The sequence below is a fragment of the Arthrobacter sp. genome, assembly GCF_030540645.1.
Lineage (GTDB): Bacteria > Actinomycetota > Actinomycetes > Actinomycetales > Micrococcaceae > Specibacter.
The window spans coordinates 8132-54770 of the sequence record NZ_JAUNVV010000002.1 but is presented as its reverse complement, the minus strand read 5'-3'; the positions used below and the strand labels follow the sequence as shown (position 1 = coordinate 54770).

At 61.8% G+C, this 46639-nt stretch carries 45 protein-coding genes and 1 riboswitch; of the genes, 23 read left to right on the top strand and 22 right to left on the bottom strand.

Translation table 11 applies throughout. The features are described from left to right. The first annotated feature begins 8 nt into the window (after positions 1–8). A complete protein-coding gene (locus Q4P21_RS16275) occupies positions 9–176 on the top strand; it encodes a PDZ domain-containing protein (protein WP_369598834.1) in 168 nt (55 codons plus the stop codon). Positions 177–279: 103 nt separating this feature from the next. Here Q4P21_RS16275 and Q4P21_RS00925 read toward each other — a convergent pair whose 3' ends face one another. The 5 genes from Q4P21_RS00925 to Q4P21_RS00905 all read right to left on the bottom strand — a co-directional run bounded on the left by Q4P21_RS00925 (position 280) and on the right by Q4P21_RS00905 (position 6128). Further along, positions 280–1119 (bottom strand): carbohydrate ABC transporter permease, encoded by an 840-nt coding sequence (locus Q4P21_RS00925; protein WP_303386992.1) that lies wholly within the window; start codon positions 1117–1119, stop codon positions 280–282. Further along, positions 1112–2089, bottom strand: coding sequence for a carbohydrate ABC transporter permease (locus Q4P21_RS00920; protein ID WP_303386991.1), 978 nt, complete (start codon positions 2087–2089; stop codon positions 1112–1114). The genes Q4P21_RS00925 and Q4P21_RS00920 overlap by 8 nt, the downstream gene beginning before the upstream one ends. Positions 2090–2189: 100 nt before the next feature. Next, on the bottom strand, positions 2190–3500 hold the full coding sequence (locus tag Q4P21_RS00915; protein WP_303386990.1) for an ABC transporter substrate-binding protein: 1311 nt from the start codon (positions 3498–3500) through the stop codon (positions 2190–2192). Between the two features lie 319 nt (positions 3501–3819). Beyond that, positions 3820–4890 (bottom strand): LacI family DNA-binding transcriptional regulator, encoded by a 1071-nt coding sequence (locus Q4P21_RS00910; RefSeq protein WP_303386989.1) that lies wholly within the window; start codon positions 4888–4890, stop codon positions 3820–3822. Continuing rightward, positions 4887–6128 (bottom strand): ROK family protein, encoded by a 1242-nt coding sequence (locus Q4P21_RS00905; RefSeq protein WP_303386988.1) that lies wholly within the window; start codon positions 6126–6128, stop codon positions 4887–4889. Before Q4P21_RS00905 ends, Q4P21_RS00910 begins: the two co-directional genes overlap by 4 nt. Before the next feature lie 140 nt (positions 6129–6268). Here Q4P21_RS00905 and Q4P21_RS00900 point away from each other — a divergent pair, with 140 nt between their 5' ends. The 13 genes from Q4P21_RS00900 (at position 6269) to Q4P21_RS00840 (ending at position 20955) form a co-directional block, all read left to right on the top strand. After that, positions 6269–7003, top strand: a complete 735-nt coding sequence (locus Q4P21_RS00900; RefSeq protein ID WP_303386987.1) for a sugar phosphate isomerase/epimerase — start codon at positions 6269–6271, stop codon at positions 7001–7003. 6 nt (positions 7004–7009) lie between these two features. Continuing rightward, entirely contained in the window at positions 7010–8116 is a 1107-nt protein-coding gene (locus Q4P21_RS00895; RefSeq protein ID WP_303386986.1) for a Gfo/Idh/MocA family protein, read from the top strand. A gap of 9 nt (positions 8117–8125) precedes the next feature. Continuing rightward, positions 8126–9340 carry a Gfo/Idh/MocA family protein gene (locus tag Q4P21_RS00890; protein WP_303386985.1) on the top strand — a complete coding sequence of 405 codons (1215 nt, stop codon included), beginning with the start codon at positions 8126–8128 and terminating at the stop codon, positions 9338–9340. A 4-nt stretch (positions 9341–9344) separates the two neighbouring features. Next, positions 9345–10346 carry a sugar phosphate isomerase/epimerase gene (locus tag Q4P21_RS00885; RefSeq protein ID WP_303386984.1) on the top strand — a complete coding sequence of 334 codons (1002 nt, stop codon included), beginning with the start codon at positions 9345–9347 and terminating at the stop codon, positions 10344–10346. A gap of 58 nt (positions 10347–10404) precedes the next feature. Continuing rightward, entirely contained in the window at positions 10405–10788 is a 384-nt protein-coding gene (locus Q4P21_RS00880) for an RNA-binding S4 domain-containing protein (protein WP_303386983.1), read from the top strand. A gap of 94 nt (positions 10789–10882) precedes the next feature. Beyond that, positions 10883–12028, top strand: coding sequence for a hypothetical protein (locus tag Q4P21_RS00875; protein ID WP_303386982.1), 1146 nt, complete (start codon positions 10883–10885; stop codon positions 12026–12028). Positions 12029–12062: 34 nt separating this feature from the next. Further along, positions 12063–12422 carry a hypothetical protein gene (locus Q4P21_RS00870; protein ID WP_303386981.1) on the top strand — a complete coding sequence of 120 codons (360 nt, stop codon included), beginning with the start codon at positions 12063–12065 and terminating at the stop codon, positions 12420–12422. Continuing rightward, on the top strand, positions 12419–13603 hold the full coding sequence (locus tag Q4P21_RS00865) for an acyl-CoA dehydrogenase family protein (RefSeq protein WP_303386980.1): 1185 nt from the start codon (positions 12419–12421) through the stop codon (positions 13601–13603). The genes Q4P21_RS00870 and Q4P21_RS00865 overlap by 4 nt, the downstream gene beginning before the upstream one ends. 118 nt (positions 13604–13721) lie before the next feature. Then, positions 13722–14189: a UPF0158 family protein gene (locus Q4P21_RS00860; RefSeq protein WP_303386979.1), complete on the top strand. Its 468-nt coding sequence runs from the start codon at positions 13722–13724 to the stop codon at positions 14187–14189. A 131-nt stretch (positions 14190–14320) separates the two neighbouring features. Then, entirely contained in the window at positions 14321–15763 is a 1443-nt protein-coding gene (locus Q4P21_RS00855) for a DUF3375 domain-containing protein (protein ID WP_303386978.1), read from the top strand. Next, positions 15760–16410: a DUF4194 domain-containing protein gene (locus tag Q4P21_RS00850; protein ID WP_303386977.1), complete on the top strand. Its 651-nt coding sequence runs from the start codon at positions 15760–15762 to the stop codon at positions 16408–16410. Before Q4P21_RS00855 ends, Q4P21_RS00850 begins: the two co-directional genes overlap by 4 nt. Continuing rightward, positions 16407–19799 carry an ATP-binding protein gene (locus Q4P21_RS00845; protein WP_303386976.1) on the top strand — a complete coding sequence of 1131 codons (3393 nt, stop codon included), beginning with the start codon at positions 16407–16409 and terminating at the stop codon, positions 19797–19799. Before Q4P21_RS00850 ends, Q4P21_RS00845 begins: the two co-directional genes overlap by 4 nt. Beyond that, the gene (locus Q4P21_RS00840) at positions 19789–20955 is read left to right on the top strand and encodes a Wadjet anti-phage system protein JetD domain-containing protein (protein WP_303386975.1); all 1167 of its coding nucleotides are present in this window, start codon (positions 19789–19791) and stop codon (positions 20953–20955) included. The genes Q4P21_RS00845 and Q4P21_RS00840 overlap by 11 nt, the downstream gene beginning before the upstream one ends. 149 nt (positions 20956–21104) lie before the next feature. On the opposite strand, the gene Q4P21_RS00835 is transcribed toward Q4P21_RS00840, so the two are convergent. The 3 genes from Q4P21_RS00835 to Q4P21_RS00825 form a co-directional block, all read right to left on the bottom strand. Next, the gene (locus tag Q4P21_RS00835) at positions 21105–22778 is read right to left on the bottom strand and encodes a ribonuclease J (protein ID WP_303386974.1); all 1674 of its coding nucleotides are present in this window, start codon (positions 22776–22778) and stop codon (positions 21105–21107) included. 257 nt (positions 22779–23035) lie between these two features. Then, the gene (locus tag Q4P21_RS00830) at positions 23036–24085 is read right to left on the bottom strand and encodes an LLM class flavin-dependent oxidoreductase (protein ID WP_303386973.1); all 1050 of its coding nucleotides are present in this window, start codon (positions 24083–24085) and stop codon (positions 23036–23038) included. 108 nt (positions 24086–24193) lie between these two features. Next, positions 24194–24337, bottom strand: coding sequence for a hypothetical protein (locus Q4P21_RS00825; RefSeq protein WP_207344658.1), 144 nt, complete (start codon positions 24335–24337; stop codon positions 24194–24196). Between the two features lie 190 nt (positions 24338–24527). Here Q4P21_RS00825 and Q4P21_RS00820 point away from each other — a divergent pair, with 190 nt between their 5' ends. Beyond that, positions 24528–25790 (top strand): hypothetical protein, encoded by a 1263-nt coding sequence (locus Q4P21_RS00820; RefSeq protein ID WP_303386972.1) that lies wholly within the window; start codon positions 24528–24530, stop codon positions 25788–25790. Here Q4P21_RS00820 and Q4P21_RS00815 read toward each other — a convergent pair. Further along, complete coding sequence (locus Q4P21_RS00815) at positions 25787–26794, bottom strand: 1-aminocyclopropane-1-carboxylate deaminase (RefSeq protein WP_303386971.1); 1008 nt, start codon at positions 26792–26794, stop codon at positions 25787–25789. The two genes, Q4P21_RS00820 and Q4P21_RS00815, sit on opposite strands and share 4 nt — an antisense overlap. 274 nt (positions 26795–27068) lie before the next feature. Here Q4P21_RS00815 and Q4P21_RS00810 point away from each other — a divergent pair, with 274 nt between their 5' ends. Beyond that, positions 27069–27737, top strand: coding sequence for a GntR family transcriptional regulator (locus Q4P21_RS00810; protein ID WP_303386970.1), 669 nt, complete (start codon positions 27069–27071; stop codon positions 27735–27737). Positions 27738–27755: 18 nt separating this feature from the next. Here the strand turns inward: Q4P21_RS00810 and Q4P21_RS00805 are convergent, their stop codons facing one another. Then, positions 27756–28316 (bottom strand): OsmC family protein, encoded by a 561-nt coding sequence (locus Q4P21_RS00805; RefSeq protein WP_303386969.1) that lies wholly within the window; start codon positions 28314–28316, stop codon positions 27756–27758. 30 nt (positions 28317–28346) lie between these two features. After that, positions 28347–28464: riboswitch (SAM riboswitch) on the bottom strand. A gap of 139 nt (positions 28465–28603) precedes the next feature. Between Q4P21_RS00805 and Q4P21_RS00800 the strand changes: the two genes are divergently transcribed. From Q4P21_RS00800 to Q4P21_RS00790, 3 genes are all read left to right on the top strand, one after another. Further along, on the top strand, positions 28604–30241 hold the full coding sequence (locus Q4P21_RS00800) for an ABC-F family ATP-binding cassette domain-containing protein (RefSeq protein ID WP_303386968.1): 1638 nt from the start codon (positions 28604–28606) through the stop codon (positions 30239–30241). A gap of 369 nt (positions 30242–30610) precedes the next feature. Continuing rightward, the gene (locus Q4P21_RS00795; protein WP_303386967.1) at positions 30611–32017 is read left to right on the top strand and encodes an NAD(P)-binding domain-containing protein; all 1407 of its coding nucleotides are present in this window, start codon (positions 30611–30613) and stop codon (positions 32015–32017) included. A gap of 164 nt (positions 32018–32181) precedes the next feature. Next, positions 32182–32640, top strand: a complete 459-nt coding sequence (locus Q4P21_RS00790; protein ID WP_303386966.1) for a hypothetical protein — start codon at positions 32182–32184, stop codon at positions 32638–32640. A 103-nt stretch (positions 32641–32743) separates the two neighbouring features. Here the strand turns inward: Q4P21_RS00790 and ccsB are convergent, their stop codons facing one another. From ccsB to Q4P21_RS00765, 5 genes are all read right to left on the bottom strand, one after another. Next, positions 32744–33841, bottom strand: coding sequence for a c-type cytochrome biogenesis protein CcsB (gene ccsB / locus Q4P21_RS00785; RefSeq protein WP_303386965.1), 1098 nt, complete (start codon positions 33839–33841; stop codon positions 32744–32746). Continuing rightward, positions 33841–35460, bottom strand: coding sequence for a cytochrome c biogenesis protein ResB (locus Q4P21_RS00780; RefSeq protein WP_303387026.1), 1620 nt, complete (start codon positions 35458–35460; stop codon positions 33841–33843). The genes ccsB and Q4P21_RS00780 overlap by 1 nt, the downstream gene beginning before the upstream one ends. Before the next feature lie 104 nt (positions 35461–35564). Further along, a complete protein-coding gene (locus Q4P21_RS00775) occupies positions 35565–36320 on the bottom strand; it encodes a cytochrome c biogenesis CcdA family protein (RefSeq protein ID WP_303386964.1) in 756 nt (251 codons plus the stop codon). Positions 36321–36333: 13 nt separating this feature from the next. Further along, positions 36334–36948 carry a TlpA disulfide reductase family protein gene (locus tag Q4P21_RS00770; RefSeq protein ID WP_303386963.1) on the bottom strand — a complete coding sequence of 205 codons (615 nt, stop codon included), beginning with the start codon at positions 36946–36948 and terminating at the stop codon, positions 36334–36336. Positions 36949–37035: 87 nt separating this feature from the next. Continuing rightward, on the bottom strand, positions 37036–37698 hold the full coding sequence (locus Q4P21_RS00765) for a histidine phosphatase family protein (protein ID WP_303386962.1): 663 nt from the start codon (positions 37696–37698) through the stop codon (positions 37036–37038). A gap of 163 nt (positions 37699–37861) precedes the next feature. On the opposite strand from Q4P21_RS00765, the gene Q4P21_RS00760 reads away from it, so the two are divergent. The 3 genes from Q4P21_RS00760 (at position 37862) to Q4P21_RS00750 (ending at position 40141) form a co-directional block, all read left to right on the top strand. Next, complete coding sequence (locus Q4P21_RS00760) at positions 37862–38419, top strand: YceI family protein (protein WP_303386961.1); 558 nt, start codon at positions 37862–37864, stop codon at positions 38417–38419. A gap of 143 nt (positions 38420–38562) precedes the next feature. Beyond that, positions 38563–39300, top strand: a complete 738-nt coding sequence (locus Q4P21_RS00755) for a hypothetical protein (protein ID WP_303386960.1) — start codon at positions 38563–38565, stop codon at positions 39298–39300. Positions 39301–39451: 151 nt separating this feature from the next. After that, on the top strand, positions 39452–40141 hold the full coding sequence (locus Q4P21_RS00750; protein WP_303386959.1) for a hypothetical protein: 690 nt from the start codon (positions 39452–39454) through the stop codon (positions 40139–40141). 20 nt (positions 40142–40161) lie between these two features. Here Q4P21_RS00750 and Q4P21_RS00745 read toward each other — a convergent pair whose 3' ends face one another. Continuing rightward, positions 40162–40878: a redox-sensing transcriptional repressor Rex gene (locus tag Q4P21_RS00745; RefSeq protein ID WP_303386958.1), complete on the bottom strand. Its 717-nt coding sequence runs from the start codon at positions 40876–40878 to the stop codon at positions 40162–40164. Between the two features lie 173 nt (positions 40879–41051). Beyond that, positions 41052–41366, bottom strand: a complete 315-nt coding sequence (locus tag Q4P21_RS00740; protein WP_303386957.1) for a glutaredoxin family protein — start codon at positions 41364–41366, stop codon at positions 41052–41054. A gap of 137 nt (positions 41367–41503) precedes the next feature. Here Q4P21_RS00740 and Q4P21_RS00735 point away from each other — a divergent pair, with 137 nt between their 5' ends. Then, the gene (locus Q4P21_RS00735) at positions 41504–42316 is read left to right on the top strand and encodes an HAD family phosphatase (RefSeq protein ID WP_303386956.1); all 813 of its coding nucleotides are present in this window, start codon (positions 41504–41506) and stop codon (positions 42314–42316) included. 64 nt (positions 42317–42380) lie between these two features. On the opposite strand, the gene Q4P21_RS00730 is transcribed toward Q4P21_RS00735, so the two are convergent. From Q4P21_RS00730 to Q4P21_RS00710, 5 genes are all read right to left on the bottom strand, one after another. Then, positions 42381–42479 (bottom strand): AURKAIP1/COX24 domain-containing protein, encoded by a 99-nt coding sequence (locus tag Q4P21_RS00730; RefSeq protein ID WP_074712200.1) that lies wholly within the window; start codon positions 42477–42479, stop codon positions 42381–42383. A 113-nt stretch (positions 42480–42592) separates the two neighbouring features. Beyond that, positions 42593–42829, bottom strand: coding sequence for a helix-turn-helix domain-containing protein (locus Q4P21_RS00725; RefSeq protein WP_303386955.1), 237 nt, complete (start codon positions 42827–42829; stop codon positions 42593–42595). 129 nt (positions 42830–42958) lie between these two features. Next, positions 42959–44086: a 3-deoxy-7-phosphoheptulonate synthase gene (locus tag Q4P21_RS00720; RefSeq protein ID WP_303386954.1), complete on the bottom strand. Its 1128-nt coding sequence runs from the start codon at positions 44084–44086 to the stop codon at positions 42959–42961. Between the two features lie 283 nt (positions 44087–44369). Continuing rightward, a complete protein-coding gene (locus Q4P21_RS00715; protein WP_303386953.1) occupies positions 44370–45629 on the bottom strand; it encodes an FAD-binding oxidoreductase in 1260 nt (419 codons plus the stop codon). Between the two features lie 114 nt (positions 45630–45743). After that, positions 45744–46433, bottom strand: coding sequence for a DUF1961 family protein (locus tag Q4P21_RS00710; RefSeq protein ID WP_303386952.1), 690 nt, complete (start codon positions 46431–46433; stop codon positions 45744–45746). Positions 46434–46639: the final 206 nt, after the last annotated feature.

Sequence of the window (46639 nt, the reverse complement as noted above, 5' to 3'; positions counted from 1 at the left end):
AAGCCGGTCTGCAGGCCAGCGACGTCGTAACCCTGCTGGATGACCGCCCTGCCACCAGCATTGCCGTTTTGACCGAAGTGACACTTGCCAGGAAGGCGGGCGACAAGGTCGTGGCAACGTACGTCCGGAACGGCAAGACGGCGACCACCACGATCACGTTGGGGACTATTCCCTAGCTGCGGTCCCTCGTTCAACGCGAGGGCGTGCCATGCTGGCGGCGGGCCGTGAAATTTCACCCGCCCGCGCCGGCACGGCACGCCCTCGATGCCAAAGACCGGGCTATTTGACGGCCCCGGCTGTCAGCCCGGCCACAAAGTTCTTCTGCAGGAGCAAGAACCCGATGACGATCGGGATGGAGACCACCACGGAGGCTGCCATGATCTGGTTCCAGTACACGTTGGTCTGCGTCGAGTAGAGCTGCAAGCCGACAGCCAGCGTTCGGTTCGCATCTGTTGTCATGACCGAGGCGAACAGCACCTCGCCCCAGCTGGTCATGAAGCTGTAGATGGCCACGGCCACCAAACCCGGGCGGGCTGCTGGAAGGATGACCGTCAGCAGTGCACGCATGGGGCCGCACCCATCCACCTTGGCAGCCTCGTCAAGCTCTCTCGGGATGCCGTCGAAGTAGCCGGCAAGCATCCAGATCGAGAACGGCAGCGAGAACGTCAGATAGGTGATGATCAGGCCCGTGCGCGTTCCCACCAGCTGGATGCCGAAGTTCGTGTTGATGTTCACGAAGATCAAGAACAGCGGCAGGAGGAACAGCACGCCGGGGAGCATCTGGGTGGAGAGCACCGTGGTGGAGAACAGCGAGCGGCCGCGGAACTGGTAGCGGGAGATCGCGTAGGAGGCGAAGATCGCAATGATCAGGGAGAGCACCGTGGCGACGGTGGCAACAATCACTGAGTTGACGAAGTAGCTGGCCAAGGGGACCGTCTGCCACATGTCGATATAGGGCTGAACGGTCAGGGTGCTTGGCCACCACGAAAATGCGCCCTGCACGTCCTTGAGCGGCTTAAGCCCGGAAATCACCATGACGTAGACGGGGATGACGGTGAAGATGGTCAGGAATGTGACGACGACGATCCGAAAGACCTTGGCTGGATTGGTTTCACGCACGATGCGACCTCCGGTTCATGATGATGAGGTAGATGCCGCTGACCACCAGCAGGAACAGCAGCAGGAGCACCGACATGGCGGCGCCGGAGCCAAAGTTCCAGGTCAGGAAGGAGGCGTTGTAAATGTGGAAGGAGATCAGGTCGCCGGCCGGTGGCTGGGAACCGCCAAAGAGTACGAACGGCGTGTTGAAATCGTTGAAGGTCCACAGGAACATGACCAGCAGCAGGACCATGTTGACGGGGCGGAGCATGGGCAGCGTAATGGCCGACCACTGCCGCAGCGGCCGTGCACCATCCACAGCGGAGGCCTCGTAGACGTCGTTGGGGATGGACTGCAGCCCTGCCATGAGCATGAGGAAGGCGAACGGCCACAGCCGCCAGATGGCCACAATGACGACGGCGGCGAAGGCGTTGTCGCCGATCAGCCAGAATGGCTTGTCCCCCGGCAGCCCGAGGTTGTCATACAAGATGTGGTTCAGTGCGCCGTTGTCCTTTTGCAGCATGAACTTCCAGGCGATGATGCCGGCATACATGGGCAGTGCGTAGGGAACAAGGAACAGGGTGCGGAAGAAGCCGCGGCCAAAGAACTTCCTTTGCAATGCGACGGCGGCCGCCATGCCCAGTCCCCAGGAAATGGCGACAACCAGGATGGTGAAGGCGCAGGTGATGAGGAAGGATTTGAGCAGCCCCGACCCCACGGCCGCGTTGAAGTCGAGTGCGACGGCGTAGTTCTTGAAGCCGATGAAGGGCGCGTTGCCCCAGTTGGAGATGAACATTTTGGTGAGCTTGAGGAAGCTCATCCAGATGCCGGTGACCATCGGAATGACGTGGATGACGAGCTCGAAGACCACTGCGGGGGCAAGCAGCGCATACGGCAGCCACCAGCCTGGACGGCGGTTTTTGCGGGTCCCGCCCCGCGGCGCCTTGGCGGACGCCCCGGCGGACTTGCTAGTGGTGGTGGAAGCAGACACTGCGAACACCCACCTTTCTTCGGAGGACTGGAAAAGGGGAAGGGGCGGGGCCGCGGAGTGCGGGCCCCGCCCCTTCATGGCTGTTTGAAGCGGAAGGGTGTCAGCCGGCGGCTTCCACTGCCTGCTGCGCGGTGGTCAGTGCGGACTTGATGTCTGCCTTGCTGACGGTGCCGCCGGAGGCGATGGTGGCGAACATCTGGTTCATGGCCTTGCCGACGGTGCTCTCAAACTGGTCCTCAGCTGCCACGAGCGGCAGGGGCTTGGACTTGTTGGAGTAGATGTCGGAGAAGGTCTTGGCTTCCTCTGCATTGTCAGTGAAGCTAGGGGTCACCCCGTCGAGTACGGGCAGTGCAGCGAAGGACTTGTCCAGGGTGGCCTGGGTGGCTTCACTGGTCATGAACTTCACGAATTCCAGCGCGGCGTCCTTGTTCTTCGTGTTCTTGAAGATGGACATGTTGATGCCGGCAACCATGGTGGCAATCGGCTTTCCGCCTTCGGGTGCCGGGAAGGCAACCACACCGTACTCGTCGTTCTTCATCCCCTGGGAGGCGATGGAGCTGTCGGCGTTGTTCTGGCTGAGGATCATGGCGGCCTTGCCGTTGGCGAAGTCATTGATGGCCTGGGTGCCGTTGTCATACTGTGCGTTGGAGGGGTTGACTGCCTTATCCGTCTGCATCAGATCCAGGTACCGGGCAATACCGTCAACAATGCCATCGGAAGTGAAAGTGGGCTTGCCGTCGGCATCAAAGAAGTCAGCACCGTTCTGGGCTGCGTTGATGAAGGCGAAGTGTGAGTTTTCCGTGTAACTACCTGCTGCCAGGGAGAATCCGTACTTGCCGTCCTTGGTGAGGGCCTTGGCGTCGGCAGCCATTTCCTCCCAAGTGGTGGGCGGGGTAAGACCGGCGTCCTTGAACATGGCCTTGTTGTAGTACAGGCCGTAGGCCAGTCCGTAGAGCGGCACCGAGGTGGGATCCTGTCCGGGTACACCACCGGTGTCCATGGCCGTTTTCACGAACTTGTCCTTGCCGCCGATCGCGTCAAAGGCTGCCGAATCAAACGGCAGGAACGCGCCTGTGGACTGCAGCGAAGCCGCCCACGTATTGCCGATGTTCAGCACATCGGGGGCCTGTCCGGAGGTGACAGCTGTCTGGATGCGGGTCTGCAGGTCGTTCCACCCGATAACCTCGAGGTTCACCTTGACGCCTGTCTCATCCTGGAACTTTTGCAGTACCGGGGTGAGCACTTCCTTGTCGTTGTCCAGGCTGGTGCCCTGGTTGCTGGCCCAGTAGGTGAGGGTCTTGCCGCCGCCGTCCGCTGAGCTGTTGTTGTTGCCGCCGCTGCAGCCGGTGGCTGTGATTGCGAGTGCCGCAATTGCCGCCGCTGCGGCAAAAGTACGAATTTTCACTGTCATGACTTCCTTGTCCTAGTCGTGGGATACCCGAAGAATCCTTCTTGGGGCACTTCGAGCGGGCCCATTTCTCTTCGTGAAACCAAACCTAGATGAACTTATGCCGAGCGTCAATCAAAAGTTAAGGTTCTTTTTCTCCACTATCGTCCGAATACCGTCGAAGAGAATGCTGGAAAGTGAAGTCCACCCCGTCAATACTGCCCAAAATGACTGATATCATGCGGATTGGTGGAACAAAAATAGGTACAAAAGACTGTGACGGGCGCAACTGAACCGGTTCAGCAATGAGGGATCGTTATCGCTTCGTTATGATTTTTTGGTGTTACGGGAGCACTCCGGCCAGGGTTTCCCTGACCTGCAGCACGCCTGCCGGCATGGCGGCGTTGGCACAGTGATGCCCGGCAACTGCCTCCAGCAGCAGTTGGGCCGACCTCCGCCCTAGGTCCATGGTGTTGCGGGCAAGGGCAGCCACGGACGGAGAGCCAAGCTGGCACAGGATGGAATCATCCCAGCTGAGCACCGACACCTGCCCAGGCACGGCGAGGCCAAGCTGCTTCAGTGCACGCAATCCGCCCATCGCCATGAGGTCGTTGCCATAGACCAGTGCGGTGGGAAACAATGCGGACCCCGGCACCACGCCGGCGACGACGGCGATGGTGGCCTTCGCGCCGTCGTCCGCGGCGTAGTTCGAGTGGCTGACGGCGGCCGTCATACCCAATCGTGCCGCGTGGGCGTGGACCCCGGCCGCTCGGGCCGCCTCGTGAGTCAACCGCTGCGGGCCGGAAACATAGGCGACGTGTCGGTGGCCGAGCCGGTGCAGAGCCTCCATCACGGTGCCGGCGTCGCGCCCCTGATCCACCGTGGTGTTGGCCCCGAAGGCGCTTGGTTCTGCATCCACGGCCGCACCCACCAGCACATGCGGCATTCCCAGGGCGGCCAGCATGGACGGGCGCGGATCGTCGACGGTGTGGTCAAAGACAATGACGCCGTCCACGCGCCGCTCCCCGGCCCAGCGCCGGTAAACGCCCAAGTCGCGGCGCGGCTCGGGCCCGGGTGCCACCATGCGCAGCATCAGGTTCATGTCATGGTCGCTGAGCACGGCCTCGATACCTGCCAGCACGTTCATGTAAAACGACTCCGAGCCGACTTCCTCGGGCGAGCGGGCAAGCACGATCCCGACGGCGTCGCTACGGGATTGGGACAGCGCACGGGCGCTGGAACTGGCATACCAGCCAAGTTCCGCGGCCAGCGCCAGGACACGGGCACGAGTCGCATCACTGACCCCGGGCTGGCCGTTGAGTGCGTAGGAAACCGACGCCTTGGACATGCCGAGGCGCTCGGCGAGCCCCTTGATGGTGACTTTTCCGGCCGTGCCGCCGGCCGTGTCCGTCATGACGCCTGTTGTTCGGCCAGGAGGCGTTCCACTCCGGACGCGGCCAGCACGTGGTCTATGACCATCTGCCCTGCGCCGAGCACTCCGGCGTGGTCGGCGGCCATGGATTGGACGATCCGCAGCCGTGCGGTGGCCAGCGGTAGCGAGCGCTGATAGACGATCTCCCGGACCCCGGCCAGCAGGTACTCGCCAGCCGAGGAGAGGCCCCCGCCAATGACGATAATGGAGGGATTGAGCAGGTTGACGCAGGCCGCCAGCACCTCGCCGACGTCGCGTCCTGCTTGGCGCATGGCCGAGATTGCCGCCAAATTGCCACGTCGGGCCAAATCCAGCACGTCCTCGCCGGTGACGGCGGGAACTCCACCCGCGGCGAGGGCGGCTGCCACGGCGGGTCCGGAAGCCATGGCCTCCAGGCAGCCGTGGTTCCCACACCGGCAGAGTACGTCGGCCCCTCGCGGAACGCGGATGTGGCCAATGTCCCCGGCTGTGCCGTCGGCGCCACGCTGCAGCAGCCCGCCACTGATGATGCCGGCGCCGACACCCGTGGCGACCTTGATGAACAGCAGGTTCTCGGCGTCGGGCCAGAATGCGGCGCGCTCGCCCAGCGCCATGATGTTCACGTCATTGTCAACCAGGACGTCCGTCCTGAACCGTCGCTGAACGTACTCGGGCACGTCAAAGCTGTCCCAGCCGGGCATGATGGGCGGGCTCGCCGGACGGCCGGTGGAGTGTTCCACCGGCCCGGGCAGCCCGATCCCGATCCCTGCCAGTTCGCTGGCGTGGCGCCCGGCCTGAGCCAGCAGCTGCGTGCAATGGTCAAGGACCGCGTCGAGCACGGGGACGGGGCCGGTGGCGACGTCAATGTGTTCACGCATTTCGCACAGCAGCTTGCCACTGAGGTCGGTTAGGCCGATCAGCACGTGCGTGGCTCCGATGTCGACGGCCAGGATCACCCTCGTGGCGGGCTGAAAGGCAAAGCGTGACGGCGGCCTGCCACCGGAGGAGACGGCCTCCCCTGCCGGGCCAATCAAGCCCGCCGCCGCCAGGGCGTCGATGCGGGCAGCCACGGTGGAACGGGCAAGGCCGGTGATGTCCGCAAGTTCCGCGCGGGTCCTGGCGTGACCGTCGCGCAACAGCTGGAACACGTCCCCCGCACGCGAGACACCCACCCCGTTGGAACCGACGGAACTGCTGGGGGTGGCCTGCGCGGAACGGTTCGGGGCTGATGTCTTCGGCATTCACAATAAATAACACACGGCTTCTATTCTGACAATTCCTAAAAATGTTGATTCGCCGGCAACTTTTGCTTGACGCTCGTCATAAGTTCCCCTAAGTTGAAATGGAACACCCCGTCCGCAACTTTTTCAGGAGATTCACAGTGACGTATTCCCTGCAGCTGTACACCGTGCGCAGGCCCCTCGAGGAGGACCTGCCCGGAACCATCGCCCGCATCGCGGAGATTGGTTTCACCCAGGTGGAGCCCTACAACTTCGTGGCCACCGCCGACGCCCTTGCCGAGGCCTTTGCCGCCCACGGAATCAGCGCTCCCTCCGGCCACGCACCCCTGCTGGCCGAAGACCAGGATGAGATCTTCGCCGCCGCCAAGAAGTTGGGCATCACCACTGTCATCGACCCGTTCATCCCGGCCGAGCGGTGGCAGGACGCCACCAACATTGAAAAGACGGCCGCAGGGCTGAACGCCGCGGCACGGAAGGGCGCCGGTTACGGCATCCGCGTTGGCTACCACAACCACGCGTGGGAGTTGGAGTCCAAAATCAACGGCACCACCGCCCTGGAGTACTTCGAATCCCTCCTCGATCCTGAGTTGGTGCTCGAGGTGGACACCTACTGGGCGGCCGTGGGCGGGCAGGATCCCGCCGCCCTGCTGCGGCGTCTCGGGGACCGGGTGAAGTTCATCCACATCAAGGACGGCCCGCTGACCACCGAAAACCTTGACCAGCTCCCCGCTGGCCAAGGCAGGGTCGCCATCTGGGACGTTCTGGACGCCGCAAGCTCGCTGGAGACCGGCGTCGTGGAATTTGACGACTACGCTGGGGACATCTTTGAGGGCATCGCCGAGAGCCTTGCCTACCTGAACAACGGAAAGGCCTGAACCGCCATGCCCACGAAGGGACCCGTCGGCGTCGCCGTCATTGGAGCTGGGAACATCAGCAAGCAGTACCTGGACCACCTGACCACGTTCCCCGACGTGAAGGTGCTTGTCATCGGAGACCTCTTTGAGGAGGCCGCGGCAGCCCGTGCCGCGGAATACGGCATCGAAGCCTCCGGCGGCGTTGATGCGGCACTCGAGCACCCCGGTGTGGAGATCGTCGTCAACCTGACCATCCCGGCAGCACACGTGGAGGTTGCCTTGGCGGCCGTGCACGCTGGCAAGCACGTGTGGACCGAGAAGCCCTTCTCGCTGGACCGTGAAAGCGGCCTCGGTCTGCTGCAGGAAGCAGCGGCCACCGGCGTGCGTCTCGGCTGCGCCCCGGACACTTTCCTGGGTGCCGGCCTGCAAACCGCCCGCCGCCTGATCGACGCCGGGGAAATCGGTACACCGCAGACGGCACTGACCATGTTCCAGTCCCCCGGCCCCGAATCCTGGCACCCGAACCCGGCGTTCCTGTTCCAGGCAGGTGCCGGCCCGCTCTTTGACATGGCCCCGTACTACCTAACCGCCCTGGTCCAGACATTTGGCCCCATCACCAAAGTGGCCGCCGTCGGCAACACCGCCTTCCCCACCCGCACCATCGGCTCCGGCCCCAAGGAAGGCGAGGTGTTCGACGTCGAAGTTCCCACCCACGTGAGCGCCATCGCGCAGTTTGCCTCCGGCGCCTCCTCGCACAGCGTGTTCAGCTTCGAGTCTCCCCGGGCCCGCATGGGTTTTGTGGAAATCACCGGTACCGAGGGCACCATCTCGCTGCCGGACCCCAACAACTTCGACGGCGACATCCGGCTGTGCAGGCGCGGCGAGGAAGACTGGACTACGATCCCCTGCGAAGGAGCCGAGAACGGGCGCGGCATGGGCGTGCTGGACATGGCCCGAGCCATCCGTGCCGGCGTTCCGCACCGGGCACCCGGCGAGCTCGCGTACCACGTGCTGGACGCCATGGTGTCAATCTCCGAATCAGTGGAAAGCGGCGAATTTGTGGCCGTCAACAGCACAGCCCCGGCCTCGGCACCGCTGCCAGCCAGCTGGGACCCCACCGAAGCAACCCTCTAGGACCCCTTGATGACCTCCCCCCAGCCCTCCGAATCGAAGCGTCCGCTCGGCGTCGCCGCCATCGGCTATGCATTCATGGGCCAAGCGCACTCCAACGCCTGGCGCACCGTCGCCAGCCACTTCGACGTACCGGCTTTTGAACAAAAGGTTCTTGTAGGCCGGCACGCGGAAGCCGTGGCGGCGGCTGCGCGGAAGTACGGTTGGAGCGAGTCCGCGACCGACTGGCGGGAAGTCATCGCGCGGGACGATATCGACATCGTGGATATTTGCGCTCCGGGCTGGCTGCACGCGGAAATGGCAACGGCAGCCCTCGCAGCAGGCAAGCACGTGCTGGTGGAAAAGCCGCTGGCCAACAACCTGGCCGAGTCCGAGTCCATGGTGTCCGCCGCCCAGGCGGCCCGCTTGGCCGGAGTCCGCTCCATGGTGGGCTTCAACTACCGGCGACTGCCCGCTCTGGCACTGGCCCGCCAGCTCATCGCGGACGGTCGGCTGGGCACCATCCGGCAGGTCCGCGCGTCGTATCTGCAGGACTGGCTCGCGGACCGGGAGGCCCCCATGACGTGGCGTCTGCGCAGGGAAACCGCAGGCTCCGGCGCCTTGGGTGACATCGCCTCCCACGCCGTCGACCAGGTCCAGCACTTGCTCGGGGACACCGTCACTGAGGTATCCGGCCGGCTACACACCTTTGTCACCGAGCGTCCCGGGCCGGACGGACCGGAGCCGGTGACGGTCGACGACGCCGCCTGGGCCACCCTGTTCATGACCGGTGGCGCGGTGGCCAGCGTGGAGGTGTCCCGCGTGGCCCTGGGGCAGAAGAATGCACTGCGCCTGGAGGTGTATGGCACTGAGGGCTCGCTCACTTTCAATCTGGAGAGCCCCAACGAGCTGTACTTCCTCAACGGCACGGAGCCCATCGAGGTGCAGGGTTTTCGCCGGATCCTCGTCACCGAGCCGGAGCACCCCTACATTTCCGGGTGGTGGCCACAGGGGCATGTGCTTGGTTGGGAGCATAGTTTCACCCACCAGATCCGCGACTTCCTGCTGGCTATTGATGCCGGCACCGACCCATCCCCGTCGTTCGAAGAGGGGCTTGGCGTCCAACACGTGCTGGCCGCCATCGAAGCCTCCTCCGCAGCCGGCGGAACCACCATCACTGTGGCCGAGCCCGCGCCGGTGGCCGAGCCCGCCGAGACCCCATCCACTTTTCCCGTTGCAAAGGACTGACACCATGCCCCGCCCCTATACCCTGTTCACCGGCCAATGGGCCGACCTCCCCTTCGAGGAAGTGGCCCGCCTTGCTTCCAAGTGGGGCTACGACGGGCTGGAAATCGCCTGTTCCGGCGACCACTTGGATGCTTGGCGCTGGGACGAGCCCGGATACGTCGAGGGCAAGCTGGCCGTGCTGGAGAAGTACAACCTGAAGGTGTGGGCCATTTCCAACCATCTCAAGGGCCAGGCCGTGTGCGATGACCCGATCGACTTCCGCCACCAAGCCATCGTCGGTACCAAGGTGTGGGGCGATGGCGAACCGGAAGGCGTCCGCCGTCGTGCCGCCGAGGAGATGAAATTGACCGCGCGCCTGGCCAAGGCCCTTGGGGTGAAGACCGTGGTGGGTTTCACCGGCTCCTCGATCTGGCAGTACGTGGCCATGTTCCCGCCGGTGCCGGAATCCGTCATCGACGCCGGCTATCAGGACTTTGCCGACCGCTGGAACCCCATCCTGGACGTCTTTGACGAATGCGGCGTCCGGTTCGCCCATGAGGTGCACCCCTCCGAGATTGCGTACGACTACTGGACCACCGTGCGGTCGCTGGAGGCCATTGGCCACCGGGAGGCGTTTGGGCTGAACTGGGACCCGTCGCATTTCATGTGGCAGGGCATCGACCCGGTCTCCTTCATCTGGGATTTCAAGGACCGGATTTACCATGTGGACTGCAAGGACACGAAGATGCGCCTGACCGGGCGGAACACGGTCATGGGATCCCACCTGCCGTGGGGCGACCCACGCCGCGGCTGGGAATTTGTCTCCGCGGGCCGAGGTGACGTGCCCTGGGAATCCGCGTTCCGCGCCCTCACGGCCATCGGCTACGACGGCCCAATCTCCATCGAGTGGGAAGACGCTGGCATGGACCGACTACAGGGCGCTCCTGAAGCCTTGGCCGCACTGAAAAGGTTCAACTTCGCTCCGTCGAAGCTCTCCTTTGACGCTGCCTTCAGCAACCAGGACTGACCCGGCGGCCGGTGATCGGGCCTGTGCGCTCCGGCTCGAAGCTAGAGTGGAACTCACCATGAGTATTCCAAAGAACGCACCGGCCTCGGTCCGCATAGACGCGTGGTTGTGGTCGATCCGCGCCTACAAAACACGGTCAATGGCCACGGCGGCCTGCCGTGCCGGCCACGTAAAACTCAACGATGTCAACGCCAAGGCCTCCCACACCGTGGTTCCCGGCGACACCATCCGTGTCCGCCAGCCCGGCTACGACCGAATCCTGGAAGTCCGCCAGCTCATCAACAAGCGTGTTGGCGCCGAAGCTGCCTCACACTGCTTCACCGACCACACTCCCCCGCGCCCCGCGCTGCCCGCTCTGGGCCTGCCCCAGCGTGACCGCGGGACAGGCCGGCCCACCAAGAAGGACCGCCGCGACATGGACAAGCTGCGCGGAGACCAGTGACAGGAGTGCTTGCCATCCGACGTCATCCCTTGACAGCCCACCGTGGCACGGCAAACATGGCATCAACAGAGCACCGTGCCGCAAGGAGGCCACTATGGGACAGGACAACGGAAAAGCCGTCACCACGCGGCTGAACTCGGTTGAACTCGATGCGCTGCGGCCCTATGTGGTGGAACTTCAGAACGGAAAGTTTGCCACCACAGCAAAACTCAACACCACCAAGGCGGATGTGGACGCCATCTTCGCCACACATCTTCCGGCGTTCGCGCGCAGTCAAGGCCCAGGGCCGGTTCAAGTGGTTTTTTGGGCCCACGGTGGTTTGGTCAGTGAAGATTCTGCGCTGAAATACGCCCACCGCAATATTCCCTGGTGGCTGGCCAACGGCGTCTACCCCATCCATTTCGTGTGGCATTCCGGTTTTCTGGCCACACTCGGCGACCTGCTGGCAGACCACCTCGGGGAACTGGCACAGCTGGAGCGGACCGTTGCCGCCCCGGCCGCCGCCACTGATTTCACCGACCGGCTCATTGAAAATCTGCTGCGGTCCATCGGTGGGCCTGCCGTCTGGACGGCGATGAAGGACAATGCCCGCCAGGCGTCGGAGCCCGACGGCGGTGCCACCTATGTGGCGCAGGCCCTCCGGACGTATCTCGCGGCTGAACCTGCCACCATTCATGCAGCCGGGTTCAGCGCCGGCGCCAACTTCCAGCGCTACTTTGTGCCGAACGTAGTCCAGAGTGGGGGTGCCGCGTTCACAACATGCAACCTGCTGGTACCTTCCTTAAGCACCGCGTCCTTCAAGAACGGCTTGGCACCGTTACTGGGCACAGGCATCAAATCCCTTTCCTTGTTCGGTATGCAGCAGGAGGTGGCATTGACCGACAACACGTTTGGGCTGTACCGCAAGTCACTGCTCTACTTGATCCAGAACGCTCTGGATCCCGTTGCGGGAACACCCATTCTGGGTCTGCAGAAGTCTGTGTTCGACGACCCTGAACTGGACGCACTGTTCAAGACCTTCCCAGATACTGGGATTGCAGAGGCCGTGTGGTCCGTGACCGCGTCGGGTCCATTGGATTCACGCAGTTCCGCCACCACACACACTGCGTTCGACAATGATGTGCCCACCATGGACAGCGTCCTTCGTCGGATCGTCGGCCGGGATGACATCGTGTCCTATGGCACCACCAGTCACGCCGCCATCCTGAATTCTTTGACTCGAACCACTCGGAGCCAGTAGTGATGCCCGTCGGATTCCAAGCCATGGCACTGAGTTGCCCGGCGCCAGCCACTCCACCGATTTTGTCGCCGTGGACCCACAGCGGCGGACAGCCCGCCATCGGGACTGGCGCACATTCCTCGCCACCGAACCCCCCGAACGGTTCATCGGTTTTGGCGGGGACATTCTGGCGCCTTCCGCAGGCGTCGTCGTAGCTGTGCCCGACAGTGAAGCCGACCACTCTGCCCGACGGTCGCACCTGGCCATGGTCTTTCGCCACTCCCGCGAGTGGCCCCACGACGCCAAAGAGTCCCGCAACGTGGCTGTGGGCATGCCGGCAGAAGGGTCGGTTGTCGAGCCGTTTGCCAGTTCCAGCTTCCAGAATCCTCAGCCAACCCCCGGAGACAAACCATGAACACCCCGATTCCTGCACTTCCTGCCAGCCGCTCCGATGTGCTCTGCCTGGACACCCTGCTCAGCACCGATGAGCTGGCCCTTCGCGAGAAGGTCCGCGACTTTGTCAACGTGCGGATCCGGCCAAACATCGCTGCCTGGTATGAGGACGCTGTTTTTCCTGTCGAGATCGCCGCGGAGCTGGGGGCGTTGGGCTTGCTGGGCATGCAGCTGTCCGGCTACGGCTGCCCGGGACGCTCCGCCGTCGAATATGGAATTGCCGCCATGGAGTTGGAAGCTGGCGACTCAGGTTTGCGCACGTTTGTCAGTGTGCAAGGTTCCCTGGCCATGAGTGCCATCCACAAGTGGGGTACGGAAGAGCAGAAGAACCGTTACCTGCCGGGCATGGCGCAGGGCCGCATCATCGGCTGCTTCGGATTGACGGAGCCCACAGCAGGTTCCGACCCGTCAGCCATGGCCACCTTTGCCCGGCGCGACGGCACGGACTGGGTGATCAACGGGGCCAAGCGGTGGATCGGGATGGCCTCCATTGCCCACGTTGCGGTGATTTGGGCGCAAACGGACGACGGCGTGCGCGGCTTCCTGGTGCCGACGGAAACGCCAGGCTTTTCAGCAGTTCCGATCGACGCCAAGCTGTCCATGCGGGCCTCCATCCAATGCGATGTTCATCTGGACGATGTGCGTCTGCCTGACGATGCCCTGCTTCCAGGCGCCAGGGGGCTTCGTGGTCCGTTTTCCTGCCTGAACGAGGCACGGTTCGGGATCGTTTGGGGTGTCATGGGTGCTGCCCGCGACAGCTACGAGGCCGCCTTGGCGTACTCCTTGGAGCGGTTGCAGTTCGGCAAACCGCTGGCTTCCTACCAAATCACCCAGCAAAAACTTGTCAATATGCTGATGGAGATCCAGAAGGGGACCCTGCTTGCCATCCACACTGGCCGCATGAAGGACGCCGGGACGCTGACTGCGGAGGCCATCTCGCTGGGCAAGTTGAACAACTGCCGTGAAGCCATCGGCATTTGCCGCGAGGCCCGTTCAATTTTGGGTGGCAACGGCATCACCTTGGATCATTCGCCGTTGCGTCACGCGAACAATCTTGAGTCGGTGCGCACTTACGAAGGCACGGATGAAGTCCACACGTTGATCCTGGGCAACCACATCACCGGCATTCGGGCATTCCATTAGCACCAGGAACCGCCAGTGATTCGGGCGCCAACAGCCCCTTGCCTTATTCCGTGCCAAGGAGAAACATTGGTGTCCTAGGCATCCCAAGATTTCAAGTACCGCCCTAAGGAGTCCTGCCATGTTGCCTTTGGAGAAATTCGATCTTGAACAGCTGGCCATGGCGCTGGAAAACCACTTCGAGGATTATGAAACATTCTTTTGGGTGGATCCTGCCAATGGCAGCATTGAACTGTGGGCCGAAGGAGTGGCCGATGAGGCTGAGGCCGAAGGCTGGGATGTGGAGAGCCGTGATGGTGTGCGCATCGACACCATCGATTCCTACGAGGCATTCAGGGACATGGAGAAGTTCATCGCCACCGTTGCGGAGAGCAGCCACCGGGCCCAGCTCACCCACGCAATCGAGCGCAGCAAACCGTTCCGACATTTCAAGAACGCAGTCCACCAACTCCCGGACTTATTGCCCCAGTGGTACACGTTCCATGACAAAGTCATGACTGTTCGATCCATCGAATGGCTTCGGGACAACGGCTTGGTTGACTTCTCGGAAGCCGACGCGGCCTTGGCTCAGCTCGACGCCGAGAACTAGTACCGCCAACCAGGTCACGAGCGCCTCACATCGGTCCACGCACCGAATAGCAGCGGGGCAACAATCAACGTTTGTCACCTCTTGCGCCTACGATTGTTCATGGATCCAGTTAGAGGCTTGGGAGCGGCGCCGTGGACTACTTTTCGATCAATTCCCTGCGTGAAGCTAGCGCGGGATGGTCGCTGCTGCGTGCCCAAAACGCACCTTTGGCACTGACGTTCTTCATGTCTGCCTTCACCGTTCCCAACCAGCGCAACTTGGGTCGGCAGGACCTGATCGACGTGCTGGAGGACGTCCTCTTCAGTCTGCGTGACTCCCTCGGTGAGGACCGGTTCCCGCGCACCGCCGCCGAGTATCTGGACGACTGGGCGGAACCAGGGAAAGCGTGGCTGCGGAAGTTTTACACAGACAAACAAGACGAACCTGTCTACGACCTCACGGCAGCCACCGAGGACGTAATCCGCTGGGTGGAGGCCCTGCGGGGCCGCGATTTTGTCCCCACGCAGTCGCGCCTTTCCAGCATCTTCAACCTGCTCAAGACCCTGGTTCATGGCTCGGAAACAGACCCCGAGGAGAGGCTGGCGGAACTACAGCGCCAACGCGATGACATCGACGCCCAAATGCAGCAGATCCGCTCCGGCGACGTTCCTGTCATGAGCAGCCCGGAAGCGATAGACCACTTCCACCAGCTCACGACGCAGGCCAAGGACCTTCTCGCTGACTTCCGCGAAGTCGAAACGAACTTCCGGAAGCTGGACCGGAATCTCCGCGAACAAATTTCCATGTGGGAAGGAAGCCAGGGCGATCTTCTTGAGTCAATCTTCTCCTCCCAGCAGGACATCAGCGGATCCTTGCAGGGACGCACTTTCCAAGGCTTCTGGGACTACCTCATGTCCCCGGCACTGCGCTCCGAACTCCACGAACTCCTGGATCGCGCTACCCGGATCGAGGCTCTCACCAACCAGGATGGACTGCAATCAATCACGTCCATGCAGAAGGACTGGCTGCCCGCCGTCGAACAAACCCAGGCCACTGTCCGCCAGCTCTCCGCTCAAATCCGGCGACTGCTCGATGACAAGGTCTACTTGGAAAACAAACGCATCATGGCTCTGATTCGCAGTATCGAGTCCAGCTCTGTTGCAGTCCGGACCAACCCGCCATCGGGCACCTTCGCCGATCTATCCGGCCATGACGTCCCCGTTGCACTCCCCTTCGAGCGTCCTCTCTATGAGCCGAGCAGGCAGATTGCCATCCACGACGGCGTCGGCGTCGCCGAGGACTTGGACGTGGACGCAAACGCACTCTTCACACAGTTCCATGTTGATCCTCAGCGGCTGGCAGGCAACATCGACGCCGTCGTGACCGAAGCGGGGCAGGCAACGTTGGCGGACATCACCGATGCCTACCCGCTCAGCCAGGGCCTGGCCGAACTCGTCACCTACTTCCAGTTGGCCTCCGAATCGATGTGGGCCACCATCAACTCCGACCGTTCCCAAACACTGTCCTGGACCTTGCCCGACGGCAGCCTGCGCGAGGCCACTGTGGACCAGATCATCTTCGTAAGGCCATCATGAACCCAGCCCTGAACGACGACAAGACCATGCCCGAAGGTGGGCACTCCCCCGAAGCTGCCAAGGCTCCGGACGGCCTACCCCTGGCCATCACCAAGCTTTTTAAAGGCGTAGTGTATCGCGAGTCAGATGAGAAACTCTGGCAGCGTCTCTTGGAAATCTCCGCACAGGCACGTGACTATGTGGCCGTGCTGGGCCTGGAACTGGTTATCGACGATACCGAGGGGTATGCCTTCCTCCGGTCCAGTCCCGACGCCGATCCCGAGCTGCCCCGGCTCATCCCCCGCCGCCAGCTAACGTTCAATGTCAGCCTGCTGCTGGCGTTGTTGCGCGCCCGGCTCTCCGAGTTTGATACGCAAAATAGCGATACCCGCCTCATTCTGACTGCGGAACAAATCGGGGACATGGTCTCTGTCTTCCTGCCCGAATCGAGCAATGAAGCCCGCATCCAAGACCAGCTGGCCACCAATATCAAAAAGATCACTGAACTGGGCTTCCTGCGCAAACTGCGTGGCCAGGAACAGACCTTCGAAGTGGCGCGCATTCTCAAGGCCTACGTGGACGCCCAGTGGCTGGAAGAATTCGACGCCCGGCTTGCCGACTACCGTTCTGCACTCACCGGCAACCATTCCGAAAGGGCCACCGCATGAGCACCCAGACCCAGCCAGGTCTGTTTAGCCTGGATGACCTGACCGAGGACGACGCCGGCGCGCGTCCAGGATTCCGGCTGCACCGTTTGGAACTACTGAACTGGGGCACCTTTAACAAGGATGTGCGCACGTTCCGGCTCGGTGGTGAAAACAGCCTGCTCACAGGTGACATCGGCTCCGGCAAGTCCACCATTGTCGACGCCATCACCACGCTGTTGCTTCCAGCAAACAGGATCGAATACAACAAGGCCGCTGGGGCGCAAAAGAAGGAACGCAGCCTCATGTCCTATGTGCGCGGCTTTCACAAGAGCGCCCGCAGCGGCATTGGCGACACCTCACGCCCGGTTGCACTCCGCGGCCCGGGCACCTTCACCGTCGTGCTGGGCATTTTTCACAATGCGGCCTTGGACAAGACCGTCAGCCTGGCCATCACGCTGTGGGCAACGCAGGAGGCGGGGCAGCCCACCCGCTTCTACTCCATTGCCGAAGGCGAGCAAAGCATCAAGGCGGATTTCTCCGACTTTGGCACCGACATGGCCAAGCTCAAGCGAAGGCTGCGTGATGGCGGAGTGTCGGTCTTTGACGTTTTTGAAAAGTATGCCGCCGCCTTCAAGCGCCACTTTGGCATCGGTTCAGCCCAGGCCATGGACTTGTTCCACCGCACGGTCTCCATGAAACAGGTGGAGAACATCACCCACTTTGTGCGCACCAACATGCTTGAAGAAGACGATGTTGATACACGCATCAAGAATCTGTTGCACCACTTCGACGACTTAAAGAAGGCCCACGACGCCGTCCTGCAGGCCAAGGACCAGATCCGGATGTTGGAACCCGTCCGGCACAATGCCGAGCGCCACCAAACTCTCACGGCCGACTATGCCCGCGCCCACGGGCAACGCGAACAGCTCTCACCGTGGTTCACCACAAAGAGGTTGGAGTTGAGCGAGGCACATTTGCAAGAGGTGCAACACGCTGCAGCCAAGGTCACTTCGGAACGAAACACACTGACGGCCACAGTCGGCAGCCTCAACCGTGAACTGGCCGATCTCCGCGATGACATCCGCAACAGCGGCGGCGGCCGTATCGCCGCCATCGAAGGCGAGCTGGCCCGCTTGGCCATCGATTCTTCAGCTCAGCGCCAGCGCTACACATCCTATTCAGAGGCAGCAACGGTCCTCGGCTTGTTCGAGCCCGAGGACCAAGTGGTCTTCGACGCCAACGCGGTAGCCCTGCCCGGGGTCGAGAAACGGCTGTTCGAAGCCAACACGGAGTTGCAGAAACAGCGAACCGTCCTGGATCGTCAGCGTGCCGAGGCTTCCGAGCTGGCCGGGGACCACAAGTCCGAGTTGAAGAGCCTGCTGAATCGGCAGAATTTACTTCCGGCTTGGCTCATCGCGCTGCGCAAGAAACTGTGCGACGGAACCGGCATCCCGGAAGCGGAGCTGCCGTTTGCCGGGGAACTGCTGCGCGTGCGTGAATCCGAGTCCGCATGGGAAGGTGCGGCCGAACGCACCCTGCATGGCTTCGCGCTGTCATTGTTGGTGACCGATGGGCACTACCCGGCCGTCAGCGAGTGGGTTGACAGCCATAATCTGAGGGCTCGGCTGGTCTACCTGAAAGTGGGTGAGAAACCCGCCTCGTCCTCCGCCGCTGTGGATACGTTGGCGGGGAAGATCAGCATCAAACCCGGTACCAGCTTCCGGGATTTTCTGCTCAACGAACTGGGTCGCCGCTTTGACCACCAGTGCTGCGAAACCATGGCAGACTTCCGCCGCTATCCGAAGGCGCTGTCCATCAACGGCCAGCTTAAGGGTGGCGGAGGGCGGCACGAGAAGGACGACCGCAAGGAACTCACTGACCGCTCCAACTATGTCCTGGGCTGGGACAACCACGATAAAATTGCCCGGCTCCGCGCCGCTATGGACAAAGCGGAGGGACAAGTTCGCACGGCTACCGACGGGTTAGGCCGCATCGATTCCCAACTGGGAAATCTAGGACGCCAGCAGCAGCTCATTGGCACGGTGTCTGCCATCGCTGGCTTTTCCAGCTTGGACTGGCGCACCACGGCTAGGACCATGGAAGACTTGGCCCACGAAAAATCAGCGTTGGAGTCCTCCACCGACATCTTGCGCGAGCTCACGGAACGCGAATCCGCAACGGGTCTGCGGCTGGCAAAGGCCAATGACAAACTCAGTGCATTGGACCGCCGCATCGGTTCCCACACGGCAGAGATCAACGCCATTACAGAGCAGATCGCCGACTGCCAGGATTCCCTCGCTAGCGCGCCCCTAACGTCCGGAACCAGCATGCTTGCTGAGCTGGACACCTTGGTTGAGGCGGCATTCGGGGCTGAGGTACTGACGTACAAGAACACGGCAAGGATGGAAAGCAAAGTCAGGGATAAACTGACGGCGACCATCGACGCCGTAAACAAACAAGTGATCCGGGCGGCAGAGATCACCATCCGTTTCATGGTGGATTTCCGGAACAAGTATCCGGCAGAGACCACCGAGCTGGATGCGTCGCTGGAGGCCGCCGGGGATTTCAACATAATCCTGGAGCAGTTGGTGGATAATGACCTCCCCCGCTTTGCCGAGAGGTTCAAGGAATCCCTCACGCAAAATACCATCCATGAGATCGTGGCCTTCAACGCGTTCCTCGATTCCCGCCGGCAGGACATCGTCTCCCGCATCGACGAAATCAACCAGTCTCTGGCACGGATCGAGTACAACCCGGGCCGGCACATCCAGCTGGAACCACAGCCAACCTCCGACGCCGAGGTGCGCGAGTTCGGTGCGGAGCTGCGGGCCTGTTCGGAAGGCTCCATCGGCGCTCTGGAGCAGCAGTACTCTGAACAGAAATTCCTGCAGGTTGAGGCCCTGGTGGAGCGCTTTCGCGGCAGGGTTGGCTTGACCAACCTTGACGAGCGCTGGACCGCCAAGGTCACTGATGTGCGTAACTGGTTTACGTTCTCCGCTTCAGAAAAGTGGACCGAAACGGGTGAGGAACACGAACACTTCACGGATTCCGGTGGCAAGTCCGGTGGTCAAAAAGAGAAGCTGGCCTACACCATCTTGGCTGCTGCCCTGGCGTTCCAGTTTGGCATCGCGGCCGGTCCGGGCAACCAGCGTTCCTTCCGTTTCGTTGTCATTGACGAGGCATTTGGCCGTGGCTCCGACGAATCTGCCAAGTACGGGTTGGAACTGTTCAAGCGGCTCAAGCTCCAGCTGCTCATTGTCACACCGCTGCAAAAAATCCATGTTATTGAGCCGTTTGTGGCCAATGTGGCCAATGTGGGCTTCGTGGCCAACGGGTCAGGAGAAGATTCCCAGCTGCGCAACATGACAATTCAAGAATACCGGGCGGAGCGGGACAAACGTGGCAGCTGACCCCCACCTGTGGAGCACCCCGGCAGATGTCCGGGCTGCTTCGCTTCGGTCTTGGAACAATGGTGAGCTGCTGCGCGAGATGGGCGCACCATCAGGACTGCATCCTCGCCGTCGTGCCATCAGGCATCCCAGTGCCACCCAGTTGCGGACTGACTACGCCTTGGCAGCGGCATGGGCCTCCTCTTGGGAACAGGGGTTGAGAGGGGGTTCATTGGAGCGCATCTCCGTTGGAGCGAACACCATCGGGGCAAACACAGTGCCGTCGGCCGCCGTATTTGGCAGTGCGGCCGACGAGATCACGTTTCTGGGGCTGAGCCATAAGGCAGCCAGGTTTGCGGAACTTCGGGAGCGCGTGATGAATCTCGACGCCGGGTTGTCGGCTTGGACATTACGCCGACCGCTTGAACTACTCAGGCAGGGTGAGGACGCGTTGGTTGCGGCCCGTGTGGCCATCTGGCTGGCGGCCAACCCGCATCCGGGAATCCACCTGAGGCAATTGACACTTCCGGGTGTGCACACCAAATTCGTGGAAACTCACCGTCGGATCATCGACGAGATGATTTCAACCCTGGCACCGGAACGGGTGCTGTCCGGGAAGAATTATGCCCGCCGGCACGGCTTCTTGGCAGCACCGGACAGGGTCCGGATCCGGTTTTTAGACCCCACCCAGATACCTGTACCCGGCATGGCGGACGTGGAAGTGACGGCTGCGGGATTCGCTGCCCTGCAACTGGACATGGACCGTGTCATCGCCACCGAGAATCTGGTCAACTTCTTAGCGCTGCCCACTACTCCCCGGGCGCTGGCAGTTTTTGGTGGCGGATATGGCTTTGCGGCGCTCGGGGGTGCGGCATGGCTAAAGGATGTTGAGGTGCTTTATTGGGGTGACATTGACACGCATGGCTTCCACATCCTTGACCAGTTGCGTGCCCACCACCCGCACGTGCGCAGCATCCTGATGGATCAGCAAACACTGCTGGCCCACCGCGCCTTTTGGGGTCGCGAGGACACTCCGACTCATGCCGCACTGACGCACTTGGGCCCAGCAGAAAGTGCCTTGTATGCGGCACTGCAGGCCGGCACGTTCGCTCCGCAGCTTCGCTTGGAACAGGAACTGCTGCATTGGGACCACGTGATGGAGCGCCTGCTCCAGTGACATCAATCAGCTTCTGATGGTAGTCACCGAAAACCTCCCACATTGCTTCTTTGCCGGCACAATGAGCCCGGAGACAGCAAAGGGCCCGGGCAGCGTCCACATCCGCAAGGGACATGGGCTCCATCCAGGCCCTTTAGAAGTGGTGCGGTTTACGCGTCCACGATGATGACGGTGTAGACCGGCTTGCGGCGCAGCGCCCTGTCGGACCAGCGCAGCAGTGAGTCGGCAATGGTCTTCTCCGCTACGGGTCCTGTCTTCTCGCCGCGGAGTCCGGAGATGGTCTTTTCCACGATGCCCGTGGCCTTTTCCAGGTCCTTCGCCGTCAAGTTGAAGCCCACCGGGAAGAATTCCGGGTCCTCTTCGATCTTGCCGGTGTCCGGGTTGACAATCAGCAGCAGTGTAACGGCACCGTCTGCACCCAAACGGAGGCGGTCCTGCAGGGATTCCTCAGTTGCCGCACCGGCAACCATGTTCTCCACATACACGTAGGCGGCCGGAACGCTGCCGGTCACCTTCGCCACGCCGTCCTTGAGGTCAATGGTGGTGCCGTCCTCAACAATGAACGCCTTCTTCGGGTCGACACCGGTGCGGATGGCAAGTTCGGCGTTGGCCTTGAGGTGGCGGTATTCACCGTGCACCGGCATGACGTTGCGCGGACGCACCAGATTGTAGCAGTACACGAGCTCGCCCGCACTGGCGTGGCCGGAGACGTGGACCTTTGCGTTGCCCTTGTGGATCACATTGGCACCCTGCTTGGTGAGGTCGTTAATCAGGCGGTAGATCGAGGACTCGTTTCCGGGGACCAGTGAGCTGGCCAGCAGGACGGTGTCGCCTTCGGTCAGGTTGATCTGGTGGTCACCGTTGGCCATGCGGGCCAGCGCTGCCATGGGCTCGCCCTGTGAACCGGTGCAGATGAGGACGGCCTTGTTCGGGGCCATCTTCTCCAATTCCTTGGCGTCAACGAGCATGCCGCGCGGGATCTTCAAGTAGCCCAGCTCGCGTGCCGTGGTCATGTTGCGCACCATGGAGCGGCCCACAAACGCGATCTTGCGGTTGTACTTGTGGGCAGAGTCGATGATCTGCTGGATGCGGTGGACGTGACTGGCGAAGCTGGAAACAACCACGCGGCGCGGCGCGGTGCGCATGACGGCGTCAATGGCCGGAATCAGATCTGCTTCAGCAGCCAGGAAGCCCGGGACCTCGGCATTGGTGGAGTCGGGCAGGAACAGGTCCACGCCTTCCTCGCCCAGGCGGGCAAAGCCAGCCAGATCGGTGATGCGCTTGTCCAGCGGGAACTGGTCCATCTTGAAGTCGCCGGTTTCCAGCACCAGACCGGCCGGTGTGCGGATGGCAACAGCCAGACCGTCCGGGATGGAGTGGTTCACTGCCAGGAATTCGACGTCGAACGGGCCGAACTTGCGGCGGTCGCCTTCCTTGACCTGGATCATTTTGGCCTTGATCCGGTGCTCGTCGAGCTTGGTCTTCACGAAGGCCAGGGTCAGTTTGGCCGAGATGACCGGGATGTCGCCGCGCTCCTTGAGGAGGTACGGCACACCGCCAATGTGGTCCTCGTGGCCGTGGGTCAGGACCAGGCCGACAACGTCCTGCCACCTGTCCTTCAGATAGGAGAAATCGGGCAGGATCAGATCGACGCCCGGGTGGTGCTCTTCGGGGAAAAGCACCCCGCAGTCAACAATCAGCAATTTTCCTGCGAATTCGAAGACGGTCATGTTGCGGCCGATCTCCCCCAGTCCGCCAAGGGCGACGATGCGCATTGCGCCGTCTTCCAAGGTGGGCGGGGTCCGGCGTGGTGTTCTTCTCATGGATTCCAGACTCTGTCGTGTCGTGGGTGGCGGGCAGGCGATATGCACTGCCTTCTGGTGCGATGCATTCGGCCAGGTGTTGCTCCGGTATCGCAAAAAAGTTCGGGTTTTCCCTCAGCCGATTTTACCACCGCCGCCGCGCGGGAACTGCCACGTGCCGCAGGCGGCCCGAGAAACACGACGGCGGCACTCCCGTTGAGCACATGGCTCAGCGTTTCGCCGCGGTTGGCTGCTGCCGGGATTGCCCCTCCAACGCCTTATGCGATGGCCGGTTCCCACCCGATGGCCGGGGCGATGTGCTCGGCAATGTTGGCCAGCAGCTTGGTGTTGTAGGCAACACCAAGCTGGTTTGGCACAGTGAGCATGAGCGTGTCGGCTGCCTGGACGGCAGCATCGGCGGATAGGTCGCGGGCAATGTCCGCAGGATCGCCGATATAGCTCTTCCCAAAGCGTGAGAGAAAGCCGTCGATCACACCCACCTGGTCGCTGCTGTCAGCCTGGGCACGCAGACCGAAGTACATGTTGTCCACATCATCAACGATGGGAATCACACTGCGGCTAACGGAAACGCGCGGTGTGAAATCATGGCCTGCCGCGGCCCACTCCTCCCGGAACAGCTGTATTTGCTCGGCCTGCAGCTGGTCGAAGGGGATGCCGGTATCTTCGGTGAGCAGCGTCGAACTCATCAAGTTCATGCCCTGCCGCGCCGCCCACACCGCGGTGCCGCGCGAGCCTGCTCCCCACCAGATGCGCCGGGAAAGGCCAGGTGACTGGGGTTCGATGCGCAGCAACCGTTTACCTGGGAGCGAGCCATGGTCCACCGCGGTGTGTTCGGCAGCTTCGGCAACGCCTGCGCCGCTGATGGCGTGCCGGAACTCGGCAGTGTGCCGCCTGGCCATGTCGGCAGGTGATTCGCCGTCGAGCGGGTGGTGGCCAAAGTCTGCTGCACCGTGGGCGGCCGGCTCGGGGGATCCCCTGCTGACGCCCAGTTGCAGGCGCCCGTCGCTGATGAGGTCGGTGGCAGCCGCCTGTTCAGCCATGTACAGCGGGTTTTCATAACGCATGTCAATGACGCCCGTGCCAATTTCGATCCGGCTGGTGCGGGCTGCAATGGCCGCCAGCAGCGGGAAGGGTGCGGCCTGTTGGCGGGCAAAGTGGTGCACACGGAAGAAAGCTCCGTCGATGCCCAGCTCCTCGGCTGCCACGGAAAGGTCGATCGCCTGATGCAGCGCGTCAGCAGCCGCATTGCTGTGGGATCCGCGGTCTGGGCCATAGTGCCCAAAGGAAAGAAATCCGATGCTTTTCATGCTTGCTGCAACTCCTGCCCGGCCCCGGTTATTCCATGCAGACGCATGAACCACCATCACACAGCGGTAAAAATGCCTGCCGGCAGCGGGGCCAGGGGAAGCAGTTTGTCAGCGTTTTTTGGTCATGTGGGCCACCGGATCTGCTGATTCGTCAACTGCGCCGCGGGCTTTCTTTTCCGCACGCTTTGCCTTGATTGCATGACCCTTGTCCAGCTTCTTGTGTTCGTGATGGTGCGGCTGTTTGTCTGGCATCTTCTCCAACGCTCCTTCAGCAGTAGAACCGGTTCAGGTCGTGCGGCCCAAACTGCCCCCTCGATCAACGTTACGCCGATTGCCACAGGCTCAACAGGGGTAGCCGCCCATACCGCGAAGCCCAGCGGTTTCCACCGTGTCTTTCAGGTAGTATCAGCTCAAGTTGGCACCTGTTCATTTGGGGGTATTAGTGGTTGCACTTCACGAACACAACACAGCCGCTATCTCCGAATTCCACCGGGAGAAGCGCAGCCAACGTCGGCAGATATTCACCCTGCTATTCCTTGGCTGGCTCCTTTGGCTCTTGATCTTGCAGATTCACCACCCCCTCGACACTGGCGTTATTTCCAGCTTTGGCGATTTGAACGTGGTCTGGGCCCGTTTCAGCGAGCGGGCTCTGGCCCCCTTCACCAGCCCGGGCACCTTTGACTTTGGCATTGATTCGCTGGGTTGGATCATTGGATCCACGGCAACCATCCTCGTGGCGCTGGTGTTCAGCGGCAGGAATCCGCTGGGAATGGCCAACGAGTCCCAGGTTATGGCTCTGGATGAACTGCTGGAGTTACTCACCCTGCTGGTGGGAATTTCTGCAGCTGCCACCATGTGGATGGCCCTCCACAATGTGGTTTTCCTGTCCTCTGACCCGGATTCCGGCCCGAAGTTCTTTTTGGGAATGCTATGCCTGATGCTTGTCATCTTCTCCGTGGTCCGCCAACGCGACGCGGCAGTGCAACACGAAATTGACGCTTTCCACCTCACCACTTCCATGCGGCTGCACATGTACCGCTGGGAGCGTATGTGGGGGGTTCCCGTGCACAACATGATTGCGGTGCAGCCAAGGAAGATCGTCAGATTGGTGTTTTTGTGGGCCGGCAGCGGTTTCGTCTTCACGTTGGTCTCGCTGATCCTGAACAGCACTTTCACTCCTGCGCGGATTGCCGTCTCGGCCCTTTTGCTGACCGTGATTGCTGCTGGCGCAGCCACCCTGACTGCCCTAGCCGTGTCGCTGTACCGCAGCAGCCCCCGCCCCGGCGTGGGGCTGGGCTATGCTCTGGTTCTGTTGGTGTTGGTGGGCATGGTGGTGGTGGTTCCCTTCGCGGCGGCGGCGTGGCAGAACGAACAGGCGTTCCTTTCGCTGCTGAGCTACTTCCTCTGGCTGGGACCATCCTTGCTGCTGATCTTCCGCAAGCCGCAGGCGGCACACATGACTCGCCTGCAGTACAGGATGGCGGCAAGGCCCAAAAATCGGTTCACCCGCACTCTGATTGCTTGCTTTGACGGCGCCAGGGAGAGCGCCTACTGGACTGAACTGCTCATCGAGGCACGCCGCCAAAAGCACTATGCCACCACACTGGAACGGCTCAAGGCCGAACAGGCAGCCTCTGCCGCTGAGGCTGCCGAGGCTGGGGCGGCCGAAACCGAGCCTGCAGAAACGTCGCCGAAACTTCCTTAGCGGAACAGCCCACTGTAGGCGTTGAGGGCCAACTGACCTCCGAGGTGGGCGTAGAGTACATTGCTGGTTTCCGGGATGTCCTTGCTGCGGACAAGGTCAATCAGCCCGGCCATGGACTTGCCTTCATACACCGGGTCGATGATCATCCCCTCCAACGAGCCGGTGAGGTGGATGGCGTCCAAGGTGGATTTGACGGGGATGCCGTAGTAGTCCCCGGCCCAGCCTTCCAGCACGGTGATCTCATCATCGCGCAGTTCCCGATCCAGGCCAATCAGTTGCGCGGTGTGCCGGGCAATCCGCCCCACTTGGGCGCGGGTCTTTTCAATGGTGGCGGACGCATCGATGCCGATGACGCGGCGCGGCCGGTCCTGACCGGCGAATCCTGCGATCATCCCGGCATGGGTGGAGCCTGTGACGGTGCAGACCACAATGGTGTCGAAGAAGATGCCCAGTTCCTGCTCCTGTGCCTCCACCTCGTAGGCCCAGTTCGCAAAGCCCAAACCACCCAAATGGTGTTCTGATGCCCCGGCTGGGATTGGGTAAGGCTTCCCACCGGCATCCTCGACGTCCTTGATGGCTTGTTCCCAGCTGCTGCGGATGCCAATGTCGAAACCCGCGGCGTCAAGACGGACATCCGCACCCATGATGCGTGACAGCTGGATGTTTCCGACACGGTCCGAAAGCGGGTCCGGCCAGTCCACCCAGTTTTCCTGCACCAGGCGGGCCTTCATACCGATCTTTGCAGCCACGGCGGCAACTTGGCGGGTGTGGTTGGACTGGTAGCCGCCGATGGAAACGAGCGTATCGGCACCCTGCGCAATGGCATCCGGGACGATGTACTCAAGCTTGCGGGTCTTGTTCCCGCCAAAAGCCAGACCACTGTTCACATCCTCGCGCTTGGCCCAGATCTTCGCCCCACCAAGGTGCTTACTGAGTCGCGGCAGGTCGTGGATGGGACTGGGGCCGAAGGTCAGCGGGTAACGCTCGAAATCAGAGATTGCCACGGGAATTCCTTTTCAGGTTGGGCCGGCGTTGTGCTGCCGAAACAAGTATTTTCGTATGCAATATATTGGATACGCAAATCTAAAGCCTGTCAAGGGTTTACTGGTAGAAAACGGCATCCATACTGCAGCTCCGGCGGGTGCCGAGGCGCAGCACCCGCATCAGCTGCAGAATGAACGAACGCCGATGGCAGCAACCCGCATCAGCTGCAGTCAGGACGCGTCACCACCATCAAAAATGGCCCCACCCGCCGCCGCGCGATATATCCTATGTTGCATGCCCACACCCCAGCCCCAAGGGATCCACAAACGTTCACTCTTGCGCAACGACGTATACGAATCCATTCGCGACGCCATTGTGGACGGCACTTTTGCTCCGGGCGAAAGGTTGCGGGACCCAGAACTGGAGGCATGGCTTGGCGTGAGCCGCACCCCCATCCGTGAGGCATTGCTGCGGCTGGAACGGGCCGGGCTGATCATTGCCCAACCCGGACGAGCCACCATCGTGGCGCCGTTCAACCCTGAATCGACGCTCAGCGCGCAGCAGGTAGTGGCCGCCATGCACGAACTCGCTGCGCGCCTTGCCGTACCGGTTCTGAAAAATGCTGCGCTGGAGTCCATGACGGCGGCCAATGCCAAGTTTGCCGCGGCCTTGAAGAACGACGACGTCGACGCCGCCTTGGCCGCCGATGACGACTTTCATGCCGTCTTCGTGGACGCGTGCGGCAATGACATGATCCCCACGGTGCTGGATTCTGCGCTGCCGGTGGTGCGGCGGGTGGAGCGACAGCGTTTCAGCTCACACGCCGCCCGCCACTCCGTGACGGCACATGCCGGGATCATTGCGTTGGCAGCCGCAGGAGACGCCGACGGCGCGGCCCTGCGCACCCGGGAGAACTGGCTGTCGCTGGGCCGCACTGCAGAGTCAGAAGCTCCTGGCAGCTAGTCCTTCCGGCGCCGGCAGCTAGACCTTCGTGACGACGGCGCTCAGCGGCGTGGTGTTGCTGAAAAGGTCCTGCACCGGGCAGCGGGCTTCCACTGTCCGGCCCAGTTCCTCATAGCGCTCCTGTGATTCGGGGCCGGAAATGCTCACGGCCAGCCGGATATCACTGAAGCCGGGGCGCACGGCCTCGTCCAGGCCGAACAAGCCACGCACGTCCAGGTCGCCTTCGGCGTCGATGGTGATGTCATCGATCTGGATGCCCAATTGCTCGGCGTAAAGCCGGTACACCACCACCTGGCATGCAATGACGGCTCCCAGCGCGTACTCAACCGGGCTTGCAGCGACATCGTCACCCGCCAACGCGGCAGGCTCATCCACCGTGAACTGGTGGTTTCCGGCGCTGATGCGCGTGGCCACCGAACCCACGCCAACCCCTGTCACCTTGTAGCTCAGCTTCGCGTTCTCGGCTTTGGCGCCAATGCGCTTGGCCCACGCGGTCCCTGCTTCACCCAAACGGGCCGAGCGCTGCGTCGCAGCGTCAGTGGTCTCAGGGATCTCGCTGCGGGTGATTGTTTCAGTCATGGTGTTCCTTCGTTCGGGAAGGCGCATGCCGCGCCATACTTACGCCGGCGGCGGGTGCCGGGGCGTCGAATCCTCACCTGGGGCACCCCACTATGGTGGCGAGGGTTGCCGCTCGACCGGCCAGGGCCTGTGGTCGAAACTCTTGATTCTGCCCATCAGTCTGCCTGCCCAGGGCTCCCAGTTTCAATCCCACCGTCACACGGGGCAACAGTTCTTCCATGCACGACGGCGGCAAGCTCACCTCACTGCCGTCAGAGTCGGCCCCGGAAGCAACTTAAGATGGATTCATGAGCGCAACACTTGTCGTGAAGGACCTCTCCGGGGGCCACGCACACCGCACCTTGTTCAACAACCTTTCCTTCACGGTGGCCCCGGGCGATGTGATCGGCGTGGTGGGCGCCAACGGTGCCGGGAAGTCAACGCTGCTTGGCTTGCTCGCCGGGGCAGGGACGCCGCAGGCCGGCACAGTGAGCACAGCCCCGCAGGATGCGTTTGTGGGCTGGCTGCCGCAGGAACACGAGCGTCTTGAGGGTGAAACCGTGGCCGCGTACATTGGCCGCCGCACGGGCTGCACACTGGCCACCGAAACCATGGAAGCTGCGGCCGATGCGCTGGGCTCCGGCAATTCCGCCGACGATGACAAGTATGCCGACGCCCTTGACCACTGGCTGGCGTGCGGCGCCGCCGATCTTGACGAACGCATCCCCGCCACGCTGGCCGAGTTGGGACTGGAGGTGGGCCCCGAGGCAGCCATGACGGGCCTGTCCGGCGGTCAAGCAGCAAGGGTTTCGCTGGCGGCCCTGCTGCTGAGCCGCTTCGACATCGTGCTGCTGGATGAGCCCACCAATGATTTGGATCTGGCTGGACTGGCGCGTCTGGAGGAGTTCGTCACGGGCCTGCGCGGCGGCGTCGTGCTGGTGTCCCACGACAGGGAGTTCCTGGCCCGCTGCATCACCTCCGTGGTGGAACTGGACGTGGCACAAAACAAGGTAGCCGTGTACGACGGCGGCTATGACTCGTTCCTGGAAGAGCGCGCCATCGCCAAGCGCCACGCCCGTGAAGCGTACGACGAGTTCGCGGACAAGAAGGCTGACTTGGTGGGGCGTGCCCGGACGCAGCGCGAATGGAGTTCCCAGGGCGTGCGCAATGCGATGAAGAAGAATCCGGACAATGACAAGATCCGTCGCCGCGCCAGCGCCGAATCCAGTGAGAAGCAGGCTCAGAAGGTGCGCCAGATGGAGTCCAGGATCGCCCGCTTGGATGAAGTGGAGGAACCGCGCAAGGAGTGGGCGCTGCAGTTCAGCATCGGTGCGGCACCGCGCTCCAGCACAGTGGTGTCCACCTTGAACGCCGCCGTGGTGCGCCAGGGCGGCTTCACCCTCGGCCCGGTCTCGGCACAGGTCAACGCCGGGGAACGGATTGGCATCACCGGCCCCAACGGCGCTGGCAAGTCCACGCTGTTGCGGCTTTTGCTCGGCCGGACCATGCCCGACGCCGGAACCGCCTCCTTGGGTGCCAACGTGGCCATCGGTGAGATTGACCAGGCCCGCAGCCAGTTTCCGGAACATGATCCTCTGGGCGCAGCCTTTGAAGCATTGGTTCCCGAGATGAATCAAGCCGAGGTGCGCACGCTGTTGGCCAAATTTGGGCTTAAAGCGGATCAGGTCACCAGCGTGATTGGAGCGCTCTCCCCCGGCGAACGCACCCGTGCATCCCTGGCCCTGCTGCAAGCACGTGGCGTCAACGTGCTGGTGTTGGATGAACCCACCAACCACCTTGACTTGATTGCCATTGAACAGTTGGAGGAGGCGCTGGACAGCTACGAGGGAACGCTGCTGCTGGTGACCCACGACAGGCGGCTGTTGGAAAATGTTCGCCTCGACACACGCTGGTCGGTCAAGGCAGGGCAACTGCAGGAGCTGTAGGGGGCAATCACCCAAAATGCATACATTAGCTGATCTTACGAATTCACAAATTTTGACTTATGAAAGCTAAAATGTTGCAATAGGTAACATGTTTGCTGCGTCTTGGATCTGCGGCAAACGGCTTATCGAATCCTGGTGCACGCTTGCGCCACGACCGGTTCCAGCCCGCCACTAGCGGCGGTTGAGTTTGGAACCGCCGGCGGCCATCCGCCGGTTCTTTACTGCAGCAACGCCTGCCCGCGCGCACACCGCGCCTTGATGTTCCGCCTCGGATGCGCCTTTTAACCCGCTCCGATTCTTTGAGGCGGGCATGGATTCGAAGCGTCGGTATTTGTCGACACAATTTATCCAAGTGATGAGGAGAGCAGCATGTCATTGCGAGTCGGAATCATTGGCGCAGGCCCCAGTGGCATGGCACAGTTGCGCGCATTTGAATCAGCGCGGAAAAACGGTGCACAAATCCCCGAAATCATGTGCTTTGAAAAGCAGGCCGACTGGGGCGGACAGTGGAACAGCAGCTGGCGCACGGGCCTTGACGGCCACGGGGAACCCGTCCACTCCAGCATGTACCGGCACCTCTGGTCCAACGGACCCAAGGAATGCCTGGAATTTTCCGACTACTCCTTTGACGAACACTTCGGCCGCGCCATCTCCTCCTTCCCGCCGCGTGAGGTCCTCTTTGACTACATCAAAGGACGCGTTGAGAAATCCGATGTCCGCAAGTACGTGCAGTTCAACACCGTAGCCCGCCACACGAGCTGGAACCCGACCACGGAGGAGTTCACGCTCACTGTCGAGGACCTTGCCACGGGCGGGACCACGGACCACATCTTTGACAAACTGGTGGTTTCCACCGGCCACTTCTCCACTCCGGCAGTCCCCGAATTCGAGGGCATCAACACGTTCCCAGGCGAAGTCCTGCACGCCCATGACTTCCGTGGCGCCGAGCGTTTTTCGGGCAAGAACATGCTCATGATCGGCAGCAGCTACTCAGCCGAGGACATTGGCATGCAGGCCCACAAAATGGGTGCAGCCTCCGTCACGTTCAGCTACCGCAGCGCACCCATGGGCTTTGACTGGCCCGAGAACACGGTGGAACGTCCGCTCGTCACCCGCTTCGAGGGCACCACGGCGCACTTCAGCGACGGCACCCAAGGCGACTTTGACGCCGTCGTGCTGTGCACCGGATACCAGCACAAGTACCCGTTCCTACCCAGCGAACTGTCGCTGAAGTCCAAGAACGTGCTCTACCCGGGGAATCTATACAAGGGCATTGTGTGGCAGCAGAACACGAACCTGTTCTACCTTGGCGCCCAGGACCAGTACTACACGTTCAACATGTTTGACGCGCAGGCATGGTTTGCCCGTGATGTCATGACAGGCAAGATCGAACTGCCACAGTTGGCTGCTCGGGAGGCCGACATCGCGCTATGGCTTGAGCGCCAGGCTGCGCTGCCCGACCACAACGCCGAGGCGGATTTCCAGTCCGACTACCTGCGCGAGCTCATCGGCGCCACTGACTACCCGCCGTTTGATCTGGACGCAGTTTCACAGCTATTCAAGGACTGGATGCACCACAAGGAAACAGACATCCTTGGCTACCGCGACATGGCCCACCGCTCGGTTGTCACCGGCACCATGGCCAGCCGGCACCACACCCGCTGGATCAACGCCATGGATGATTCCCTGGGGCGCTACCTCAACGGCCCGTCACAGAATGTGGACACCGGCACACTGGCCACATTGACCGGTCAGGACCACGTCCACAGCAAGTAGCTCCACCGCAAGCAGGTCATTATTCATGTTCGACGGCGTGGGCCGGGGCAGCTGCCCCGGCCCACGTTTCTGCGTTTCCTGATTCATTGGAACCCGGGCTATTGACACCTGATGACTTCAGGCGCATTCTAAAAACATAACTTACGTTTTTAGATGGAGGAGTCATGGCAACCCATTCAATTCCCGCCCCGTCCACCGGTTGGAGCTCACATGCATTGGCGCGTGCGAAGGCGGATCCGGCCTACGGTGCCTTCGTGTTGTTGTGGCTTGGCTTCATCGCCATCCCGCTCATCATGGGCTTGGACAAGTTCTTCAACGTCCTGACCAACTGGGAAAACTACCTCGCCCCGTGGATCGAGAATCTTTCCCCGTTCAGTGCACACGGGACCATGATGGCCATTGGGGTCGTGGAGGTCATCGCCGCCATCGCCATGATCCTGCGACCACGCTACGCGGCTTGGATAGTGTCCCTCTGGCTGGCTGGCATTGTGATCAACCTACTCACGTACTCGGGCTTCTACGACGTGGCACTGCGTGACTTTGGCCTGATGGTGGCCGCCATTGCGCTGGGTCTGCTTGCCCGCGGCTACACGACTCCAGGTTTTCGCAAGACCCACAAATGACCGCTGAATCCTGCAACCTTGTCCCCACAGAGAACCGCCCGGCTTGAGAACCAAGCCGGGCGGTTCTCTGTGGCCCCCTTGGGGCCGTCGAGCTCCGGCTAAATCAGCTGCCGACGCCTGCGTACGAGTGCAGGCCGGAGAAGTACATGTTCACAATGGTGAAGTTGAAGACCACGCACAGGTAGCCAACAATGGACAGCCAGGCGGCGCGGGTGCCGGTCCAGCCCTTCGTGGCACGGGCATGCAGGTAGCCGGCGTAAACCACCCAGATGACGAACGTCCACACTTCCTTCGTATCCCAGCCCCAGAAGCGGCCCCACGCCTTTTCCGCCCAAATGGCTCCAAACATGAGCGTCAGGGTCCAGCCGACAAAGGCGATGCCGTTGATGCGGTAGGACAGGTTTTCCAGGCTCAAAGCGTTCGGGACAAGTCGCATGACGAGCGCCTTGTCCTTCTTTCCGGATGCGATCGAGGCTTCACGGCGAGCCTGGAAAAGTTGCAGGACCGACATGGCGAACGTGAGCGTGAACAACGCCGAGGACATGACGGCGATTGAGACGTGAATGATCAACCAGTAGCTTTGCAATGCGGGAACCAGATGCCCCACAGGCGTCCAGAATGACACTGAGGCGGCGACCACCATGACCAGCACCAGGCCGATGACAAAAGTGCCAAGGAAACGCAGGTCACGGCGGGTCAGAACCAACAAGAACACCACGGCCACCACGAACGATCCAGTGGTGCAGAATTCATACATGTTGCCCCACGGCACGCGTCCTGCGGCCAAACCGCGGAACACCACGGCAAAGCCTTGGACGACGGCGGCCACAACAGTCAGCGCCACGGCCACCCGGGCCACAACGCGGCGTTCCGCACCGTAGCGCATGGAGTCCCCGGCGGTGATGCCGTCGGAACCGCCATGGGTTTTGCTGCTGGGACGAACCGCACGGTCAAGCGGGCCGGAACCCAGCCCCTGTTCTGCAGCACGACGAGCACCAATGCCGGCAAATTCAGCTACGTGGCTTTCACTGTGGGCACCTGCCGCCTCATCAGCCGAGTGGCCAGCCAGGCCCCTCTTGACCGCCTGGCTGAAGGTCACAAGATCCCAGGCGTAGGCACAAAACGCGACCGCATAAGCCAATCCGGCTACCAGCATTAGCTGCTCGCTCAGTTGGGCAAAGCCCTCATTGATCTCTGGCATTAGTGGTCCTTACTTGCCGCGGCGACACTTTGGTCGGAGTCGATGGTTGTTGAATGTCCCTGCTCACCATTTTGCCCTGCAGTATCCATTGGCACCAGCCACTTGGTGTGCAGAGCCTTGTTGATGGCAGCGTATTCGCCGGCCAGGCGGTGATCTTCACCGCGTGCCAGCAGGCCGAATTCGACCATGGTACGCCCGTCGGGGTGGTTGCCCGTGCGGACCCACACCCTGCGTCGGTTCAGGAAGAGGGAGCCCATGAGGCCGGCGAGAGCCAAAAGCGCGAACACCAGAACGTACACCTGACCTGGGTCGTGGCGGATGTCCAGCGCAGCAAATCGCTTGATGCCGTCGAAGCTGATGCTGCCGTTGTTCCCGGGCAGCGTGTAGCTCTGCTCGGGTGCCAGCACAATGCCGCCAGCTTCCAGTTTGCGGGAGTTGATCTCAGTCATCTTGGACGTGTCCAAGGTATACACATTGCGCGGGACACCGCTGTCCAGACCCAAGTCGCCGGTGAAGGCGTTGAGGTTCAACTGAGGGTTGAACGGATCGGGGTCGGAGCCAAACGCCACGCCCTTCTCATCAATGAGTGCGGTGGGCAGGAAGAAGCCCACAAATCCCAGCTGTTTGGGCTTGGCGTCAGGTACCTTGATGACCATCAACGACGTGTAGGCACCGTCGGTGGGGATGGTGATGACCGGGCCCTGGAACGCGATCTTTCCTTCACCGTCCTTGACCGTGACGACGGGTGCGTAGCCGTTGCCCACAAGGTAGACGTTGGTGCCGCCGATTCCCACCGGGTCATTGACCTTCAAAGTCTGGGTCTTCGCCTCCGCCCCTGGCCCGTCCTTGGTGGTCATGGTGGCGGTGAAGTCCAGTGGCTGCCCGTAGTGCGCCTGCGTGGAACGGTCGTACTTGACCACAAGCCTGTCCAGCTGCACCGAATACGGTGTGAGGTGGTTGCCGGTGAAATTGGCGCCGGGTGTGAAGGTGTCATAGCTGGCCAGTGTGTTGACGAAGGTTTCGCCTTCCACCAGCACGCGTTGGCCGCTGTAGCCAAAAAGTCCGCTGAAAGCGACGGCAGCCAGAACACCAATCAAGGCCGTGTGGAACAGGAGGTTGCCCACTTCCTTCATGAAGCCAATTTCAGCACCTACCGAAGGGCGGTCCGTGTCCAGGTCGCGGATGTCCACGCGGTAGCGGCGGGATTTCAAGATACCGGCGGCATCGCGGACGGCGGTTTCGGCATCAATGCCGCTGCCGGCCGGGATGGTGACGGTGCCATACTCGGCCAGCCGGGAAAGCCGCTTGGGAGTCCGGGGAGGCGCGGAGCGCATGGCTTTGGCATGGATCTTGGCCCGCGGCAGAACGCAGCCAATCAAGGAGATGAACAGCAGCAGGTAGATGGCTGCGAACCATGGGGAGGAATACACGTCAAAGAGTTTGAACCAGTCCATGATGGGCCCTGACACAGGGTTGTCCTTCAAGTACTGGGTCACTTCCGACGGCGCGGAGGGACGCTGCGGGAACAGGGAACCGGGCACAGCTGCCACGGCAAGTAACAGCAGCAGGAACAAGGCCGTGCGCATGCTGGTCAGCTGGCGCCAGGCCCAGCGGAACATGCCCAGGATGCCCAGCTGTGGCAGGACCACCCCAGCACCGCCGTCCTTGGGCTGCGCGTCCTTGAGCCCTGTGTCCACGGGTTCTTTCACCACTGTCTCTTTCATTAGATTGGCAATCTCACTTCATTGGCAAACCAGAACTGCAACTCGTTGATCCAGACACCCCACAGGCCCGACACCATCAGCAGGCCCAGCAACACCAGCATGCCGCCGCCAAAATATTGCAATCCTCGGCGGTGCTTGCGGAAGAACGCGAGGGCCCCCAACCCCCTGCGAGCGCCCAAGGCGATCAGCAGGAACGGCAGTCCCAGCCCCAGGCAATACACAAACGTCAAAAAAGCGCCCTTGACGGCGTTGGGTCCATCAGAAAATGCCATGAGCTGCACGGCGCTAAAAGTGGGACCAATGCATGGAGCCCAGCCCAGTCCAAAGGTTACGCCTAAAATTGGTGCACCCCAGAGCCCGGCCGGTGGTTTCGCGTGGATCTTTGCTTCGCTCTGGAACCAGCTCATGCCGCCCAGGAACACCACGCCCATCAAAATAACCACTACTCCCAGCACCCGGGTGACCCATGCGGCGTCGGGCCCCATCAGCCAGGCACCCAGTTGGCCAAAGACGGCCCCGATCAGCACAAAAACCACCGAGAAACCCAACACGAACAGCCCGATCCCGGCAAACATGCGCCCACGGCGTTGATCTTGCAGGTCGGCGCCGCTCAGTCCGCTCACATAGCCCAGGTATCCGGGCACCAGCGGCAGCACACACGGTGAGAGGAAGGAAACCAGTCCGGCCAGGAGCGCAACGGGCATGGCCAACAGCATTGAGCCGCTGAGGACAGTCTCGGCGAAAGGATTGTTCATGAAGGCAGGGCTGCTAGTTTTCCGCCAGTGCACCGGTGATCAGGGCCTTCAACGTGCCCTTTTCAGCGATGCCCAGGATGCGCGCCGAGACCCTGCCCTTTTTGTCCAGTACCAGCGTGGTGGGCACGGCCGCCGGCGGCACAAACTTGGTCAACGCCAGCAAAACACCGCCGTCCTTGTCCGCGATGCTGGGGTATTCCAGCCCGAAGTTTCGTTCAAAGGCTTCTGCCGTCGCTTGCTCGTCCCGGACATTCACACCCAGGAATTCGACGCCCTGAGCGGCAAAGTCCTTCGACAGTGTCTGCAGATCGGGAGCTTCGGAGCGGCAGGGGGCGCAGGCTGCATACCAGAAGTTCAGCACCGTGACGTGGCCGGGGAAGTTGGCGGCATCGATTTTCTTGCCGTCGAACAAAGCCGCAGTGAACTGCACAGGAGGTTTCCGCTCGGCCGCACCATATTCGGTCACGGAGCCATCCCCTGCAATGTAGTTCTTGTTATCCCCGGCATTTGCCTGCTCAGCGAGCGGGTCCGTGCCGGAGCAGGCTGCGAGTGCCACCGTCAGGGCAGCACCGCCAGCTGCCAGCAATGCCCTGCGGCTCATCGAGAGCGTCACGATGCTGCCTTTCATGTCTTGGAAGCCACCGGCGGACGCAGAAATGGCATTATCTTCTACGCTACGTCGAAAAGCTGATTGTCAGCTGTATGCCGCGTTCGCCTATGCCCCGGGGGTGGTCGACGCGCCGGGCAGCAATTCGGCCGCCGGTTCGCTGTACGCCACCTTGACCACGTCGTCGCCGTCAAACGTCAATGAAGTCAATGAGGCAAGCGTGCATTCGCGATTGCGGGGGTCGTGCCACAGGCGCTTGCCTTCGGCGCTGCGGCGCGTGGACCAGATGGGCAGCTGGTGGCTGACCATGATGGCTTCGGCGCCGTCCCCGCCCAATTCGAACGCACGACGTCGGGCATCGCGTGCCGCTGCCATCATGCGTTCGGCTTGGGCCGAGTACGCTTCGCCCCAGGAAGGCCTGAACGGGTTCACGAAGTAGGGCCAGTGTTTGGGCTTGCGCAGTTCCGAGGGCTTCATGACAAGGCCTTCAAAATGGTTTTCAGCCTCGATAATGCGCGGATCCGTCACAATGTCCAGCCCCAATGCCTCGGCCGTAGGCTGGGCAGTTTCCTGCGCACGCGTCAGCGGCGAAGCGACCAGGTAGACCGGGGCGGAACCCTGCGCGGCGCGGGCCGCGAAGTGCTCAGCAACCATCACAGCCATGGCCCGTCCAAGCTCGGAGAGGTGGAACTCTGGGAGCCGGCCATAGAGGACGCCGTCGGGGTTGAAGACTTCGCCGTGGCGCAAAAGGTGAACTGTTACTTGGGACATGCCTCCCAGTTTCTCAAAGTTCACCAGCAAGGGGTTAATCCGCCCGTGGAGAGTTTTTTAGCAACCCGGGAATATTACATGCAAACGTATGTTTATACGTAGTGCAGGTGACGTGGAAGCGGTACCTGCACTCAATAACCCAGAACTTTTCAAGGAGCACACCATGTCAGCAACAACCATCGAATCCACCGGACTTGCCCAGGGCACCTGGAACTTTGACCCCGCACACTCAGAGGTTGGCTTCACGGTCCGACATGCAGGCATCTCCAAGGTCCGTGGAAAGTTCACCGATCTCGAAGCCACACTGGTACTGGGAGGAACTCTTGCCGATTCCTCAGTCAGCGCCACTATCCAGGCGGCCAGCTTCAGCTCGGGCGACGCCAACCGCGACGCCCACGTCCGCAGCGCCGACTTCTTCGACGTCGAAACCTTCCCGACGCTCACATTCACCTCCACGGCCGTTTCCGGCGGCGCGGACAGCTTTGAATTAACCGGCGAGCTCACCATCCACGGCATCACCAAGACCGTCACCTTCAGCGGAGAGTTCAACGGAGTGGCAGTGGACCCGTTCGGTGCCACCCGAGCCGGCTTCGAAGCCACAACCGTCATTAGCCGCAAGGAGTTTGGATTGACGTGGAATGCTGCATTGGAAGCCGGTGGCGTGCTGGTTTCAGACAAAGTAGTCATCACCCTCGACGTCGCCTTTGTGAAGGACGCCTAAAGCCCGCCTAATGATGAATTCGCCTGTACTTGCCAGTATTCTTACCGGCCGGCAATGCCGGTCCGCACTTGCTGCGGACCGGCATGGTGAACACGTCTTTAGCCTCCTATGAAAGCGGCACCACCACGGCTAGGGTTCTAGCTATGAGCACACCGAACGAGTCAACAGGTCCCGAGCAACCAGGTTCGCAGCCATCTCCTGACGGTCATGGCTCCCAGCCCAATCCCAACGCCGCGCCACCAGCACGGCCGAACCAACCCGGCGGCCCCGCACAGCCACCTCCGGGGTACCAGCAGCAACCCCCACCCGGATACCAGCAGCAGCAGGGTTACCAGCAGCAACCCCCACCCGGATACCAGCAGCAGCCTGGCTACCAGCAGCCCGGCCCGCCGCAGTATCAGCAGCGGAACAGCAACTTTAAGTTTGAGATGCCCGCCGATGCACCGCAGTCCATGCGGGATGTGATGCCTGTGGGTGGTTTGTCCAGGTTGTTCAAAACCGATGGGCTTCCACCACTGCTGAAAATCTCTTACATCATCTGGCTGGTCACGGCCGGGCTCTCGCTCTTCTTTGCCCTGCTGACCTTCATTGCCTCGCTCATCGTGCTGGCTTTCCCCAATGTGCGCACAGACGGCATCCGCGGGATGGTGATGACCGTCATTTCCCTCGTGCTCATCGCCGCGATTGTCATTTGCGCCATGAAACTGAAGGAAGGCATGCAATGGGCCAGGCTGGCACTTTCAGCCATCGTTATTCTGGGCATCGTCTTGATGTTCTTCGGCGCCCCTGGTGGCGGACTGCTGGGCGTCGTCGCGGCAGTGCTGATGTGGTTGCCTGAGTCAACCGCCTGGCTCAATGCCCAGTCGAGTCAGCGCAAGTAGGGGCGCAACAGCAATAGTTGTGCGGGGAGAGGTCGCGTAGGGTTAAGGAACTTACCCGCCGCGGCCTCTTTTTTCGTCTCTGGCCACCATCGGCACATTCTCTGGTCCGCAGCATTGGCCAGGACTTCGCACCATTGAAAGAGCAGCTGTCATGACAACCTCCGGTGAAGAACCTCAAGAGCGCCCCACTCCCCGCCCCGGCAGCTACGGTGAGATTGCCCCTGGCGTCCCCAAGTACGGGCAGTATGCACCCGCCGGTTGGGAACCGCCGCAGCAGGTGGGGGATGCGAAGAATGCCAGCACGCCGCCGTCGACCCTTTCCTCCGCCACCGCCTATCCGGGATACCAGGGCCCGTTGCAGGGCAAGCCCACCGCTGCCGGTGCACACTTAGCCCCGCCCAAAACCGTCCTCGTGTCAATAAGGCTGATCCAGCTGGCCGGAGTGCTGCAGCTGCTGTCCACACTGGCCATAGCGTTGGTCTTGTTTGTTCCCTCGCTCCGAGACGTCGCGGTGAACACGTTGCAGGCAGCCACGGCCGGTGACCCCGCCATTGCCGCCCTGTACCAGGATCCAGCCATGATGAATGCCCTGCTCTACACCGCGTTTGTGCTGAGCGTGCTAGCCAGCGTGCTCTACCTATATCTAGCCAAGAAGATCCGCCGTGGGGCCAATTGGGCCCGAATCACGTCCATGGTGCTGGCCTTGATCTCACTTTTGGCGCTGGGTCAGCCCAATGTCCTCGCCATCATTCAAATTGCCTTGGGCGTCATCGCCGTCATCCTGTTGTTCCGCTCGCCGGGCAAGGAGTTTTTTGTGTCGCACAAGGCGCACCGGCCTTAGCCGCAGCGGCGCTGCGGCGGCTACGCTCCGGTGCGGCGTTGCGCTTCCATGGAGGAATGCTGGGATCTCTTGGCGTGATAAGCGAGAATCTGCAGTTCGGTGGCCATATCGACCTTGCGCAAATTCACATAGTCCGGAACGCTCAATGCGACCGGAGCAAAACTGAGAATACTGTGCACGCCTGCCGCAACGACCCTGTCGCACACTGATTGGACCACGGTTGCCGGCAGAGCCAGCACCACCATGTTGGCGCGTGTGTTTTTTAGCACGCTCTCCAAATTCACCACGTCGCTGACACGCAGCCAGCCAACTTCAGTTCCCACGAGCATTTGGTCGGCGTCCAACAAGGCCACCACGTCAAAGCCGCGTGATTCGAATCCGGCGTAGCGGGCGAGCGCACGGCCCAAGTTGCCGGCACCGACAATGGCTACGCGCCACTCGTGCGTCAAGCCCAGTGCCTGGGAGATTTGCCGGCTCAAGTTGGCCACGTCGTAGCCGACACCGCGGGTTCCGTAGGAGCCAAGGTGGGAAAGGTCTTTGCGAACGTTGGCCGAGCCAACACCGGCGGACTCCGCCAACGCTTCCGAGGAAACGCTCTCGGTGCCACTGACCAGCAAGGCATCAAGGGTACGCAAATACAATGTCAGCCGGGACACCGTGGCAGCCGGGAGCTCCCGGGCAGGCACGGGCGACTCTCCCTCCGGGATCTGCGCTGGGATCAAGACAACACTCCACATTCTCAAACTAAGGCCGTACGCCGTTGCTGAACGTGTCTCCACAAGGTCCGCACTCGCCTGCATCCACTGTAAGTCGTGCCCCGTCCATCACCAAAAACCGCAGGCCACTGCCCCTGTTCCTGGAGCAGCCATGCGGGATGTGGGCAGGGTCGATCCATGGCTTTCCCTTGGGCCTAAGGCTCCCCTGCCACGGCGCGGCTGAGGATGCTGCGCAGCCTGAGCGGGTCTATCTGCCAAAAGTCTCGCTGAATGCCGTCCACCAGGACCACCGGAATTTCCTCGCCGTAGCGCGCCGTCAGCTCTGCGTCGTCGTCAATGTCGACCTCCTGCCACAGCAGTCCAAGACTGCCGGTCACGTCGGCAACAACGGAGCGGGCGTCCTCGCACAGATGGCATCCGCCTCTGGTGAGCAGCTCAATCAGTGGAACAGGCCTGCCACTACTGGTGGCGTTATCGCTGTGGGCCGGGTCCCCGGCTGCTCGTGTCATGGCTACAACCTACCCAATACACATCCCCGGCCATGCCAGAGCGCCGTTTGCAGACACGAATGAAAGTTTCACCACAGTTAACCCGCGCTCAGGTGGCGTAGCGGGCACATGAGGGCAGCATTGACTAGACTCGTTCCATGCCCGACGTGAATACCAACAGTGCCGAGGCCGTCTCGACCACTGCGCTGCACCAGGGTGAGGCTGCTTTCTTCGATGTGGACAACACGTTGATGCAGGGCGCAAGCCTGTTCCATGTGGCCCGGAAAATGTACCAGAAGCGCGCATTCACCCTTAGAGATGCGACCGGCTTCGCGTGGAAACAGGCGAAGTTCATCCTCCGCGGCGAAAGCATGAACGACGTTCATTCCATCCAGGACTCCGCACAGAAACTCGCCGCTGGCATCAGCGCGGACTTCATCCGCCAGCTGGGCGAAGAAGTCTACGACGAGATGATCGTTTCCAAGATTTGGCCTGGCACAAGGGCACTGACACAAGAACACCTGAAATCCGGCCGCCAAGTGTGGCTCGTGACCGCAACCCCGGTGGAGGTTGCCGGCGTCATTGCCAAGCGGCTGCACCTCACGGGTGCATTGGGTACTGTCGCAGAGATCGAAGACGGCATGTACACGGGCCGGCTGGTGGGTGAAATTCTGCATGGCCCCGCAAAGGGCCGGGCAGTTCGTGAACTGGCCGAAAAGGAGGGCCTTGATCTTTCCCGCAGCTGGGCTTATAGCGATTCCTTCAATGACATCCCCCTGCTGACAGCCGTGGGCAACCCTGTGGCCATCAATCCAGATGCAAAACTTCGCAAGTACGCCCGCGACAACAACTGGCCCGTCTACGACTTCCGTTCAGGACGCCGTGCGGCAACACTGGGCCTGCAGGCGGCTACGGGCGCGGGCGTGGTCTACGGGCTGTGGAAGGGTATCGCCATGGTGCGGCGCCGCTAGGGGACTTAAACAAAAAACACCCGTACACCACAAGGGTGGACGGGCGCTTTCGCGAAGAAGCTGCTTACTTCTTATTGCGACGCTGGTGACGCGTCTTGCGCAGCTGCTTGCGGTGCTTCTTCTTAGACATCCGCTTGCGGCGCTTTTTAACTACTGAACCCATGAAAGTTCCTCACAAACTGCATAGAACAACCTCGGTTGAGGCCGTAAACGATTGGTCGACCGATCGCAGGAATCGGTCAAAGCCGAAAATGGATCTTTCCTAGGGTACCGCCTTTAACCTGCATGCGCCGAACTGGGCCCCTCGTGCGTCGCTGTGCTGTCCACCACGGCCGCACGCAGGTACGTTTCGACGGCGTTTGCTGGTACGCGATATGACCGGCCAAAACGGACTGCCGGCAGCTCACCGGCGTGCACCATCCGATAAACGGTCATTTTGGACAAGCGCATGAGTTCAGCGACTTCCTGAACTGTCAAGAATTTCACATTGCTAAAATCCTGGTCGTGCGTCATGGCCATCCTCGGTATCCACTAGCCAGTGAAAATCCATTGTCTTAGCTGTTGCCCCCTTCTGCTCCTAAGTTCAACTCTAGGTGTAGAAGTGACTTCTGTGAAAGTTGTTTCTTCAGGCAGCACCGCTCTTCAGGAACCGCTGTTGCGGCGTGTGTGCGAAGCCCCGGCCAGCTTGGCGAGCACGTCAGCCGTGACATCCCAGTCCATGCAGGCATCGGTGACGCTCTGGCCGTACACCAGCTCGGCTTCTCCGGAAGCCACCTGGTCAACGTCGAGTTTCTGCGCACCGCCCACCAGGAAGCTCTCCAGCATGACGCCGGCAATGGTGTGCGCCGAAGCGTCCCCGGCCTCCAGCTGGGCGCCCACTTCCAGCGCAACCTCAGCCTGGCGATGGTGACTCTTGCCGGAGTTGGCATGGCTGGCATCAACGATCAGCCGCGGGTTGATGCCGGCTTGGGCCGCCTGGTCCGAGGCCTGTGCCACGTCCGCGGCATGGTAATTGGGGCCCTGGCGCCCGCCGCGCAGGATCACGTGAGTGTCCTGGTTGCCTGCCGTGCTGACAAGGGAGGCCCGTCCGGCGCCGTCGATCCCCAAGAAAGACTGCGGAGCGCTGGCGGCGTTGCATGCATCGAGGGCAATCTGCAGGTCCCCGTCGGTGCCGTTCTTGAACCCGATGGGCATGGACAGCCCGGAGGAGAGCTGGCGGTGGATCTGGCTTTCGGTGGTGCGGGCACCAATGGCACCCCAGGAGATCAAGTCGGCGGTGTACTGCGGGCTGATGGGTTCAAGGAATTCAGTACCTGTGGGGAGCCCCAGCCGGGCCACGTCCAGCAGGAACTTCCGCGCCATTTCCAGCCCCTTGGCCACGTCATGGCTGCCATCAAGGCCGGGGTCGTTGATCAGGCCCTTCCAGCCCACCGTGGTTCGGGGCTTTTCAAAGTAGGCGCGCATCACGATCAGCAGGTCCTCTTCATGCTCCTTCGCGGCTGCAGCCAGGCGACGGGCGTACTCCAGCCCAGCCTCGGTGTCATGGATGGAGCACGGGCCCACCACCACCAGCAGCCTGTCATCCAGCCCGTCCATGATGGCCCGGACCTGGTCGCGGCCGCGTTCGACGACGTTGCTTGTGTAGGAGTCCAGCGGAAGCGTGGCATCCAGCTCGGCAGGCGACGGCAGTTCGGTGAAGTGGCTGACACGCAGGTTCGTGGTGGATGCCGGAACCGCTACTGTGCTTTCGGGGGCTGCTGCAATGCTCATGGAATTGATTCCTTATATTGGGGCTGGCAGCGGGCCCCTCTTCCGGAGCCCGCCTGAAAATGGCGAAGGACAGGAAATAAATTTCCTGTCCTGTTGGCTCTGAAGGTGATTGGATGCGTGTCAGTTAGACGCGGGCCCCTCCAGAGCCAACGAAAAATACGCATACCAACGGTTTGTCATGTCCACACCATATGCCGGGCCGCGCCCATCCGCCAAATCCATTGTGACCCAGGACATGCTGGCGCGCTGTCAGCACAGCGACCCAGCATGTCCCATGGTTCGGCTAGCGCAGCGGATTAAAGTGGCGCATGATCTCAGGCGGAGTGTTCCCCGTCAGTTCAGCAGCCACCATTTTCCCTGTCAGCGGCCCCAGCGCAACCCCCCACATGCCGTGGCCTCCTGCAACGTGGACGCGCGGGGACCGGGTAGCGCCCACAAGCGGGAAACCATCCGTGGTGCACGGCCTGGACCCCACCCATTCCTCCGCCCTGTCCTCCCAGTTGATGCCGGTGAACATGGGTGAGGCAGCCTTCACGATCGCCTGGATGCGCCGCGGGTCCAAGGGTGCGTCTGCATCCTTGAACTCCATCATGCCGGCCACCCGGAACCTGTCCCCCAGCGGCGTGCATGCCACCCGCTGGGCCGGGAAGTAGATCGGATGAGTCGGCATCGACTCCGGAACCACCGTGAAGCTGTAGCCGCGGCCTGCCTGGACCACGCGCTTGACGCCGAACTTACGCGCCAGCGTCCCCAGCCAGGCACCCGTGGCGAGAACCACGGCGTCGGCCTTCAGTGAGCGCCCTTCCGAACCGATTACCTCCACGCTGCGACCGTCGTCACGGATGTCCAGCACGTTGAAGGCTGTCAGCAGCTCAGCGCCCCGGGCCACCACGGTGTTGGCCAGGGAATCCATGAATGCAGGGGGGTTGATGTAGCGCTGGTTGCGGATCTCAACGCCGGCCACCACTCCGCGGCCCAGCGTGGGTTCAAGCGCCCGGATCTCCTCCGCGGACATGAGCGTGAAGTCGACGGTTCCTCCGGTCTCGCGGATGACGTGCAGTTCCTTCACCAAAGCTTCGCGGTCCTGCAACGATGCAAAGCCCGTCAGGAAAGGGTCCGCCGGGTGCGTGTTTTCGGCCACCGGCGGAGTTCCTTCCGCGAGTTCTGCAAACGCATCAATGCCGCTGCGTCCGATTTCAGCAAACACGGCCATGGCCGCCCGCCACTTCCCGGGTGTGCAGTTGCGGGCGAAGCCCAGCAGGAATCGCAGCAGTGCCGGATCGGTGGAAAAGGGAATGTAGAGGGGTGAGTTCGGGTCCAGCATTGCCTTGAGGCCGTATGTCAGCACGGACGGTTCGCTCAGCGGCAGCGTCAATGCCGGGGTGAGCCATCCTGCGTTGCCCCACGAGGAGCCGGAGGCAACGCCGCTGCGATCCACCACGGTGACCTTGATGCCGTGTTCCTGCAAGTACCAGGCAGTGGACAATCCGATGATTCCTGCACCAACAACAACTACATGTTCAGGCGCCGTTGCACTGGTCACGATCCACTCTCCTCGCGAGTTGGCCGGCACCTTGATTGCCGACGCTAGTCCCAGCGTATCGGTGTTCGCTCCGGGCGGGGGTTACAGTTTAGCCAGCACGTTCCATGCGCTGTCTCAGGGGAGCGCGGTGACGGTGAGATTTCTGTACGCTGCCAGCAACGGGGCCATCTGGCGCAGACCCAAATAGCCGCCTTCGAGGCAGGGACCGGTGGCGTCGTCGTCGAGCCACTGGAAAATCTGGAGGCCGTTGATGCTCAGGGTGACCTGCGGACCGTCCTTGCACACGTCCATGCGGTAGAACCCGTCAGCGTCTTCGGGGCTTGGCAGCGGGTCCGCTCCCTGCGCGACCATGTGGGCACCGGGGCTCTTGCGCAGGTTGCACGTGCGGAACGCCCGCTCGGAGGAAAATTTTCGCCGCTGGTATGAAACGTGAAGCGTGTCAATGTCCGAGGAGTGGTACTGGGGATAAAATCCGGTGCGCGGAGCAAGCTCCGGAGAAAAAAGGTCCCGTCCGGCGCTGCCACGTGCCCCGAAGAACAGCATGGCCAGTCCCTGGCCTTCGATGGGGTGGTACTCCCAGGAAATTCGGATTCGGTCCGGGAAGCTCACCGGGCACCACAGCACAAAATGCGCGTACGGGCCCCTTGCGTCAGGGTCTGCACTGCTGCCCAACACGGCACCGCCATGCCCGTCCGTGATGGTGACCGGGCCTTCACGAACCCAGTCCGCCAGGGACTCCACCGACATCGCGTTGCTGTACAGCACCGGCTCCGGACTGGCGTCCCCGCTCACATCGACGCTCATGCTGAGACCGGCTTCATGGGAGTCGGTGACTGGACGTTCATCTGCGCTTCCTATTCCTCAGGTGGACAGCCTACCCAGCCGATCCTACGCCATTCCCCGTCCCTGCTCAGGTGCCGTGACTCGGTGCCACCAATGCAAAGGCGGAAAGTACGACGGCGCGGCCCCCCCGTGTGTGGGGGACGCGCCGTCGTACTTTACCCTCACTG

Coding starts and splice junctions, on each gene's coding strand:
- Q4P21_RS00915 (WP_303386990.1), bottom strand. CDS start 3,500: ATGACAGTGAAAATTCGTACTTTTGCCGCAGCGGCGGCAATTGCGGCA.
- Q4P21_RS00910 (WP_303386989.1), bottom strand. CDS start 4,890: ATGACGGACACGGCCGGCGGCACGGCCGGAAAAGTCACCATCAAGGGG.
- Q4P21_RS00905 (WP_303386988.1), bottom strand. CDS start 6,128: ATGCCGAAGACATCAGCCCCGAACCGTTCCGCGCAGGCCACCCCCAGC.
- Q4P21_RS00895 (WP_303386986.1), top strand. CDS start 7,010: ATGCCCACGAAGGGACCCGTCGGCGTCGCCGTCATTGGAGCTGGGAAC.
- Q4P21_RS00890 (WP_303386985.1), top strand. CDS start 8,126: ATGACCTCCCCCCAGCCCTCCGAATCGAAGCGTCCGCTCGGCGTCGCC.
- Q4P21_RS00885 (WP_303386984.1), top strand. CDS start 9,345: ATGCCCCGCCCCTATACCCTGTTCACCGGCCAATGGGCCGACCTCCCC.
- Q4P21_RS00880 (WP_303386983.1), top strand. CDS start 10,405: ATGAGTATTCCAAAGAACGCACCGGCCTCGGTCCGCATAGACGCGTGG.
- Q4P21_RS00875 (WP_303386982.1), top strand. CDS start 10,883: ATGGGACAGGACAACGGAAAAGCCGTCACCACGCGGCTGAACTCGGTT.
- Q4P21_RS00865 (WP_303386980.1), top strand. CDS start 12,419: ATGAACACCCCGATTCCTGCACTTCCTGCCAGCCGCTCCGATGTGCTC.
- Q4P21_RS00860 (WP_303386979.1), top strand. CDS start 13,722: ATGTTGCCTTTGGAGAAATTCGATCTTGAACAGCTGGCCATGGCGCTG.
- Q4P21_RS00850 (WP_303386977.1), top strand. CDS start 15,760: ATGAACCCAGCCCTGAACGACGACAAGACCATGCCCGAAGGTGGGCAC.
- Q4P21_RS00845 (WP_303386976.1), top strand. CDS start 16,407: ATGAGCACCCAGACCCAGCCAGGTCTGTTTAGCCTGGATGACCTGACC.
- Q4P21_RS00835 (WP_303386974.1), bottom strand. CDS start 22,778: ATGAGAAGAACACCACGCCGGACCCCGCCCACCTTGGAAGACGGCGCA.
- Q4P21_RS00830 (WP_303386973.1), bottom strand. CDS start 24,085: ATGAAAAGCATCGGATTTCTTTCCTTTGGGCACTATGGCCCAGACCGC.
- Q4P21_RS00825 (WP_207344658.1), bottom strand. CDS start 24,337: ATGCCAGACAAACAGCCGCACCATCACGAACACAAGAAGCTGGACAAG.
- Q4P21_RS00810 (WP_303386970.1), top strand. CDS start 27,069: ATGCCCACACCCCAGCCCCAAGGGATCCACAAACGTTCACTCTTGCGC.
- Q4P21_RS00805 (WP_303386969.1), bottom strand. CDS start 28,316: ATGACTGAAACAATCACCCGCAGCGAGATCCCTGAGACCACTGACGCT.
- Q4P21_RS00800 (WP_303386968.1), top strand. CDS start 28,604: ATGAGCGCAACACTTGTCGTGAAGGACCTCTCCGGGGGCCACGCACAC.
- Q4P21_RS00795 (WP_303386967.1), top strand. CDS start 30,611: ATGTCATTGCGAGTCGGAATCATTGGCGCAGGCCCCAGTGGCATGGCA.
- Q4P21_RS00790 (WP_303386966.1), top strand. CDS start 32,182: ATGGCAACCCATTCAATTCCCGCCCCGTCCACCGGTTGGAGCTCACAT.
- ccsB (WP_303386965.1), bottom strand. CDS start 33,841: ATGCCAGAGATCAATGAGGGCTTTGCCCAACTGAGCGAGCAGCTAATG.
- Q4P21_RS00780 (WP_303387026.1), bottom strand. CDS start 35,460: ATGTTCCGCTGGGCCTGGCGCCAGCTGACCAGCATGCGCACGGCCTTG.
- Q4P21_RS00775 (WP_303386964.1), bottom strand. CDS start 36,320: ATGAACAATCCTTTCGCCGAGACTGTCCTCAGCGGCTCAATGCTGTTG.
- Q4P21_RS00770 (WP_303386963.1), bottom strand. CDS start 36,948: ATGAAAGGCAGCATCGTGACGCTCTCGATGAGCCGCAGGGCATTGCTG.
- Q4P21_RS00765 (WP_303386962.1), bottom strand. CDS start 37,698: ATGTCCCAAGTAACAGTTCACCTTTTGCGCCACGGCGAAGTCTTCAAC.
- Q4P21_RS00760 (WP_303386961.1), top strand. CDS start 37,862: ATGTCAGCAACAACCATCGAATCCACCGGACTTGCCCAGGGCACCTGG.
- Q4P21_RS00755 (WP_303386960.1), top strand. CDS start 38,563: ATGAGCACACCGAACGAGTCAACAGGTCCCGAGCAACCAGGTTCGCAG.
- Q4P21_RS00750 (WP_303386959.1), top strand. CDS start 39,452: ATGACAACCTCCGGTGAAGAACCTCAAGAGCGCCCCACTCCCCGCCCC.
- Q4P21_RS00745 (WP_303386958.1), bottom strand. CDS start 40,878: ATGTGGAGTGTTGTCTTGATCCCAGCGCAGATCCCGGAGGGAGAGTCG.
- Q4P21_RS00740 (WP_303386957.1), bottom strand. CDS start 41,366: ATGACACGAGCAGCCGGGGACCCGGCCCACAGCGATAACGCCACCAGT.
- Q4P21_RS00735 (WP_303386956.1), top strand. CDS start 41,504: ATGCCCGACGTGAATACCAACAGTGCCGAGGCCGTCTCGACCACTGCG.
- Q4P21_RS00730 (WP_074712200.1), bottom strand. CDS start 42,479: ATGGGTTCAGTAGTTAAAAAGCGCCGCAAGCGGATGTCTAAGAAGAAG.
- Q4P21_RS00725 (WP_303386955.1), bottom strand. CDS start 42,829: ATGACGCACGACCAGGATTTTAGCAATGTGAAATTCTTGACAGTTCAG.
- Q4P21_RS00720 (WP_303386954.1), bottom strand. CDS start 44,086: ATGAGCATTGCAGCAGCCCCCGAAAGCACAGTAGCGGTTCCGGCATCC.
- Q4P21_RS00710 (WP_303386952.1), bottom strand. CDS start 46,433: ATGAGCGTCGATGTGAGCGGGGACGCCAGTCCGGAGCCGGTGCTGTAC.